The organism is Streptomyces tendae (genome assembly GCF_014650435.1).
GTDB lineage: Bacteria > Actinomycetota > Actinomycetes > Streptomycetales > Streptomycetaceae > Streptomyces > Streptomyces tendae.
On the sequence record NZ_BMUY01000004.1, the window covers coordinates 169,989 to 227,659 of the forward strand.

At 72.7% G+C, this 57,671-nt stretch carries 44 protein-coding genes and 1 pseudogene (2 of these 45 cut by a window edge); 31 read left to right on the forward strand and 14 right to left on the reverse strand.

All coding sequences use genetic code 11. The annotated features are described in order from the left end of the window. The 5 genes from IE258_RS12860 to IE258_RS12880 form a co-directional block, all read right to left on the reverse strand. Positions 1-560 carry the 5' portion of a YoaK family protein gene (locus tag IE258_RS12860; RefSeq protein ID WP_189743587.1) on the reverse strand. Its footprint begins 67 nt before the window's first position, so the window shows 560 of its 627 coding nt (coding positions 1-560); the start codon lies at positions 558-560; its stop codon lies off the left edge, out of view. Positions 561-760: 200 nt separating this feature from the next. Next, positions 761-4,015, reverse strand: a complete 3,255-nt coding sequence (locus tag IE258_RS12865) for a family 78 glycoside hydrolase catalytic domain (protein ID WP_189742929.1) — start codon at positions 4,013-4,015, stop codon at positions 761-763. A gap of 123 nt (positions 4,016-4,138) precedes the next feature. Continuing rightward, complete coding sequence (locus IE258_RS12870) at positions 4,139-7,534, reverse strand: glycosylhydrolase-like jelly roll fold domain-containing protein (protein ID WP_189742931.1); 3,396 nt, start codon at positions 7,532-7,534, stop codon at positions 4,139-4,141. Positions 7,535-7,581: 47 nt separating this feature from the next. After that, on the reverse strand, positions 7,582-10,191 hold the full coding sequence (locus tag IE258_RS12875) for a glycoside hydrolase family 127 protein (protein WP_189742933.1): 2,610 nt from the start codon (positions 10,189-10,191) through the stop codon (positions 7,582-7,584). 217 nt (positions 10,192-10,408) lie between these two features. Further along, positions 10,409-13,423, reverse strand: coding sequence for a glycosyl hydrolase (locus IE258_RS12880; protein WP_189742935.1), 3,015 nt, complete (start codon positions 13,421-13,423; stop codon positions 10,409-10,411). A 258-nt stretch (positions 13,424-13,681) separates the two neighbouring features. Between IE258_RS12880 and IE258_RS12885 the strand changes: the two genes are divergently transcribed. Continuing rightward, complete coding sequence (locus IE258_RS12885) at positions 13,682-14,110, forward strand: cold-shock protein (protein WP_189742937.1); 429 nt, start codon at positions 13,682-13,684, stop codon at positions 14,108-14,110. Here the strand turns inward: IE258_RS12885 and IE258_RS12890 are convergent. Further along, positions 14,079-14,687 (reverse strand): HAD domain-containing protein, encoded by a 609-nt coding sequence (locus IE258_RS12890; protein WP_229892089.1) that lies wholly within the window; start codon positions 14,685-14,687, stop codon positions 14,079-14,081. The genes IE258_RS12885 and IE258_RS12890 overlap by 32 nt on opposite strands. A gap of 164 nt (positions 14,688-14,851) precedes the next feature. Continuing rightward, positions 14,852-16,444 (reverse strand): MFS transporter, encoded by a 1,593-nt coding sequence (locus tag IE258_RS12895; protein WP_189742938.1) that lies wholly within the window; start codon positions 16,442-16,444, stop codon positions 14,852-14,854. Positions 16,445-16,561: 117 nt separating this feature from the next. On the opposite strand from IE258_RS12895, the gene IE258_RS12900 reads away from it, so the two are divergent. Then, positions 16,562-17,155, forward strand: a complete 594-nt coding sequence (locus tag IE258_RS12900) for a helix-turn-helix domain-containing protein (protein WP_356720597.1) — start codon at positions 16,562-16,564, stop codon at positions 17,153-17,155. Between the two features lie 9 nt (positions 17,156-17,164). Here IE258_RS12900 and IE258_RS12905 read toward each other — a convergent pair whose 3' ends face one another. After that, on the reverse strand, positions 17,165-17,755 hold the full coding sequence (locus tag IE258_RS12905) for a TetR/AcrR family transcriptional regulator (RefSeq protein WP_189742940.1): 591 nt from the start codon (positions 17,753-17,755) through the stop codon (positions 17,165-17,167). A 106-nt stretch (positions 17,756-17,861) separates the two neighbouring features. Between IE258_RS12905 and IE258_RS12910 the strand changes: the two genes are divergently transcribed. Then, positions 17,862-18,551 (forward strand): nitroreductase, encoded by a 690-nt coding sequence (locus tag IE258_RS12910; protein WP_189742942.1) that lies wholly within the window; start codon positions 17,862-17,864, stop codon positions 18,549-18,551. A gap of 60 nt (positions 18,552-18,611) precedes the next feature. Here the strand turns inward: IE258_RS12910 and IE258_RS12915 are convergent, their stop codons facing one another. The 3 genes from IE258_RS12915 to IE258_RS12925 all read right to left on the reverse strand — a co-directional run bounded on the left by IE258_RS12915 (position 18,612) and on the right by IE258_RS12925 (position 20,405). Continuing rightward, a complete protein-coding gene (locus tag IE258_RS12915; protein WP_189742944.1) occupies positions 18,612-19,145 on the reverse strand; it encodes a hypothetical protein in 534 nt (177 codons plus the stop codon). After that, entirely contained in the window at positions 19,146-19,874 is a 729-nt protein-coding gene (locus IE258_RS12920) for an SDR family oxidoreductase (protein WP_189742946.1), read from the reverse strand. Between the two features lie 117 nt (positions 19,875-19,991). After that, a complete protein-coding gene (locus tag IE258_RS12925) occupies positions 19,992-20,405 on the reverse strand; it encodes a Fur family transcriptional regulator (protein ID WP_189742948.1) in 414 nt (137 codons plus the stop codon). 123 nt (positions 20,406-20,528) lie between these two features. Here IE258_RS12925 and IE258_RS12930 point away from each other — a divergent pair, with 123 nt between their 5' ends. The 24 genes and pseudogenes from IE258_RS12930 (at position 20,529) to IE258_RS13045 (ending at position 51,708) form a co-directional block, all read left to right on the forward strand. Continuing rightward, the gene (locus tag IE258_RS12930; protein WP_189742950.1) at positions 20,529-21,992 is read left to right on the forward strand and encodes a catalase; all 1,464 of its coding nucleotides are present in this window, start codon (positions 20,529-20,531) and stop codon (positions 21,990-21,992) included. Positions 21,993-22,092: 100 nt separating this feature from the next. Then, a complete protein-coding gene (locus tag IE258_RS12935) occupies positions 22,093-22,488 on the forward strand; it encodes an ankyrin repeat domain-containing protein (protein ID WP_189742952.1) in 396 nt (131 codons plus the stop codon). Between the two features lie 47 nt (positions 22,489-22,535). After that, positions 22,536-23,651, forward strand: coding sequence for a MerR family transcriptional regulator (locus tag IE258_RS12940; RefSeq protein WP_189742953.1), 1,116 nt, complete (start codon positions 22,536-22,538; stop codon positions 23,649-23,651). Positions 23,652-24,112: 461 nt separating this feature from the next. After that, on the forward strand, positions 24,113-25,591 hold the full coding sequence (locus IE258_RS12945; protein WP_189742955.1) for a sugar transferase: 1,479 nt from the start codon (positions 24,113-24,115) through the stop codon (positions 25,589-25,591). A 70-nt stretch (positions 25,592-25,661) separates the two neighbouring features. Continuing rightward, on the forward strand, positions 25,662-26,978 hold the full coding sequence (locus tag IE258_RS12950) for a nucleotide sugar dehydrogenase (RefSeq protein WP_189742957.1): 1,317 nt from the start codon (positions 25,662-25,664) through the stop codon (positions 26,976-26,978). Beyond that, positions 26,968-28,227, forward strand: coding sequence for a glycosyltransferase family 4 protein (locus IE258_RS12955; protein ID WP_189742959.1), 1,260 nt, complete (start codon positions 26,968-26,970; stop codon positions 28,225-28,227). The genes IE258_RS12950 and IE258_RS12955 overlap by 11 nt, the downstream gene beginning before the upstream one ends. Further along, positions 28,224-29,588, forward strand: a complete 1,365-nt coding sequence (locus IE258_RS12960) for a Wzz/FepE/Etk N-terminal domain-containing protein (protein ID WP_189742961.1) — start codon at positions 28,224-28,226, stop codon at positions 29,586-29,588. The genes IE258_RS12955 and IE258_RS12960 overlap by 4 nt, the downstream gene beginning before the upstream one ends. Further along, complete coding sequence (locus IE258_RS12965; protein ID WP_189742963.1) at positions 29,585-31,117, forward strand: Wzz/FepE/Etk N-terminal domain-containing protein; 1,533 nt, start codon at positions 29,585-29,587, stop codon at positions 31,115-31,117. The genes IE258_RS12960 and IE258_RS12965 overlap by 4 nt, the downstream gene beginning before the upstream one ends. Before the next feature lie 3 nt (positions 31,118-31,120). Next, the gene (gene asnB / locus IE258_RS12970) at positions 31,121-33,055 is read left to right on the forward strand and encodes an asparagine synthase (glutamine-hydrolyzing) (protein WP_189742965.1); all 1,935 of its coding nucleotides are present in this window, start codon (positions 31,121-31,123) and stop codon (positions 33,053-33,055) included. 53 nt (positions 33,056-33,108) lie between these two features. Next, a complete protein-coding gene (locus tag IE258_RS12975; protein WP_189742967.1) occupies positions 33,109-35,304 on the forward strand; it encodes a bi-domain-containing oxidoreductase in 2,196 nt (731 codons plus the stop codon). Continuing rightward, on the forward strand, positions 35,301-37,310 hold the full coding sequence (locus IE258_RS12980; RefSeq protein WP_189742969.1) for a heparinase II/III family protein: 2,010 nt from the start codon (positions 35,301-35,303) through the stop codon (positions 37,308-37,310). The genes IE258_RS12975 and IE258_RS12980 overlap by 4 nt, the downstream gene beginning before the upstream one ends. Before the next feature lie 22 nt (positions 37,311-37,332). Then, on the forward strand, positions 37,333-38,886 hold the full coding sequence (locus IE258_RS12985; RefSeq protein ID WP_189742971.1) for a right-handed parallel beta-helix repeat-containing protein: 1,554 nt from the start codon (positions 37,333-37,335) through the stop codon (positions 38,884-38,886). A gap of 1 nt (position 38,887) precedes the next feature. Beyond that, the gene (locus IE258_RS12990) at positions 38,888-40,120 is read left to right on the forward strand and encodes an O-antigen ligase domain-containing protein (RefSeq protein WP_189742973.1); all 1,233 of its coding nucleotides are present in this window, start codon (positions 38,888-38,890) and stop codon (positions 40,118-40,120) included. A 2-nt stretch (positions 40,121-40,122) separates the two neighbouring features. Next, positions 40,123-41,365, forward strand: a pseudogene (locus tag IE258_RS12995) (glycosyltransferase). After that, positions 41,362-42,612 carry a class I SAM-dependent methyltransferase gene (locus tag IE258_RS13000; protein ID WP_189742977.1) on the forward strand — a complete coding sequence of 417 codons (1,251 nt, stop codon included), beginning with the start codon at positions 41,362-41,364 and terminating at the stop codon, positions 42,610-42,612. The pseudogene IE258_RS12995 and the gene IE258_RS13000 overlap by 4 nt, the downstream one beginning before the upstream one ends. Further along, positions 42,609-43,415: a sugar phosphate nucleotidyltransferase gene (locus IE258_RS13005; RefSeq protein ID WP_189742979.1), complete on the forward strand. Its 807-nt coding sequence runs from the start codon at positions 42,609-42,611 to the stop codon at positions 43,413-43,415. The genes IE258_RS13000 and IE258_RS13005 overlap by 4 nt, the downstream gene beginning before the upstream one ends. Next, entirely contained in the window at positions 43,412-44,059 is a 648-nt protein-coding gene (locus IE258_RS13010) for a PIG-L deacetylase family protein (protein ID WP_189742981.1), read from the forward strand. The genes IE258_RS13005 and IE258_RS13010 overlap by 4 nt, the downstream gene beginning before the upstream one ends. A gap of 3 nt (positions 44,060-44,062) precedes the next feature. Then, positions 44,063-45,088 (forward strand): NAD-dependent epimerase/dehydratase family protein, encoded by a 1,026-nt coding sequence (locus IE258_RS13015; RefSeq protein WP_189742983.1) that lies wholly within the window; start codon positions 44,063-44,065, stop codon positions 45,086-45,088. Beyond that, entirely contained in the window at positions 45,076-46,359 is a 1,284-nt protein-coding gene (locus tag IE258_RS13020) for a DUF4910 domain-containing protein (RefSeq protein ID WP_189742985.1), read from the forward strand. Before IE258_RS13015 ends, IE258_RS13020 begins: the two co-directional genes overlap by 13 nt. A gap of 5 nt (positions 46,360-46,364) precedes the next feature. Then, positions 46,365-47,654, forward strand: coding sequence for an MATE family efflux transporter (locus IE258_RS13025; RefSeq protein ID WP_189743591.1), 1,290 nt, complete (start codon positions 46,365-46,367; stop codon positions 47,652-47,654). After that, positions 47,651-48,598 carry a glycosyltransferase family 2 protein gene (locus IE258_RS13030; protein ID WP_189742987.1) on the forward strand — a complete coding sequence of 316 codons (948 nt, stop codon included), beginning with the start codon at positions 47,651-47,653 and terminating at the stop codon, positions 48,596-48,598. Before IE258_RS13025 ends, IE258_RS13030 begins: the two co-directional genes overlap by 4 nt. Beyond that, complete coding sequence (locus IE258_RS13035) at positions 48,595-49,827, forward strand: polysaccharide pyruvyl transferase family protein (protein WP_189742989.1); 1,233 nt, start codon at positions 48,595-48,597, stop codon at positions 49,825-49,827. The genes IE258_RS13030 and IE258_RS13035 overlap by 4 nt, the downstream gene beginning before the upstream one ends. Next, positions 49,824-50,375, forward strand: a complete 552-nt coding sequence (locus IE258_RS13040) for a dTDP-4-dehydrorhamnose 3,5-epimerase family protein (protein WP_189742992.1) — start codon at positions 49,824-49,826, stop codon at positions 50,373-50,375. Before IE258_RS13035 ends, IE258_RS13040 begins: the two co-directional genes overlap by 4 nt. A gap of 7 nt (positions 50,376-50,382) precedes the next feature. Continuing rightward, the gene (locus IE258_RS13045; protein WP_189742994.1) at positions 50,383-51,708 is read left to right on the forward strand and encodes a glutamate-1-semialdehyde 2,1-aminomutase; all 1,326 of its coding nucleotides are present in this window, start codon (positions 50,383-50,385) and stop codon (positions 51,706-51,708) included. 54 nt (positions 51,709-51,762) lie between these two features. On the opposite strand, the gene IE258_RS13050 is transcribed toward IE258_RS13045, so the two are convergent. Further along, positions 51,763-52,482, reverse strand: a complete 720-nt coding sequence (locus tag IE258_RS13050) for a phosphatase PAP2 family protein (protein WP_189743593.1) — start codon at positions 52,480-52,482, stop codon at positions 51,763-51,765. 211 nt (positions 52,483-52,693) lie between these two features. Here IE258_RS13050 and IE258_RS13055 point away from each other — a divergent pair, with 211 nt between their 5' ends. From IE258_RS13055 to IE258_RS13065, 3 genes are all read left to right on the forward strand, one after another. Further along, positions 52,694-53,365 carry a HEAT repeat domain-containing protein gene (locus IE258_RS13055; RefSeq protein WP_189742996.1) on the forward strand — a complete coding sequence of 224 codons (672 nt, stop codon included), beginning with the start codon at positions 52,694-52,696 and terminating at the stop codon, positions 53,363-53,365. 3 nt (positions 53,366-53,368) lie between these two features. Next, positions 53,369-54,373, forward strand: a complete 1,005-nt coding sequence (locus IE258_RS13060) for a MerR family transcriptional regulator (protein ID WP_189742998.1) — start codon at positions 53,369-53,371, stop codon at positions 54,371-54,373. Positions 54,374-54,436: 63 nt separating this feature from the next. Continuing rightward, positions 54,437-55,183: a class I SAM-dependent DNA methyltransferase gene (locus IE258_RS13065; protein WP_189743000.1), complete on the forward strand. Its 747-nt coding sequence runs from the start codon at positions 54,437-54,439 to the stop codon at positions 55,181-55,183. Positions 55,184-55,217: 34 nt separating this feature from the next. Here the strand turns inward: IE258_RS13065 and IE258_RS13070 are convergent, their stop codons facing one another. Further along, the gene (locus IE258_RS13070) at positions 55,218-56,222 is read right to left on the reverse strand and encodes an alpha/beta hydrolase (RefSeq protein ID WP_189743002.1); all 1,005 of its coding nucleotides are present in this window, start codon (positions 56,220-56,222) and stop codon (positions 55,218-55,220) included. A gap of 70 nt (positions 56,223-56,292) precedes the next feature. After that, positions 56,293-57,357, reverse strand: a complete 1,065-nt coding sequence (locus IE258_RS13075; RefSeq protein ID WP_189743004.1) for an NAD(+)/NADH kinase — start codon at positions 57,355-57,357, stop codon at positions 56,293-56,295. A gap of 149 nt (positions 57,358-57,506) precedes the next feature. On the opposite strand from IE258_RS13075, the gene IE258_RS13080 reads away from it, so the two are divergent. Next, a protein-coding gene (locus IE258_RS13080; protein ID WP_189743006.1) for a hypothetical protein crosses the window boundary here: on the forward strand, positions 57,507-57,671 show its 5' portion. It continues 75 nt past the right edge of the window; only the first 165 of its 240 coding nucleotides appear in the window; it begins with the start codon at positions 57,507-57,509; its stop codon lies off the right edge, out of view.

Genomic DNA, 57,671 nt, shown 5'->3' on the forward strand with positions numbered 1-57,671 from the left:
GGGAGCAGCGGAGCGGCTTGGGGCAGCAGCCGCTCCAGCAGCGTGGCGGCGGCCGCGCCCAGGATCAGGAGGGTCATCGTGACCAGGACGCGCCACTGGATGCGCCGGTCCGTCACCGCGTCGGTGACCGCCCCGGTCAGCAGGCCCGTCAGGTACGCGGTCGGCAGCTGTGCGCCCATCGCGACGCGGACACCGGCGTTCTGGCAGCCCATCGCGGCCGCCACCGTGCCCAGTATCGCCGTGCGCTCCCCGCCCGACGGGTCGCCGTCCACGGCGAGCCACCACCCCACGACGGCCCACAGCAGGAGGAGTTCGAGCAGGAGGAAGTCGGCCCGGTGCGGGCGTCCGCCCCGGTGCGCTTGACCGGCCGCCCGGCCGGCTGCCGCCGCGCCGAGCACGTAGCAGAGCACCGCGACGGCGGCCAGGCCGCCGAGGGTCGGGTCCGCGCCGCCCAGCCCCACCCCGATCAACGCCGAGTTGGCGGTGACCACGCTGGTGAAGACGCCGCCGAGGGAGAGGAAACCCCAGGCGTTGACGGCCCCCGCGGAGAAGGTCAGCAGCCGCGCGGCCCACGTGTCCGCGCGCTGCCGTGACCCCGGCGGGAGATCCCGAGACCGATCGCCTTCCGTGGTCCTCTCCTCGCCTCGTCCGGGCCCCGGACCGAATCCTGGCCGACCGTCGTGCCTGCCCGGACTGCGACATGCCGGGCGGGGCGAGCGCGACCTACGGTCGGCCGCCCCGCCCCGCCCGGCTCCGCGTCCTAGCGTTCGCGGGCCATGGTCGACCGGAAGGTCCAGTGGCCCGAGCCGACCTCGTACACGGCCTCGTCTCCCGTCAGGCGCAGCAGCCGTGCCCCGTCGGGTGCCTGCGCACGGCTGCCGTCGACCGGTACGTGCACCTCCGCGGTGCTGCCGGCGGGGACGTCCACGGTGAGGCGGAAGCGGTCGTCCGCACGTTCCCAGTCGGTGCGTGCCACGCCGTACGGGGTCCGGTAGGAGCCCGCCGCAGAGGTCATGTCGCCCTCCACCGCCGGGTCGACGAGGAGCTCGGCGTAACCGACGGAGTCATCGGTCTGGGCGATGCCCGCGACGCGGGTGGTGAACCAGGAGTCGATCGCGCCGAGCATGAAGTGGTTCTGGGACTGGCCGGGTCCGCCGTCCCAGGACTCGCCCAGGGTGGTGTTGCCGGCGAGCACCTGGTAGCCGTAACTGGGGCTGGTCGTCTGCGTGGCGATGGCGTGCACGAGGTCGTCGCGGTCCGCGCCGCTCAGCACCCGGAAGGCGGCGGGCAGCGAGATCTCGCCCAGGACCAGGTGGTTTCCGGCGTCCTCGATGGCGCCGGTGAAGTGGGCGAGCAGGCGGTCCCGCTCGCCCTGCGGGTAGGCGCCCATGTCGAGGGCGAGTGCCTCGGCGCCGTGTCCGCCGCCGCCGAAGGTGCCGGTGGCGGTGTCGTAGTACTTGGCCGTCAGCGCCGCGACGCTCGCGGCGGCCTTGGCGCGGTACTCGTCGGCCGCGGCGGTGTCGCCGAGGAGCGAGGCGATGCGGCCCAGGGTGTCGACCACCCGCCAGTACCCGTACGTGCCCGCCACCGCGCGGGGGAAGGTCCGGTCCGGGGTGAACCAGTCGCCCAGGCCGTAGTCGAGGATGCCGTCGGCGACCTGGGTCTCCAGGAAGGCGGCGTAGCGCCGCATGTCCGGGTAGTACGTCTCCAGGGTCTGGCGGTCTCCGTAGGTGAGGTAGAGCTGCCAGGGGACGAGGACGAAGGCGCCGCCCCAGTTGGCGTCGTTGCGGTAGGCGCCCGGGAGGCTGGTGTACTCCGGGACGGTGCTCGGCACCAGCCCGTCGGTCGTCTGCGCGTCGGCCATGTCCCGGACGATCTTGCGGAGGTAGGACCGCATGTCGTAGTTGCCCGCGAGGGCGGGGAAGACGAGCTGGTTCTGTTCGAGCCAGCCCAGCTTCTCGCGGCTCGGGCAGTCGGTGAGCACGCTCATCATGTTGCCCTCGATGGAGCGGCGGATCAGCGAGTGGATGCCGTTGATCAGTGGGTCGGAGCTGGTGAAGTCGCCGGCCGAGGTGTTGTCGGTGCGCAGGACGTGTCCTCGGACGCTCACCGTCGCGTTCTCGGGCACGCCCCGCAGTTCCAGGTAGCGGAAGCCGTGATAGCTGAAGCGGGGGTGCCAGGTCTCGGCGTCCCGGCCGCCGGTGGTGTAGCTGTCCCAGAGGGGCGCGCCGACGTTGCTGATGGACTGGAAGGCGTGGCCGTCCTTGAGGCTCTCGGCCGGGTAGACGCGAATCGGGGTGCCCTTCGGCGCGCTGACGGTGATCTCCGGCCAGCCCGCGATGTTGCGGCCCAGGTCGAAGACGCGGCTGCCCTCGGCGCCGTCGACCTCCTTGCCCTTCAGGGTCTCCACGACGCGGATCGGCTCGGTCTCACGGGCGCTGAGCAGGGCGGGCCGGCCGGCGGTGCCGGGGCCCGCCACCTCGACCGCGTGCCGCCAGCCGCGTCGGTCGCCGGAGGGCCGGTCCCACCGCGGGATCTCGCGGCGGGCGTCGTAGTCCTCGCCGCCGTACCAGTTGGAGGCGGTGGTCGGGCCCAGCGTGGTGCGCCAGTCGTCGCCGCTGGTGATCGTGCGCACCCGGCCGTCGGCCAGCGTCACCTCCAGGCGGGCGATCAGTTTGGGGTCGCTGAGGTTGCCGTAGAGCTTGCGGTAGCGGTCGGCGGTGCTGACGACGTTGGACATGCCGTTGCCGAGGCCGACGCCGAGGGTGTTGGCGCCGGTGCGCAGTTGGTCGGTGACGTCGTAGGTGGCGTACTGGACGCGTTCGGCGTAGTCCGTGTTGGCCGGCTCAAGGACCCCGTCGCCCACCGGTTCGCCGTTGACGGTCGCCTCGTAGACGCCCAGTCCCGCGATGTAGAGGCGGGCGCTGCGGACCCGTTTCGGCAGGGTGAAGTCGTCGGTGAGCAGAGGCAGTCCGGCGGGCAGGTAGGGGGTGGGCTGCCGTTGGCCGGTGACCTCGGCGAGCCGTGTGGCGGGTCCTTCGGGGCTGTCGGCGGCGGAGACCGTGTAGTCGACGGGGAGGCCGGGGATCCGGCCGTCGTCGGTCAGGACGTCGGCGCGGGGGTAGAGCGCCACCTCGTCGAAGGTCTTCGCGGTCTTCAGGTCGAGGGTGAGGGTGATCGGCGCGTCGGAGACGTCCGGACCGGTGTGCGCGGCGCTCGCGTAGCCCGCCGCGGTCTGCAGGGCGCTGTTGGGCAGGCCGTCGACGGCGAGGGCGGGTTCCCAGGTCTTGCGCACGGTGTTGCTCTCGGACGCGGTGACCGCGGCGCCGCGGGCCAGGCCGGTGGTGGCGGTGCCGGAGTCGCGGACGTCGATCTCACCGAGCTGGAGGCGCCAGGTGCGGGCCGGGAAGGACTCGGCGAGTGGCAGGCCGAGCCGGGTGACGTCCAGTCGTACGAAGCGGGCGGTGGTGCGGGGCAGGCGGACGACGACCGGTTCGACGGTCCTCTCGCTCAGCCGCCAGTCGGGGTGGGTGATCCACTGCGCGTCCCAGTCCGACTGACGGGTCAGGCCGGTCTCGAAGGCGGCGGTGGTGCTCCAGCCGCTGTGCCGCTTCCCGTCGCCGGACCAGAGCATGACGCGCCAGTACACCTTGGCCCGGGAGCCCAGGTCCTTCCCGGCGTACGTCGTCCCGGGCACCGACGACTCCACCTTCCCGGAGTCCCACAGGTCGGGTCGGGAGGCCCGGAGCCGCTGGAGGGAGCTGGCGGCCTGGACACGGTAGGCGGTCTGGCGCGTGCTCGGGGCGTCGGCGGTGGTCTGCCAGCTGAGTTCGGGGGTGGTGTCGTCGATGCCGAGGGCCTCGGTCAGATGCTGGGTGCGCAGCTCGGTCGGGGCTGTGGCGCCGGTGGTCGCGGCGTCGGCGGTGACCGCGCCGGCCAGCAGGGTGACGAAGGCGGTGACACCGGCGAGGGCGGCAGCGGTTCGGTGTCTGCCGAGCGGGTTCGTTCCGGGCATGGCGGCTCCTTGCCGGGCGGGCTGGTACGGACATGGTGGGGTGGTTCGCACATGGCGCGGGGGGATCGGGCAGGGCGCAGGGCGGGCTGGGAGAAGGGAGGCGGAGGGGGGCCGGGGGCTGGTTCAGACGCGGCGCAGTTCGACGGTGGTCCGGCGCCGGAAGCGCAGGGTCACGGGGCCGAGCAGGCCGGACGGCAGTGGCTTCTTGCGTTCGTTGGACAGCGTGTTGGCGACCCGGACCCGCAGCGTGTTGCGCCCTGCCCCGAGGTGCCCGGTGACGTCGGCCACGAACGGCGCCCACAGCAGCGGCGGCAGCGCCGTGCCGTTGACGGACACCTCCGCGACGTCGCGGACGTCCCCGAGGTCCAGCAGGACGCGGCGGCCGTGCAGCCGGGCGGCGTCGACATCGATGTCGGTGGTGTACGTGCCGCTGCCGGAGAACAGCTCGTCGTGCTCCGTCCAGCTCCCCAGCGGTCCGGTGACGGGTTCGGCGCCCTCGCGTTCGAAGGTGAGGGTCCAGTCGCCGTCCACCGGGAGCGGGGCGAGCGGGTCGTCGATACGCACGGTGCCGTGGTAGCGGTGGCCGCCGTCGACGCCGGAGAGTCGGTGCGTTCCGGCCGCCGGGGCCTCCACCGTGGCGCGGAGCACGGGCCCGTGGCGCTCCACGGACCGGACGGGCACGGTCGATTCGGTGAGGTGGGGCCGGTCGCCCCGGCCGCCGCGGACCACGACCACGGCGGTCCGGTAGGGCTCCAGGTCCAGCGGCACCCGTACGCCGTCCTTCGTGGCCCGGTACACGGGCAAGGGTCCGCCGGTGCCGGTCGCGGGATCCCAGGTCTCGGGCAGGCCGGTGGCCGGGAGCGCCGCTACCGTGCGCACCTGCGCGCCGCTCTCGTTGTTGATCAGGAAGACGATGTCGGGGCCCCGGCGCACCCGCAGTACCCGCACGGCGTCCTGGGCCGGGTCCAGGACGGCGGCCGCGGTGCCGGACTCGACGGCGGCGGCTCCCAGTGCCCCGGTGTCCGCGACCCGGACGGCGTGTCCGCGGCCCAGGGAGCGGCGCGCCGGAACCCGGTCGCCGAACAGGTCGGAGAGTGCGTGGGCGAGGGTGCGGTCGCCGCCGTCGGCCTCCTCGGTGTCGAGCGCCCCCACCGCGATCACGGTGCCGCCGGCCCGGACGAACTCGCGCAGCACGCGCACCCCGTCGGCGTCCAGGACCGGTGTCCGCGGGATCACGACGAGATCGTAGGCGGCCGCCCCGACGACCAGGCGTCCCTTGCGCACCTCGGCGTGGGCCAGCAGCGCGGGGTCCCGGGTCAGGGCGCCCTCGTGCAGCAGGTCGAAGTCCACCTGGGCGCGTTCCAGGGCGTAGGCCGCCTCGGCGAGCGGGGTGTCCACGTCCGGCTGCCGGTCCGTGCCGGTCCACTGCTCGGCGGCCCGCTGCGGCTGCAGCAGCGCGGTGCGGGCGGCGGAGGTGCCGCGGCCGGCCTCCATGACCCGGCCGATCCACTCGGCGAGCGGCCGCATGGCCCACCACCAGGGGGCGCGCGGGCCGAACGGCGGTGGGAAGTACACGCGGCTCTCGTCGGTCCACAGGGCGTGCAGCACCGTCAGATTGACGCCGCGGGCGGCCTGCGCGCCGACGGTGGCGTGCACGAAGCCCGGGGTGACCTGCCAGCCCATGTTGCCGAACATCTCCAGCAGGGCCCGCTCGCGGCCCATCTGGTGGGCCACGGACACCGGGTTGCGCGGGATCATGGTGGGCTCGCCCGCCACGTACTCGGCGGTGATGATGTCGCCGCCGGGCACCTGGGCCCACTGGTTGACCTTGTGCAGGTCGCCGGTGGAGGCGATGCGCTTGGCGGGGGCGGTCTCGTCGTAGAGCGGGTTGGTGATCAGGGCGACGCCGCGCTTCTCGTACCACTGGGCCTGCTTGCGGAAGGCGGTGGCGAAGCGGTCGGAGACGGCCTTCCAGTAGTTCCCGCGGGCGATGCGGCCGGAGCGGCCGAGGTCGTCGAACGCGGCGGAGTAGGCGGTGCCGGGGGTGACGCCGACGGTGCGCAGGGCGCGGTCGAGGGCGGGTGACCACGGCAGGCGCTTGAAGTGGGCCTCGGCCGAGGCGAAGAACGGCTCGTCGTCCCAGAAACCGGGGACGACCGTGCCGAAGTAGCGCCCGAACCTGCGGTGGTACTCGCCGGGGAGGATGTCCAGGAACAGCTCGACGGGTTCGTCGTCGAGCAGGTCGACGTAGCTGCGGCTGTAGCCCTGGCTGTCGTCGGCGAGGAGCACGCCGCCGAAGAGGTCGACCTGCCACTCCCCCGCCGGGACCTGCCAGGTGTGGCCGCCGGTGAGGCGGTCGGTCAGATCCACGACGTCGGTGGCGGCGGTGGCCGTCGTGGGCCGGGCGGCGGCGGCCGTGACGGTGAACCCCGCGGCCGGCAGCGCGCGTTCGGGGAAGTCGCCCGCGGCGGCGGAGCGGTCGAAGGAGCCGGTGTACAGGCTGGTGCCGTCGGCCGCCTCGACGGTGAGGCTCTCCCACACCGCGCGCTGGTCGCCGACGGCGCGCACGCCGACTCCGCCCGTCCGCTCGGTCAGGTCCTCCAGGGTGCCCTTGTCCTTGCCGTCGAGGGTGACGGAGAGGCCGTCGGCGCGGAGGGCGACCCGGAGGGTGTGGAACTTGGTCTTGTTGAAGCCGTCGGTGCGGGTGCTGCGCAGCAGTTGGGCCGGTTCGGCACCGTCGGTCAGCCGCTCCACGGTGACCACGCCGGTCTGGTCGAAGGCGACGGCGTATCCGGTGCGCCCGTCGGCCGAGGCCCGTACGAGGAGTCCGGCCGCTCCGTGCTCGGCCTTCGCGCTGCCGGTGACGGTGCACTCGCCCCACCCCGTGCTGTCCCGCAGGACGGCGGCGCCGTCGAGCACCGCTGCGTCCGCGACGAGCCGTCCCGCGTCCACGCCGAGGCCGGTGCTGTGCCGGAGGTCGATCGACGCGGGCCCGCGCACCACGGTGGTGGAGCGGGCGAGCGCCTTCAGCCGCAGCTCGGGCCGGGGGGCGTAGGTGCGGGTGCCGACCCGTCCGCCCTTGACGATGAACTCGCCGGCCCGCCCGCTGGGGAAGTGGTCGTCGTTGAACAACCAGACGCGCATTCCGGTGCGTTCGGCGGTGCGCAGGACGTGGCCGACGATGTCGAACCACTCCTCGGTGAAGAACACCGGCGTCATCTCGGCGTTGTCGAAGGAGAAGAGGATCACCTCGTACATGCCCTTGGACCTGAGGTCCGCGAGCTGGCGGTCCACCAGTTCGGGCGTGACCGGGCCGTTCCAGTACCAGTAGACGGTGGGGCGGCTGTCGTGGCGCGGGTCGGCGAAGTGCCGGGCGGACCAGGCGTCGCACTCGTGGCGGGCCGGGTCGGCCGCTGGACCGGCGGCGTGGGCGGCGTCGGGCAGACCGACGGCGACCAGGGCGCCGGTGGCACCGGCCGCCGCCACGAAACGGCGTCTGGACAGGGGGTGTTCGGGCATGGCTGTGCTCCCGGGTGGTGGGGTGGTGCGGAGGGCCGCGGTGGTGGTCAGCCCTGGGCCAGCTGCCGTACCTGGTCGGCGGTGAGGGCGCGGTTGTGCAGCCGGAAGTCGCGGACGGCGCCGTGCAGGTACGGGTGGGTGCTGTTCTGGGACCGGCCCAGGTAGTTCCGGCTGGTCCGGCCGAGCAGGAGGGGACCGGCGACCATCGCCGGGTTCCGCCCGGCTTCGGTTCCGTCGACGTAGAGCACACCGGTGCCCCCGGCGAGGGTGAGCGCCACGTGCGTCCATCGGCCGACGGGCAGCGGTCCGGCGGCGTCGACGAAGTCCTCGGCCTCCATTCCGGCGATCTTCAGGGCGGCGCGGGCCTTCCCGGCGCCCGTGGTCGCGGTGAGGAAGAGGTACGTGTCCTTGCTGTAGCCCAGGTCGAAGACGCGGACGGAGGGGGCGAGGGTGTCGACGCGGACCCGGACGGACACGGTCAACTCCGCCAGTCCGCTGGGCAGTCCGGCGGGCAGGACGACGTGGCCGTCGCGCCCGTCGAGCGTCACCGCGGTCGTGTCGCCGTCGGTGCTCCAGGTGGCGCCACCGGCGAGGGAGCCGTCGGTGAACGCCCCCGTGCGGTCGGTCACCGAGGTGCCGCCCCCTTCGTCGAGGGGGTAGCGGGCCACGTCCCCGGGGGGTGCGGGCGGCGGTGCGACGGACCAGTACACGTTGTAGCGCTGGTGGTGGATCTCGTGGAAGGGGCGGAGGGGGACCTGCCGGCCGTCCGCCAGGGCCGTGAACCGGGTGGCCTCGCCCGGCGTGCGGCGCAGCGTCTCGGGGCGGATGGCGGGCAGCGTGGCGAGCGGTGTGTCCCCGTAGCCGCCCGCCAGGACGAGCGGACCGTACGACACGCTCTTGACCTGCGGATTGTCGGGAGCCGGGCGCCAGACGGGAGTGCGGGGCAGGACCAGTTCGACGCGGTCCCCGGTCCGCCAGCGACGTGTCACCGTCGCGTAGGTGCCCGGTTCGAGGCGTCCGCCGGTGCGTCTGCCGTTCACCGTCAGCTCGGCGTGGCGATCGCTCGCCGCCAGCCAGCCGGGCACGCGGATCCGCAGCGAGAACCGGGCCTCTCCCCCGGTGACGGTCAGGCGGGTGCGGTCGCCGGTGGGCATGTCGGTCTCCTGGCGGAGTGTCACGCCCAGTTCGTCCCAGCGCACTTCGGAGGGGATGAACAGGTTGACGTGGAGCGCGGGCCTGCGGGTGCCGGGGGTGCGGAAGTAGACGGTGTCGGCGAACTTGGTGTGCGTCTCCAGGCCCGTGCCGTGGTCGCAGGAGAAGTTGTCGTAGTCCCCGCTGTAGCTGCCGGGTGCCGAGCCGAGGCCGCCCTTCGGTTCGCGCCGCGAGCCCGCCCACAGCCCGGTGTAGTAGGTGACGAAGCCGTGCGCCGAGTCGGGGTCCTGCTCGGCGAGCATCTGGTTGTACAGCGTCCACTCGTAGTGGTCCAGGTACTCGGTGCGTTCGGGGTCGTGGCGGAAGAGGTCCCGGCCGAGCTTGAGCATGTTGTAGCTGTTGCAGTTCTCGCAGGTGACCTCCGAGAGCCGGCTCGCGATCTCGTCCGGCGGTCCGAAGAGTTCCTGGTTGGAGTTGCCGCCGATGGCGTACGAGTGGTGGCGTACGACCGTGGTCCAGAAGGTGTCGGCGATGTCCAGGTAGCGCCGGTCGCCGGTGGCCTCGTAGGCCGGTACGGCACCGACCACCTTGGCGATCTCGGTGTTGGCGTGCCGCCCGGCGAGTTCGTCGCGGCCCGCGGCGAGCGGTGTGTACAGCTCGTCGTGGTCGAAGCGGCGGGCGGTGCGCAGGTGCACCGGGTCGCCGGTCTCCAGGTGGAGCCGGGCGAGGACGTCGTTCATGCCGCCGAACTCGACCTTGAGCACGCTCTGCATCCGCTCGCGCGAGAGCGGGGCCGTACGGGCCTCGGCCCAGGCGGCCATCTCCAGCAGGACGTCGAACGCCTCCCGGTTCCCGCTGAGCCGGTACTGGTCCAGGAGACCGGCCATGATCTTGTGCAGGGTGTAGTAGGGAGCCCAGGGCTTCCCACCGGCCTCCAGCTGGTCGAAGACGGACTCGGGGAACGCGGAGAGGTAGCCGCGGTGGAACCCGGCCGCCGGCGCCGCCCGCTGGCACTCGGCCAGTGCCGAGACGAGCAGCCGGGCCCGGTCCGCGTAGGCACGCTCGCCGGTACTCGCGTGGGCCTGGGCCAGGGCGCTGAGGAGGTGTCCGGTGGTGTGGCCGCGCAGTTGGACGTCGGGCGCCTCCCAGCCGCCGCAGGGTTCGGCCGAGGAGGGCAGGCCGACGTTGAGCCGGAAGGTGTGCAGCAGCCGGTCGGGGTCCACGAAGAGGAGGTACGCGCAGGTGCGCCGCATGTTGGCGCGGAAGGGGCTGTCGAGGAGGCGGACGGCCGAGAGCGGGAAGGCGTCCAGCGCGGGGCGTGGGCGCCGCGTGCCGTCCGTCGGCCCGGGTGCCGCGGCGGTGGTCGACGACGCCGGGGCCGCGGGTGCGGTGGGGGCCGCCGCCCCGGCGGGTGCGGCCGGGATCGCGGTGGCGGCCGCGGCGGCCGACGCGGTGAACAGGACCTGGCGTCGGGAGGGGACGGGTCTGCTGTGCGGTGCGGGCATGGTGCGGGGCTCAGCTCCCTTCGATTGAATCGTTTTACTCGATTCGACGGAGACGCTAAGTGGCACCACCAGGAGCGTCAAGGGTTCTCACAAGAACCGACTGACGCCTCATAAGTCCCTTGGAAACACAAGTCGGCGGGCGCGGAGCGGGCACGACTCGGTGCGGACGGGCCTCGGCACCGTCCGCACCATTTTGAATCGTTCAATCCAGTCGGAGTCAGACCGTCCGCTGCGCGTACGGGACCAGCCGGACCGGCCCCACCAGCCCGTACTCCTGGCGAGTGAGCCCGCCGAAGACCTCCGGGCGGCTCACCCGGAGCCGGTTGACGAGGGGCGTCGCGACCTCGATCTCGATGGTGTTCGCGCCCCTGCGCAGCAGCGGGCCCACGTCGACGACGGGGTCGAGCCGGTCGACCGGGTCCGCGTCGCGGCCGTTGACGCGCACCCGGAAGGTGTCGGCCACCTGCCCCAGCTCCAGGAGTGCTCCGTGGGCCGCGCTCCAGTCGCCGGGGAGAGTGACCGTGGTGCGGTAGCGGCCGATGCCCGCGCAGTCCTCCAGTTCCGGGATGCTCGACCAGGGCAGCAGGGTGTCGAGCGTCAGGGTGCGGCGTTCCGTCTCGGTGCGGGTCGGGCGGTCACCGGGACGCCAGTCCTCGACCTCGACGCGCCAGCGGGCCGGTTCGATCGGGCCGGGGACCGCGGGAAGGGTGGTGGTGACGGTCCGCCCCTGAGACAGCCGCGTGCGGTAGGTGCCGGCCGCGGCGGCCCGTACGGTGAGGCCGCGTTCGGTGAACAGCACCTCGTCGGCCTCCGAGGAGAGGGCGTGCGGGCGGTTGCCGTGCCGGTCGCCGAGGAGTCCCGGCCGTCCCAGCGCGACGACGAGCGTCTGGCCCGGTCGCAGGGCGACCCGGAAGGTCACGTCCCGGCCGTCCTGGGTGTACCGGCCCACCCGTACCACCCGGCCCGTCCAGGGGTCGAGGAGATAGGGCACCGCGTCGCCGCCTCGCGTGCGGCGCAGTGTGACGTCGTGGTCGATCGCGGCCACGGGCGGTTTGACGGTCTCGGCGTGCTTGCCGTTGACCAGGTAGTAGTAGTCCGCGTCCGACGTCGCCCGGTGGGCATTCAGGAGTGTCGAGGGTACGGAGTGCCGTACGTCCGGGGTGACGCCGAGTTCGGCGAGGGCGTCGCCGACCGCGGTCTTCTCGGTGACCCGGACGACGCCCGGCAGCGCCATCAGGCGGTCGAGGACGTCGCGCAGCCGCTCGGTCTCACCGGCCGCCGGCACGCCCGGGGTCAGCGCCTGGTCGAAGGCGCCCAGGAGCACCACGGGCAGCCCGGCCTGCGCGAATCCGAGGATCCTGCGAGCGTCGTCGAGGGCGAGGGTCGGGGCGGAACCGTAGAAGAAGTCGCCCTCGACGAAGAGCGCCTTGTAGGCCGGTCCTTCGGGGGCGAGCCGGCCGCCGGAGACGGTCGCGTTCGGCAGGTCGAGGAGCGGGCCGCTGAGGAACTGGTGCGTCCAGCCGAGCGGGACACCGGTCGAGGTGAACCAGGACGCGCCGATGCCCGTGGCCGTGTAGCCGGTCTGCCGGAAGACGGCGACGTCCGCGCGGGCGGTGCCCGACTGCAGGACGGCGTGCACGCGGCCGAGGTAGCCGGCGATGTCCCTGGCATGCCGCCAGGTAGGCTGCCGCGGCCCCCACGACTCGCCGTATCCCGGTGCTCCGTTGTAGGGGCTGAACGCGGCGAAGCCGGGCCACTCGGCCTCCGGGGCACTCGCGTACGAGAAGCCGTGCATCACCGTCTGGTTGACGCCCGCCGCATAGGCGCCGCCCATGGTGCGCAGCACGCGGTCCCATGTGGTGCTGTAGGCCGAGCCGTTGTACGCACCCGCCTCGCAGGAGAGCACGGTGTGCCCGGCCATGTCGCGGCCGCCGGCCAGGCACCGGTAGTCGTCCAGGTTCTTGAAGCCGAGGGACTCCCCCTCCGCGATGTCGAGGATCGCCGCGGTGGCGATGGCGTCGGTCTGCAGGCCGTACGGCTGGGCACGCAGGGTCATGCCGAGGGAGTGCGCCCAGTCCTTCAGGGCGCCCACATGGTGCCGGTTGAACAGGTCGGAGACCGTGGCCCAGAAGTCGTGCCGGATCTGCCGGGTCTGCTGGGCCTCGAAGGCGAACACCTGGTCGCTGTCGTCGAGGACGAGGGCGGGCAGGCAGGGCAGCAGTGGTCGTCCCGTGCGCCGCTCGAATGCCTCGGGCAGGCGCGCCGTCCAGACCAGTCCCTCGGACTCGAGTTCCACCGAGTCCTCGAAGAAGGCACCGCCCGCGGCCTTGAGCAGGCGTCGCAGTGAACCGGTGAGGACGTGCCGTTCCCAGTAATCGGTGACGGCGGTGGTGCCCGCCGCGCTCAGGTGGTCCACCACGAAGGCGGCCGGTGCGGAGTGCGGCCCCGATTCCGGCTGTTGTCCGGAGCCCCGCTGCCAGTAGGAGATCAGCATCCACTCGCCGTCCGCGGGTGCCGTCCAGGTCAGGCCGTCGTCGGTGACGGTGTCCGTGAGGTCGCGGACGCTGTCGGGGTCGAGGCCGGTCTCCTTGCGGGTGGAGTTGGCGGGGTCGACGCGGGCGGCCTGGACCGCGAGGAGGCGCTGGGCGCGGACGCCGGACGCCGCGTCGTGGACGGGTGCGGGCACGGGTCCGCGGTACGTGGCCCCGGCGGCCAGTGCGGTGTGCCCGTGGGCGAGTTCCTGGGCGGCGGCCTCGTCGTCGGGAGTGACTCCGGGGACGGCCACGGGCCAGCTCGGGCCCAGGGTGAGGTCGACGGTCAGGCCGCGTCGCACGGCCCGGCGCAGGGCGGCCTCGACGCCGTCGCGCCAGGGTCTGCTGCCCCAGCCGTGGTGGGCGGTGTCCAGGAGCGACTTGTCCCGGATGCTGTGGTGGACGGCGGCGATCTCGGCTCCGCCGAAACCGGCGTCCGCGATCTGGTCGATCTCGCGGGCCACCTCGTCGGGGTCGACCAGACCGTCCGGCCACCACCAGCGGAACTTCGGGCGCACCGACCGGGCGGGGTCGGTGAACCACCGGGCGGATCCGTCGGCCCGGCCGGCGGCGGGGCCGGTGGGAAGCGCGGCGGCGCCGGGCGGGGCGGCGACCGCGGTGGCGGTCACCCCCGCGGCCACGGCGGCGGCAAGCACCGCGCGTCGGGACATCCCGCCACGCTGCGAGACGAGTTCGTGCATGAGTGCGCCCCAGGGTTCGGAGAGGAATTCCTTGATTGAATCGTTTCAATCCGGTGCAAACGCGGGAACGGTAAGCCGAGGCGATCATGGGGGTCAAGACGTGTCGCGCCGGTAACTTCGGTACGCCGCGGCGCCGGCGGCTCCTTGCGACGGCACGGTGCGATGTGCCGGCCACCTGGCGGACGGCACCCGATAGCATGCACACGGCTCCGGGGAAGGGCTCCGGACGGGTGTGGTTTTCAGAGGCTGGGGGTCCGCATGGTCGCGGGTCGTGTGGTGCGTTTCGACAGTACGCGGGGCTACGGGTTCATCGCGCCGGAAGACGGCGGCGAGGACATCTTCCTGCACGTGAACGATCTGCTCATTCCCGAGGAGTACGTGCGCTCCGGGCTGGTCGTGGAGTTCGAGGTGGAGAGCGGTGAGCGAGGGCTGAAGGCCTCGGGCATCCGGCTCCCCGAGGGAGAGCGGCACAAGCCCGCGCGGCGCCACCAGGAGGCAGCGCCCAGGGTGGCGATGTCCGACGAGAACGGGCAACCGCTGTGCGATGTGCTGAGTTCGGACGAGTACCGGCGTGACGTCACGGAACTGCTGCTGACCGCCAGTCCGCAGCTGACCGCGGAGCAGATCCTCACCATCCGCGGCGCGCTCCTGAAGTTCAGCGAGGGCCACGGCTGGATCGAGGACTGAGGCCGCCTTCCCGCTGCCCTTCCCGCATCCCTCGCTCCGGCGTCGGGCAGCCGCGGGCGAAGTCGGCGAGCGCCCGGAAGTCGTCGTCGCGCAGCCCGATCCGGGGATTGACGTGATGCAGAAGTCCGGGCGCTCGGTGATGGGCGGTCACGTAGGCCCGGTCGGGGTCGCCCTGTTCGTCGTCCACCCAGGCGAAGGGGCGTCCGTCGGCGTACTCCACCAGCGGAGCGGTCTTCCAGTGGATCCCGTCGGGGCGGTCCTGGAGCAGGGCGTCCGCGAAGTCGACGAACGGGAGTTCGGGGAGGCCGACGACCGGGGCGATCCAGCGGTTGGCGTCCGCCATCCACGTGGTGGCCCAGCACAGTTCGTAGTCGAGCCGGAGCAGTTCCGCCCCGTGCCGCGGATCGAGCCAGACCCGCAGGGGGCGGCGGGGCACCAGAGGAGACCGGTGTCCCTCACGGGCCAGGCCGTCCCAGGGCACTCGGAGGGTGGTGTACCCGGGCGGTCGCTTGTGGGGCTTGGCCGCGTACGGGTTGAGGGGCCCGTCCACGTCCAGGAACAGTAGCGGTCGCCCCACGGCCCCTCCCTCTGTCGTACCGATGGCCGGCTGCGCCGGTGAAGGAGCCTGGTCACTGCGGCGCCCCTCTGCTCCGGGAAGGTACCTCGGCCGCCCCTTCCTCTTCAGCGAGTTCTCCGGACGGGAGTGGCTGGACTCTCCCGGGACCGCTGACTCGCCCGTGGTCACGAACCGGTGAGGGCCTCGGCCGCCTCCGGTTCGTCCGCGTCCACCGGTGCCGTTCTGCCGGGCCCGCGGAACGCGACGTAGACGAACAGGACGCCCATGACGGCCACGCCGGCCCACATGGCCTGCTGCCAGCCGTCGACGAAGGACTGCTGGGCGGCGTGCAGCAGGTCCGGGCCGTACGGACCGGCGCTGCCCGCGGCCTCGACGGCGTTGGCCACGCCCTCCCGGGCGCTGTCCGCGGGCCCCTGGGGAATGCCGTCCAACCGTCCGTCGACGGCGCTGCGGTAGCCGGTGGCGAGCAGCGCCCCCAGCAGGGCGACACCGAGTGCGGTGCCGAACTCGCGGGTGACGTCGTTGAGCGCGGACGCAACGCCCTGCTTCCCGCGCGGCAGGGAGCCGGTGATCGCCTCGGTGGACGGGGTCATCGACAGGCCCATGCCGATGCCCATGGCCAGCATGCCGGGCAGGATGGTCAGGTATCCGTCGTCCACCGAGACGAACAGGGCCATGAGCGCGAGGCCCACGCCGGCCAGGGCGATGCCCAGGGCCATGGTCGGGCGGGAGCCGACGCGCGCGGCGAGCACGGGGGCCAGGCCGGAGGTCGCCATCATCATGACGGCCATCGGCATCAACGCCACCGTGGACAGCAGGCCCGACCAGCCGAGTACGGCCTGGAAGTAGGGGAAGAGGACGACGGCGATGCCCGCCTGGACGCCGAAGACCACCAGGAGGGTGATCGAGCCTCCCGCCAGGCCGCGCTCGCGGAACAGGCGCACGTCCAGCAGCGCGGCGTCGCGGCGGTGCAGTTCCCAGCCGACGAAGGCGACCGCGGCACCGATGCCGACGGCGAGTCCGGTCAGCGTCACCGGGGCGGTCCAGCCGCGTTCGGGGCCTTCCTGCAGTACGAAGATGAGGCCGGTCACCGCGACGGTGGAGATCAGCGCTCCGGCCGTGTCGAACCGGTGGGCCGGGGTCTCGCGGGAGTTGGGGACCGACTTCAGCGCCATGGCCAGGGCCACGAGGACCAGGACCACCGGGAGGACGAACAGCAGACGCCAGTCGGCGACGTCGACGAGGAGGGCGGAGAGGAACATGCCCAGGATGCCGCCGCCCCCGGCGACACCGGTCCACACGCCGATCGCCTTGCCGCGCTGCTCCTCGGGGAAGGTGGAGGTGATGACGGCAAGGGTGACCGGCATGATCATCGCGGCGCCGACACCGCCGGCCACCCGGGCGGCGAGCATGACCTCGGCCGAAGGGGCCAGTCCGGCGAGGACGTTCGCCGCACCGAAGACACCCAGCCCGGCGACGAGCATGGGCTTGCGGCCCAGTCGGTCGCCGACGGCGCCGAGCGGGAGCAGCAGCGCGGCCAGGGCGAGCGTGTAGATGTTGATGATCCACAGGACCGTGTTCTGGGAGGCGCCGAACTCGACGGCCATGTGGGTCTGCGCCACGTTCAGACCGGTCACCGACGCGACGACGGCCATCAGCGCGACGGAGACGGCGATCAGGATCGTGCGCAGCCGACGCGCGTCGGGGGTGTTTTCGCCGCCGGTTTCTGGGGCCCGTACGGGTGGGCTGGTGCTCATGGTTTCCTTTCGCAGGGCATGCCGCCGCCCGACGGGGCGTGGAGGGTGTCGGGGAAGTGCGGCTCGACTGCGTCCGAAGCTAAGCCCGCGTTGCGATAGAGGCATATGATGTTGCTCATGACGCAAGAAGATGGAGATCTGGACAGCCTCGTACGCAAACGCATCCGCGCCCTGCGGGTCGCGCAGGGCTGGTCCCTGGAGGAGCTGGCCGGGCGTGCCAAGCTCAGCCAGTCCTCGCTGAGCCGCATCGAGAACGGCCGGCGCCGCCTGGCCCTGGATCAGCTGGTCACTCTGGCCCGCGCCCTGGACACCACGTTGGACCAGCTCGTGGAGACGGCCGACGACGACGTCATCACCAGTCCGATGATCGACAGCGCCCACGGCCTGATGCGCTGGCCGGTGAAGGGCGATCCCGGCATGACCGTGGTGCGTCAGCGCATGACCCAGCCACCGCCCGAGAATCCGGCGCGCATGCGTGCCCACCCGGGGCGCGAATGGCTCGTGGTGCTGTCCGGCACGGCGGTCCTCATGCTCGGCCACCGCCGCTTCCGCGTCGAGACCCACCAGGCAGCCGAGTTCCCCACGATGATGCCGCACGCGATCGGCACCGCGGGCGGACCCTGCGAGATCCTGGGCATCTTCGACCGCGACGCCCGCCGCGGCCATCAGCGCGAGGGCGGCGACCGCGACCCCCAGGAGCCGGGTGAGTGACGGCGGGCGTCAGGCCCCGGCGGGCAGGGCGTGCGCGAGGAGGGTCTCCGCCGCGGCCCGCGCATGTCGGCCGTAGTCGGCGTCGCCCAGCACCATGGCACGGCTGGCCGCGCCGTCCGCGAGGGTGACCAGTTGCTCGGCGAGGGCGGCGGGCCGCTCGCAGCCCAGCTCCGTCACCAGTTCCGTGACCAGCCGCACCATCCGGAGCTTCTGTTCGCGGGCGTAGGAGTGGACGGCGCTGCCCGGGTCGGGGAACTCGGCCGCGGCATCGATGAACGGGCACCCGCGCACCGGTGCCCCGTCCGGCGCGGGCAGGTCGAACAGCCCGAGGATGCGCTCCCGCGGGGGAACGTCGTCGCGGGTCAGCACGCCCTCGAGCGTGGCGCCCGAGGAGGCGAGGTCCTCGAGGTGCCCGATCACCAGGTCGCCCTTGGTCCGGAAGTGCGCGTAGAGGGTGCGCTTGGACACCGGGGCCGCCTCCGCGACCTGTTCCATACCGGTCGCGTTGATCCCCTGGGTCGCGAAGAGGTGGGCGGCGGCCGCGAGGATGCGTTCCCGCCCGCCGCGCCCACGTGCCGGAGATGTCCTGGTCGCACTCATGGAGTAACTATACGTCTGCGTTTACTTCAGCGGGAAGCAGCTGGTAGGATCCGCCAAGTAAACGATTGCGTTTACCTGAGACGAGCGTCGAGAAGGAATCCAATCCATGAGCCTGCCGATCCGCACCGAGCTGAGTGGTGCCGCGGAGAAGCTGATACGCGGCCGACACGCGACCCGGGCGTTCCGTCCGGAACCCGTGCCCGAGGAGACGATGCGTGCGATCTTCTCGCTGGCGGGCACCGCACCGTCCAACTCCAACGCCCAGCCGTGGCGGGTGGAGGTGGCGAGCGGTGCCGCGCGCGAGCGGCTGGCGGACGCCCTGCAGGCGGCTCACGCCGCGAACCGCACCTCCGTGGACTTCCCGTACTCCGACGCCATGTACTCCGAGGCCCAGCAGGCACGCCGGGCGGCGTTCGGCGCCGGACTGTACGGAGCGCTGGGCATCGCTCCGGACGACCAGGCGTCGCGGGCGGCCTACAACGCGCAGAGCCTGCGCTTCTACGGCGCACCGCATGCCGCCTTCCTGTTCGTCGCCGGGGACGGCGGATCCCGGCTGGCCGCGGACGTCGGCGCCTATCTGCAGACCCTCCTCCTGGCGATGACGGCGTACGGCGTGGCGAGCTGCCCGCAGGGGCTGCTGAGCTTCTACGCCGACACGGTCCGCGCCGAACTCGGTGTCGATGAGGGGCGGCTGCTCGTGGGCGTCTCCTTCGGCTACGCCGACGAGAGCGCCGCGGTGAACCGGGTCGCGTCCGGGCGGGCCGCGCTCGACGAGGTCGCGGCCTTCCACGGCTGAGTCGTCGAGGCGGCGACCTCCGCGCACCGGGACGGCGGGGTGCGGGCGGGGCACGACCCGCTACTCGATCAGCGCATCCGCCACGATGATCACCAGGCCGATCAGCATGTCCAGGAGTCCCGCGCGACACGAGGACAGTCGGCCGAGCCCGGCGGCGCGGGCCGCGGAGGTGCCCAGGGCGAAGAGCAGGACGGTGTTCAGCACCAGGGCCGTGTCGGCGGCCGTGTCCTCTGCCCACCACCCGGCCTTCGCGGCGAGCAGCATCGCCACCGTCGGCAGCACGGCGGCGACCAGCGGCCACTCGGCGGCTGCCGCGCGCAGTCTGCTGGGCCGGGCCGTCCCGTCGCCGGTCGCGCGCCGGGCGATGACGTGCGCGTACCCGTGGGCGGCACCCGACGTCAGCGCCGTGAGCAGGACCCACAGCGCGTCCTGGCCGGGGTTGGCCGCCTCGCCCGGCACGTCCAGCGCGGCCACCAGGGCGCTGGCCAGTACCAGGCCGTAGATTCCCTGGAACAGCCACCCCTCCGGCCGGCGCCGCAGGAATCCCCTCGGCGCGACGCCCGCGGCGGGGTCGTGGTCGGCGCGCTCGGGCATTCAGGACAGCCAGTCGGTGTACCGGGTGGGGGCCAGGTGGGCCTCCATGTCAGTGAGGACGTCCCCCTCGACCGCCGCGAACATGCCCGCGGCCGGGTCGGTGACGACCGTACGCCCGTCGCCCCGGCGGGAGAGGGTCAGACGGCCCAGGTCGTCGAGGGGGAACACCTCCGGTCCACCGATGCTGCGAATGCCGTTCAGCGGGGTGCCCACGGCGACTTCCGCCACCGCGGCCGCCACGTCCTTCGCGGCGATGGGCTGGATCGGCGTGGCGGGCAGCCGGACGAAGTCGCCGTCCGCGGTCCAGGACAGGACGGCCTCCATGAACTCCATGAACTGGGTGGCGCGCACGATCGAGTACGGCACCGGGCCGTCCCGGAGGATCTCCTCCTGGAGGGTTTTGGCGCGGTAGTAGTCCAGTCCCGGCACCCGGTCGACGCCGACGATCGAGAGGATCACGAAGTGACCCGTTCCGGCCCGCTGCGCCGCGGTCAGGAGGTTGTCCATCGATGCCCGGAAGAAGCCGGGCGAGGCGTCGTCGAAGGTCGGCGAGTTCGTCAGGTTGACGACGACGTCGGCTCCCTCGACCGCCCGGTCCACTCCCTCGCCGCTGACGACGTCCACTCCGGTGGACAGCGAGTGGGGCACCGCCTGCTGTCCGGCCGCGTTGAGCTGCTCGACGACCTGCGAGCCGATGAGTCCGGTACCGCCGATGACCGCGATCTTCACGGTGTGCCTCGCTTCCCTCCGGGTCCGAGTGGTTCAGGGACCACTGTGTCGGTAGGCGCGGAGGACTGCGCCCTGAACGCCCCGAAGGGATGAGAGCGGACGGGATCGCCGACGGCGTCAGGCGGCGCAGTCCGGGCAGATGCCGCGGTAGGTCACTTCGGCCTCCAGGACGGTGAAGCCGAAGGACTCGGAGGCCGGGAGGTTCGCCAGGGGGTCGCCCGTCGGGTGCACGTCGCGGATCGAGCCGCAGCGCGCGCAGAGCAGGTGGTGGTGCGGACGGTGCGCGTTCGGGTCGTAGCGCTTGGCGCGGCCGTCGGTCGACACCTCGACGACCTCACCGCGCTGCACCAGTTCACGCAGGGTGTTGTACACCGTCGCCCGGGAGATCTCGGGCAGTCGGGCCGCCGCACGGGAGTGCACCTCGTCGGCGGTCAGGTGCACGTGGTCTCCGTCGAGGACCTCGGCGACCACGCGCCGCTGCGCGGTCAGGCGCCAGCCGCCTTCACGGAGCCGGTCCAGGAGATCACTCATGCGCAGCACCCTAGCAGGGTCCGGCGTCAACTCAAGAGCGAATATGGCTCTAGATGGCAGCTTGCCTTAGACCCTGTCCAATGTAGGGTGGTGCCCGCGAAGAACCACACCGAGGAGCATGCCTTGCCTGAGAACAACCAGAAGCCGCTGACCACGGTCGCCGGTGCACCGGTTCCCGACAACCAGAACTCGCTGACGTCCGGCCCGCGCGGTCCGATGCTGCTGCAGGATGTGTGGTTCCTGGAGAAGCTCGCCCACTTCGACCGCGAGGTCATTCCGGAGCGCCGGATGCACGCCAAGGGCTCGGGCGCGTTCGGCACCTTCACGGTGACCCACGACATCACCCGGTACACGAGCGCCAAGATCTTCTCCGAGATCGGCAAGAAGACCCCGCTGTTCACCCGGTTCTCCACGGTCGCCGGTGAGCGCGGTGCCGCCGACGCCGAGCGCGACATCCGCGGCTTCGCCGTGAAGTTCTACACGGAGGAGGGCAACTGGGACCTGGTCGGCAACAACACCCCCGTCTTCTTCTTCCGTGACCCGCTGAAGTTCCCGGACCTCAACCACGCGGTGAAGCGCGACCCGCGCACCAACCTCCGCAACGCCGAGAACAACTGGGACTTCTGGACCAACCTGCCCGAGGCCCTGCACCAGGTCACGATCGTGATGTCGGAGCGCGGCATCCCGGCCACCTACCGGCACATGCACGGGTTCGGCTCGCACACGTACAGCCTGATCAACGCCGAGGGCGAGCGGTTCTGGGTCAAGTTCCACCACCGCACCCAGCAGGGCATCAAGAACCTCACCGACGCCGAGGCCGAGGCCCTGGTCGGCAAGGACCGCGAGTCCCACCAGCGCGACCTGTTCGACGCGATCGAGGACGGCGACTTCCCGAAGTGGAAGCTGTTCATCCAGGTCATGCCGGAGGCCGACGCCGAGAACTACCGCTTCCACCCCTTCGACCTCACCAAGGTCTGGTCGAAGAAGGACTACCCGCTGATCGAGGTCGGCGAGTGGGAGCTCAACCGCAACCCCGACAACTACTTCGCGGACGTCGAGCAGGCCGCCTTCAGCCCGGCCAACGTGGTCCCGGGCATCAGCTTCTCCCCCGACCGGATGCTGCAGGGGCGGCTCTTCTCCTACGGCGACGCCCAGCGCTACCGCCTCGGGGTCAACCACCACCAGATCCCCGTCAACGCCCCGAAGAACCCGGTGAACTCCTACCACCGCGACGGCGGCATGCGCGTCGACGGCAACCAGGGGGCCACCCCGGGCATCGAGCCCAACTCCTACGGGCGCTGGCAGGAGCAGCCGGCCTACCGCGAGCCGAGCCAGGCCGTGGGCGCGGTCGCCGACCGGTTCAACTACCGTGAGGACGACGACAACTACTTCGAGCAGCCCGGCAACCTGTTCCGGCAGATGAGCCCGGAGCAGCAGCAGGTTCTCTTCGAGAACACGGCGCGCGCGATCGACGGCGCCTCGGAGCAGACGATCGAGCGGCACATCGCCAACTGCACCCAGGCCGACCCGGCCTACGGTCAGGGCGTCCGCAAGGCCATCGAGGCCCTGGCCGCCGGCAACCTCTGACCGGCTGGTCGGCAAGACGCGCGGTACTCGCGCACCGCACCGGCGCGGAGGCACCCCAGGTGCCCGCGCCGGTGCGGGCGTGTACCGCCACGGAGAAATCATGGACATGGACAACAGCGGTGGCCTGACTCCCGAGCAGACGGAGCGCGTCGTGGCCATCGCCATGGACCTGGCCCGGGAGGGCCGCACCGAGCAGCTGGTGGAGTTCGTGGCTCACGGGCTGCCGGTGGACGTACGCGATCCGGCGGGCAACACCCTCCTCATGCTCGCCGCGTACCACGGTCACGCCGACAGCGTGCGGACCCTGGTCCGGCACGGCGCCGATCCGGACCTCCGCAACGACCGGGGCCAGTCCCCCATCGCCGGCGCCCTGTTCAAGGGTGCCGACGACGTGGTGACTGTGCTGCTCGAAGCAGGCGCGGACCTGGACTCCGGTACGCCGACCGCGCGGGCCGCGGCGGCGATGTTCGGCCGGGACCACCTGCTCGCCGGCTGACCGCAGCGCTTGACCCTCACGTGGCGTGATGCCGCATCCTCCCTGGCATGGAGGAGCACCTGACCGTGGGACGCGTGGCCGAGCTGGCCGGCGTGAGCGTCCGCACGCTGCACCACTACGACGACATCGGCCTCGTGCGGCCCTCCGCGCGGACCGCCGCCGGATACCGGGCCTACTCGGTGGACGACGTGGGGCGGCTGCGGGAGGTTGTGGCCTACCGGCGCCTGGGTTTCGCACTGCGCGACATCGCTGACCTGGTCGACGACCCGGCCGCCGACGCGGTGGCGCAGCTGCGCCGGCTGCGCGTCCTGCTGGTTGAACGGCGCGACCGCGCCGCCTCCATGGTGACGGCCATCGACAGGGAACTGGAGGCGCGGGCGATGGGGATCAGGACTACGCCCCAGGAGCAACTCAAGGCGTTCGGCGCGGAGTTGTACGAGGTCATCGGGGCGGCCTACCCGGCGACACGGCGCACCGAGCCGCGGATCGCCGCGAAGGTCTGGGAGGCGCTCGGCGACGCGCGCACCGTGCTGAACGTGGGCGCCGGCACCGGCTCCTACGAGCCCCCGGACCGCGAGGTGACCGCGGTGGAACCGTCGGCGGTGATGCGGGCGCAGCGTCCCGCGGGCGCGGCCCGGTGCGTGGCCGCCGCCGCGGAGCACCTGCCGTTCGCGGACCGGTCCTTCGACGCCGCGATGGCCTTCAGCACCGTGCACCACTGGCGGGACCCGATCGCCGGGCTGCGGGAGATGCGCCGCGTCGCCCGTCGCGTGGTGGTGTTCACCCACGACGCCAGTGACACCGGCTGGCGGCACCGGTTCTGGCTGACCCGCGACTATCTGCCCGAGGTGGCCGGCCTGGTCGCGGGCCGGCCTCCGGTGGACCGGCTGGCCCGGGCGATCGGGGCCCGCCTGGAGCCGGTGCTCATCCCCTGGGACTGCGCCGACGGCTTCCTGGAGGCCCACTGGCGCCGGCCGGAGGCGTACCTGGAGGAACCGGTACGCCGCGCGGTCTCCGTGTGGACGAGGGTCGGCCCAAAAGCCGAGCGGCGGGCGGTGGCCGGCCTGCGCGACGACCTCGCCTCGGGCCGCTGGTCCGAGCGCAACCGCGATCTCCTGGATCTCGACGCGGCCGAGCTCGGCCTGCGGCTGCTCGTGGCCTGAAGCGACGGTGCGCGAGCGCGCGGGCGGCGGGAGAATCACGCCGGCGATCGGCGGTCCGGACGACACGTCGGCGGGGACCGGAATGGGTGCTGGCGGGAATTCGGAGTACCCGGTGGCGGGAAGAGATACCTGGGGTTTCACAAGCCCCTTGATCAACTCCCAGAGCTTGAGCACCAATTACACACATCCCCTCTACACAGTGGCCCCGATGGTCTAGATTGACCGTGCTTCAGCCGTTCAGGCACGGGGCGACCGGTAATGATCTTCAGGTCCGGGGCAGGGGGGTCTGCTGCTGACACTGTGCATGGCTCGTATTGCTGTGGCATAGCCAAAACGTTGTGCGCGGGCAGGCGGGGGCCGCCCGTGGGGAGGAACAGCGCGGCGCGGGAGGCGGGGGCCTCCCGAGGGGGAGGAACAGTGCTAGGCGAACACGTCGAACCACTGGGGACCTGGGGGGTTCTGTGCGGCAAGGGGGATTGGTCAGCCCGTTTCCGTCTACGCGCGGACATCTGGCGGACGGGGCCGTCAGCCGGTCCGCGAGCGACTGGGAGCAGCGGTACCGCCGTACCGTGATCACCAGCGACACCGTGGCCACCGCCTTCGTGGTGGCGGGCATCGGCAATTTCTTCGGGGTCCGGGACGCGGCCAACTGGCACGAGAAATGGGGAATTCTCGCGTTCGGCACCGAGGTGCTGGTACTGGGAGCGCTTGCGGTGAGCCGGTCGTGGGCACCGGCCGTACTCGGTCAGGGCGCCGAGGAATTCCGTCGGCTCGGACGCTCTCTGTTCATGGCGACCGTCGTACTGGCGCTCGGCGGAATCGCCCTCACCTCGCGCAACATCAAACTCTGGATCTTCGTCGCCGTCCCGGCGATCGCGATCGTCACGATGATCTCGCGTTACGCGCTGCGCGTCCGGCTGCACCGGCAGCGCAAGGAAGGGCGCTGCCTGAGGCCGGTGCTCGCCGCCGGCAGCCCGGCCACCGTGCGCGATCTGATCGCCCGGACCCGGAGGTTCCCGCACCTCGGCTGGCGCGTGGACGCGGTCTGCACGACGGCCGGCCCCGGAATCGAGGGAGACCAGCTGGACGGAGTGCCGGTGGTCGGCCCACTGGAGCACGTCGCCCACCACGTACGCCGCGACGGCTACCGGGTCGTCGCGGTCACCCCGGACCCGCACTGGTCACCGCACCGGTTGCAGCGGCTGGCCTGGAACCTGGAGGGCAGCGAAGCCGAGATGGTCGTCGCTCCCGTCCTGATGGAGGTGGCCGGCCCGCGGCTGCACGTCGACGCGGTGCTGGGGATCCCGCTGCTGCGGGTCAGCATGCCGACCTTCACCGGGGGCCGCCGGGCCGTCAAGGCGGTGGTGGACCGGTTGGGCGCGGCGATCCTGCTGACGCTGTTCGCGCCCCTGATGGTGTTCGTCGCACTGCTCGTCCTGGTGGACAGCCGGGGCGGGGCGTTCTACCGCCAGCGCAGGGTCGGCAAGGACGGCCGTGAGTTCACGATTCTCAAGTTCCGCACCATGGTCGCCGGGGCGGACCGGGCGCGTGCCGCGCTGGCCGACCGCAACGAGGGCGCGGGCCTGCTGTTCAAGCTCCGCCGGGACCCGCGGGTGACCCGGGTGGGGGCGGTGCTGCGCCGGTACTCGGTCGACGAACTGCCGCAGCTGTTCAACGTACTCACCGGCTCGATGTCGCTCGTCGGCCCGCGGCCTCCGCTGCCGGAGGAGTCCGCGGCGTACGGCCCGGACATCCGAAGACGACTGCTGGTCAAGCCGGGACTCACCGGTCTGTGGCAGATCAGCGGACGCAGCGACCTGCCGTGGGAGGAGGCGGTCCGGCTTGACCTGCGGTACGTGGAGGACTGGTCGCTCGCGCTGGACGCGGTGATCCTGTGGAAGACGCTGCGAGCGGTGGTCCACGGGCGGGGGGCGTACTGATGCGCGGGGGCCGCCGGGCCGACGCGCGGATCGCAGGCCGTCGGGGCCTGCCTGGGGGGAGGAACGGGTCATGAGGGTCAGCGTTTTCGGCCTGGGCTACGTGGGCTGCGTGTCGGCCGCGTGCCTGGCCGGCATGGGGCACGAGGTCATCGGGGTGGACGTGAACCAGGTCAAGGTCGACCTGGTCAATGACGGCAAGGCCCCGGTGGTCGAGGAGCGGATCGGCGAACTGATCGCCGAGGTCGTGGGCAGCGGGGCGCTGCGCGCCACCCGGGACGTCCGCGAGGCGATCAGGGAGAGCGAGATATCCCTGATATGCGTGGGCACGCCGTCGGAGCCCAACGGCAGCCTGTGCACGACGTACTTGGAACGTGTCACCGAGGAGATCGGCGCCGCGCTGGCCGAGCGGGGCGGACGGCACACCGTGGTGTTCCGCAGCACCATGCTGCCGGGCACCTGCACGAACCTGCTGGTGCCGATCCTGGAGAAGTACGTCGGCGGAACCGCCGGGGTGGACTTCGGAGTCGCGGTCAACCCGGAGTTCCTGCGCGAGGGCACGAGCGTGCGGGACTTCTTCGACCCGCCGAAGACGGTCATCGGCGAACTCGACGCGGCGAGCGGCGACGCGGTGGCGGCGCTGTACGGCAACCTGCCCGGCGAGGTGTTCCGGGTGCCGGTCGCGACGGCCGAGGCGATCAAGTACGCGGACAACGCCTTCCACGGCCTCAAGATCGGCTTCGCGAACGAGCTGGGCGCGGTGTGCCAGGCGCTGGGGGTGGACTCGCACCAGGTCATGGACGTCTTCCTGGCCGACCGCAAGCTGAACATCAGCCCCGCCTACCTGCGGCCCGGCTTCGCCTTCGGCGGCTCCTGCCTGCCCAAGGACCTGCGCAGCCTGGTCCACGCGGCCCAGCGGGCCGACGTGTCGGTGCCGATCCTCTCCCACGTGCTGCCCTCCAACTCCGCGCACCTGGAGCGTGCGGTGGAGCTGGTGGAGCGCACCGGGAAGCGCCGGGTGGGGCTGTTCGGGCTGTCCTTCAAGCCCGGCACCGACGACCTCCGGGAGAGCCCGCTCGTCGAGCTGGCGGAGCGGCTCTTCGGCAAGGGTTACGACCTCAGGATCCACGACGCCAACGTGAGCCTGTCCCGGCTGCTCGGCGCGAACCGCGAGTACGTCGAGAACCGGCTGCCGCACCTCGCCCAGCTGCTCGCGGACTCCGTCGACGAGGTCCTTGAGCACGCCGAGGTGTGCCTGGTCGGGACGCGGGATCCGGCCGTGCTGGCCGCGCTCCCCCATGGCGGCGGGCCGTTGCTGATCGACCTCATCCACCTTCCCGACGCCGACGCGCGCCGGACCGAACCGGGGTACATGGGCCTTGCTTGGTGACACGACGTCCGGTGGCACGCCGCTCGGCGGCGGCACCGGCGACCGGCCGGGGCGGCGCGCGCTGATCCTGGTGGAGAACCTGTCGGTGCCCTTCGACCGGCGGGTCTGGCAGGAGTGCACGACCCTGCGCGACGCGGGCTGGGAGGTGCACGTCATCTGTCCCCGCGGCACCAAGCGGGACACGGAGCGGGAAGCGGTCGTCGAGGGGGTGCGCATCCACCGCTACCCGTTGCGCGCGGCCACCGGAGGACCGGCCGGCTACCTGCGGGAGTACGGAGCGGCGCTCTGGCACACGGCGCGGCTGGCCCGCAGGGTCGGACCGGTCGACGTGGTGCACGCCTGCAACCCGCCCGACCTGCTCTTCCTGCCGGCCCTGTGGCTCAAGCGGCGCGGCGCGCGGTTCGTCTTCGACCAGCACGACCTGATACCCGAGCTGTACCTGTCCCGGTTCGGCCGCGGCAAGGACCTGCTCTACCGCGCCGTGTGCGCCCTGGAGCGGCTCACCTACCGGACCGCGGACATCGTGCTCGCCACGAACGAGAGCTACAAGGACGTCGCGGTACGCCGCGGCGGCCGGCGCCCCGACGACGTGTTCGTGGTGCGCAGCGCGCCCGCGACCGACCGCTTCCAACCGGTGCCCGCCGAACCGGAGTTGAAGCGGGGAAAGCCCCACCTGCTGTGCTACCTGGGCGTCATGGGCCCCCAGGACGGCGTCGACTACGCCCTGCGGGCCCTCGCCAAGCTGCGCGACGAGGTCGGGCGGACCGACTGGCACGCGGTGTTCGTCGGCTCCGGTGACGCCTTCGACGCGATGGTGGAGCTGTCCCGGTCGCTGGGGCTCGGCGAGCAGGTGCAGTTCACCGGGCGCATTCCGGACGCCGACCTGGTGCGCTACCTGTCCACCGCGGACGTGTGCCTCTCCCCCGACCCGCGCAATCCGCTCAACGACGTGTCGACCATGAACAAGGTCCTGGAGTACATGGCGATGGGCCGGCCGATCGTCTCGTTCGACCTCCGGGAGGCGCGCGTCTCCGCCGGTGACGCCGCCCTCTACGCCCCCGCCAACGACGAGACCGAGTTCGCCGGGCTCGTCGCGCGGTTGCTGGACGACCCCGACGAGCGGGCCCGGATGGGCAAGATCGGCCAGGAACGCGTCAACGGACAGCTCTCCTGGGGCAATTCGCAAAAGGCGCTGCTCGCCGCGTACGCCGCCGCCGGGAACAAAGCAGGGAGAAGGCAGCGCCGTTGAGCGATGACACGATACGCCTGGTCACGGTCGGGCGAATACTGCGCCGGCGCCGGCGGCTGCTCGCCGTCCTCGTCGTGGTGGGCGCACTCGTCGGCTACGGCGTCTCGGTGCTGTTCCCGCCGCGCTACACGGCGTCCGCCTCGGTCCTGCTGCCGGGGCCGTGGGAGGAGCGCGAGCTGATCACCCAGGTGGAGATCGCGACCAGTTCGTCGGTGGTCGAACGGGCGGGCGATGCGCTCGGCTGGAGCGGGGTCAGCGACAGCGAGCTGCGCGACCGGGTGAGCGCCGAGACCGCCGACGGGAACGTCATCAAGATCTCCGGGACGGCCGAGACCCCGGAGCGTGCGCAGCGGCTCTCCGACGAAATGGCCCAGCAGTTCGTGACGTACGCGGCACGGATCGCGAGCGGCAGCACCGACGCCGACGAGGCGGCGGGGCCCGAGGCGCTGCGGGAGCAGGTGAAGCGGACCAACCAGCGCATCACCGACCTGGCCAACGCGGCCGATCCCGGGCAGACCGTGGAGAGCGTGCAGGCCCGCACCGAGCTGGAGAAGCTGCGCAGCACGCTGCAGGAGGCCATGCAGAAGCTGGAGGAGGCCGGCCCGGCCAACAACAGGGCCGGCCTGGTCGTCATGGGGCCGGCGGCCCGGCCGACCGGAGAGGCACCGCCGACGAGGCTGCAGCTCGTCGGCGGCGGCGCCCTGCTGTTCTTCGTGCTCGCCGTCGTCGGTCATCTCGCCGCGGCGCGGGTGAACCGGCGGCTGCGTTCCGGACCCGAGATGGCCGCGGCGCTGCGCGCGGCACTCCTGGGCACCGTCGACGTGCCCGGTGACCGGCGCGCCCACCGGCCGAGGGCACGCGGCGCGCGGGCCCGGTTCCGGCGGCTGCTGGGCATCGACGTCCGCTGGGACCTGCCGACTCCGCAGTCCTCCGACGAGGCCGGGCGGCTCATCCGCTACCGGCGGGTGTGCGGTCGCCTGCGGGAACGGCTGCCGGCCGCGCGGCGACTGCTGGTCGTGGTGCCGGACGACGACGAGGTCGCCCGCCGGGCCGCGGAGCAGCTCGCCGCCGAGACCGAGGGTGAACCGATGCTGCGGGTGGTGGAGGTCGCGGTGTCCCGGCCGATGGTTCCGGACCGCGACACCGAGTCCGGTGTCCTGGTCGTGCTCGGCGCGGGCAGTCGCACCGCGGAGGAGCTCTCCGGCCTCGCCGAGGCGTGTGCGGACGGCGGGCACGAGGTCGTCGGTGTCGTCGTCGCCGGCGCGGTCCGGGCCCGTGCGACGGGGACGGCCCCCCGCCCTCCGGAGAAGGCCGGCGCGGCGGCCCCGGTCCACGAGAACGCGACAGGAGGTGCCGCATGACGACGAGTACGGCTGCCCAGCCGTCCGCCTCCGCTCCGCTGCTCGACCTGCAGGCACTGGTCGTGGCGGTACGCAGGCGGCGGCGTCTGTGGGCCGGTCTGGCCCTGCTCGGCCTGCTGGCCGGTGCGGCGGTGGCGGTCCTGCTGCCGCCCCGGCCGGCCGCGGTGACCAAGGTGCTGGTCGCGCACAAGGACGACCAGCCCAACGACACCGGAACGCTGATCCGCACCGACGTCGAGCTGCTGGACACCACGCGGATCGCCGCCGAGGCCCTGCGGTCGCTCGGTTCCCGGGAGGACCCGGAAGACTTCATGGAGGACTACCGCGGCACCGGGCTGACCAACAACCTGCTGCAGATCGACGTGTCGGGTGACAGCGACGCGGAGGCGGTGGCCCGGGCCAGGGCGCTGGCCGAGACGTTCGTCGCGGACCACGTGCGGCGGCTGCGGCAGGCCGCCGAGGCCGAGTCCAAGTCCCTGCTGGACCAGCGCGACAGCATGCGCAAGGAGCTGGCCGAGGTCAACAGGTCGATCGGGGACCGCTCGCCGGACGACGAACCGAATGCGTCGGCCAGCATCGAGTCGCTCTTCGCCCGCCGGGCCGAGCTGGACTCGCGGATCGCCGAGTTCGACCAGCGGGCCGCGGAGGCGCTCACCGGCACACCCGAGGTCGTCGCAGGTACGCAGATCGTGGACGCCCCGCACGCGGTGCGGCACTCCCTGCCCAGGGCCGTGGTCACCGACGCCGGGATCGGGCTGGCCCTCGGGCTCGTTCTCGGGCTCGCGCTGGCCGCGGTCGGCGCGGTGGTGGCGGACCGCCCCGTGCTGCGCCGGGAGATCGCGGCGAACCTGGGCGCGTCGGTCCTCGCGGAGCTGCGCCGCGGGCCGCGCCGGTCGGTCCGGTCGTGGCAGCGCCGGCGCACCCGGGCGGCACGCGAACGGCTCACGACCACCGTGGCCCGCCTGGTGCGCGGCTCCGCGGAACCGGTGTCGCTGCTGGAGCTGGGCTGTGCGCGCGGTACCGGCGTGATCGCCCTGGACGTCGCCGGTGCCCTGGAGGCGGACGGGCCCGTGGTCGTCGTCGACGCGCTGCCCGGCACGGACCTCGCGGGCGCCCGCCGCAAGTCCGGCGGCCCGACCGTGCTGAGCGGCGAGCGTGCCGCGGCCGAACCGCACCACGTGCGCCGGCTCGGGGTCGGCTCGGTGGCGCCCGGTACGGCGTGGACCGACCTGCACCACCTGGGCAGCCGGACGGTGCTCGTGGTGCGTGCGGGGCACGGCAGCGCCGCGTGGCTGCACACCGTGGCGCGGCAGCTCGCGGACCAGCGCATCGCGGTGATCGGGGTGGTCCTGATCGATCCCGATCCGCGGGACCGGACCGACGGCACCCTGTGGGACGGTCCGCACGTCGCCGCGTCACGCGGCCGCGACGAATCCCCGAAGCGGCACAACGGGACGGGGCGGCCCCGGGCGGAACGGCCGGTGGTGCCGGCCGCGACGGTTCCGGACAGTGATCAGGAGGCGCGCTAGCACATGTGCGGCATCGCAGGCACGTACCACTGGCCGGACGGCAAGGCCGTGACCGACCGGCTCACCGACGTCCTCGCCCACCGCGGTCCGGACGGGGCGGGCCGCTACAGCCACCCCGCCGGGGACGGCGAGGTGCAGCTCGGGCACCGCAGACTGGCCATCATCGACCTGTCCGGGACCGGCGCCCAGCCGATGGTCTCGGACGGTCTCGCCCTGACGTACAACGGCGAGCTGTACAACGCGCCCGAACTGCGCACCGAGCTGGAGTCCACCGGGGCCCGCTTCCGCGGTACCTCCGACACCGAGGTGGTGCTGGAGGCATGGCGGCGCTGGGGCACGGACTGCCTGGCCCGGCTGCGCGGCATGTTCGCGTTCGCGGTCTTCGACGAGCGCACCGGGGAACTGGTGCTCGCCCGCGACCAGCTCGGCATCAAGCCGCTGTTCCTGCTCCGGCGCGGCGGCGGCCTGGTGTTCGCCTCCGAGCTGAAGGCGCTGGCCGCCGTGACCGGCGGAAAGCTGGAGGTGGACCACGCGGCGCTGGTGGCCTCCCTGCTGTACTACTGGGTACCGGACTCGCGCTGCGCGTTCCGCGAGGCGGAGAAGCTGCCGCCGGGCAGCTGGCTGCGGTGCCGGCCCGACGGCCGGGTGGAGCGCGGCCGGTTCTGGAACCTCAGGGACGTCGCCGCCGAGGGCCGGGAGCGGGCCCTGGGCGGTGAGCGGCCGGACCTGGCCGCCGTCGTCGAGGAGTCGACCCGGCGCCACCTGCTCTCCGACGTGCCGGTGGCGACGTTCCTCTCCGGCGGGCTGGACTCCAGCTATCTGACCGCGCTGGCGGCCCGCGACCGGCCCGGGATCTCCGCCTTCACGATCGGGTTCCGCGCCGAGGACGCCAGGTTCGAGGCGATGCCCGACGACCTGCGCTACGCCCGGCAGGTGGCCGAGCGGTTCGGTGTCGACCTGCACGAGATCGAGATCGCCCCGAACGTGCTCGACCTGCTGCCGCGGATGACGTACCACCTGGACGAGCCGATCGGCGACCCCGCCGCGATCAACACCTTCCTGATCTGCTCGGCCGCCCGGGAGGCCGGGGTCAAGGTGATGCTCTCGGGGATGGGCGCCGACGAGCTGTTCGCCGGCTACCGCAAGCACCTGGCCAACGTGCTGGCGCTGCGCTACCAGCGCGTCCCGCGGCCGCTGCGGCGCGGGCTGTCCGCGGCAGTGGACCGGCTGCCGGTCGCGACGAGCCGCCGGGGCCTGCGGTCGGTGCGCTTCGCGAAACGCTTCCTGTCCTTCGCGGACCTGCCGGAGGAGACGGCCTTCCGGCGCAGTTACACGATGTACGACCGGGCGGAGCTGCTCGACCTGATCGATCCGGACCTGGCGGGGACGGTCGAGGACGTGCTGACCGAGCACGCGGACGTCTACGAGGACAACGACCTCGACGACTTCGTGAACCGCATGTGCCTGGGCGACGCCCGGATGTTCCTGCCGGGCCTGAACCTCGCCTACACGGACCGCTCCAGCATGGCCGCCTCGATGGAGGTGCGGGTGCCGTACGTGGACGTCGAGGTGGTGAAGGCGGCGTTCGCCGTCCCCGGTGACCGCAAGATCGTCGGACGGCAGGGCAAGGCGGTCCTCAAGGAGGCGGCCACCTCGGTCCTGCCCCGGGAGATCGTGTACCGGCCCAAGGGCCTGTTCAGCGCGCCGCTGCGGGCCTGGATGAGCCGGGATCTGGCGCCGCTGGTGCGCGAAGTGGTGAACGACGGCGAGCTGGTGAGATCCGGTTTCCTGCGCCGCGACGCGCTGCGGCGGCTCGTCGCCGAGGACGCCGCCGGGCAGCAGGACTTCTCCAAACACCTGTGGCACGTGCTGACCCTCGAGTACTGGTACCGCGGCGCGACCTCGGGGGCCGACCACCACGCCCCGTCGACGGCGTAGCACCTCGGCACCTCCCCCGCACCAAGACCGGCAGAGAGACAAGAGGACCTTCGGTGAAACAGGTTGTGCAGAACTACAAGAGCGGCGAGCTGGCGCTGCTCGACGTGCCGGTGCCGGGCTGCAAGCCCGGCGGTGTGCTGGTGCGGACCGCCTACTCGCTGATCTCCACCGGCACGGAACTGATGAAGGTGTCCGAGGCCGGCATGTCGATGCTGGGCAAGGCCCGTTCCCGGCCGGACCAGGTGGCCAAGGTCGTGCAGAGCGTGGCGACCAACGGGGTGCCGGCCACCTACCGCAAGGTGATGGGCAAGCTGGACTCCTACACGCCGCTCGGCTACTCGCTGTGCGGCGTGGTCGAGCAGGTCGGTGACGGGATCGACGACGTGAAGGCCGGCGACCTGGTGGCCTGCGCGGGCAACGAGCACGCCCTGCACGCCGAGCTGAACTGGGTCCCGAAGAACCTCTACACCCCGGTGCCCGACTCTCTCGCGCCGCGGCACGCGGCCTTCGGCACCGTCGGGTCGATCGCGCTCCAGGGGGTCCGCCAGGGCGAGTCGCGGCTCGGCGAGGTGGCGCTGGTCGTCGGGCTCGGGCTGATCGGGCAGCTGGTGGCGCAGTTGCTGACCGCCTCGGGCGTCCGGGTCGTCGGCGCCGACCCCGACCCGGCGCGCTGCGAGCTGGCCGAGCGGCTGGGCGCGGCGGCCTGCGGCGACCCGGCGTCCCCGGCCGTGGAGAGCGCCGTGGCCGAACTCACCGACGGCCACGGGGTGGACCAGGTGTACCTGGCCGCCGGCGGCGGCAGCAACCAGCCCGTCGAGCTGGCCGCGCGGCTGTGCCGGGACCGCGGCCGGGTCGTCGACATCGGCAAGTGCCGCCTGGACCTGCCGTGGAACGCGTACTACGAGAAGGAGCTGGACGTCCGGTTCTCCCGCTCCTACGGCCCCGGGCGCTACGACCCGGAGTACGAGATCGAGGGGCGGGACTACCCGATCGGCTATGTGCGCTGGACCGAGCGGCGCAACCTGGCGTGCTTCCTCGACCTCGCCGCCCGCGGCCGCGTCGACGTGGAGCCGCTGATCACCCGCACGGCCGACTTCGACGACGCGGTGGAGACGTACCAGCGCCTCAAGGACGGCGAGCTCAAGGCCGTGGCCGTACTGTTCCGGTACCCCGAACAGGCCGCCGAGGACGGGCCTTCGGCCGACGCCCCGGTGGTGTCCGTGCCCGTGGCGCCCGGCGGCGCCAGGTCCTCCGCCCCGGTACGGGCGGCGAAGACGCCGGTGCGCCTCGCGTTCGTCGGCGCGGGGAACTACGCGACGTCGATGCTGCTGCCGCACCTGGCGCAGCGCGACGGCGTCGAGCTGTCGACGGTCGTCACCACGACGGCCCTCTCCGCGGCCAACGCTCAGCGGAAGTTCGGCTTCCGGGAGGCGACCACCGATCTGGACGCCGTGCTCGGTGACACGTCCGTCGACGCGGTGTTCGTGGTCACCCGGCACAGCTCGCACGCCGAACTGACCCGGAAGGCGCTGCTGGCCGGGAAGGCCGTGTTCGTGGAGAAGCCGTTGGCGCTCACCTCGGAGGAGCTGACCGGAGTGCTCGACGCGGTGGAGGAGTCCGGCAACGACCGGTTGCAGGTGGGCTTCAACCGGCGGTTCGCGCCGCTGCTCCAGGAGGCCAGCAAGCGGTTCGGCGCGCGCACGGGACCGGCGAGCCTGCGCTACCTGGTCAACGCGGGGCGGCTCGACCACGGCAGCTGGTATCTCCAGCAGGGCACCGAGGGCTCGCGGTTCGCCGGTGAGGGCGGGCACTTCGTCGACACGGCGAGCTGGCTGCTGGGCGCCGACCCGGTCTCGGTGTACGCCCTCGCGCCGTCCGGCAACGAGGACCTTCAGGTGGTGCTCGGCTACCCGGACGGGTCCACCGCCACCATCAGCTACGTCACAACCGGCGCGGCCGGCTTCCCGAAGGAGACGCTGGACCTGGTCGCGGACGGCAAGGTGCTGCAGCTCGACGACTTCGTCCGCAGTTCGGTCTACGACGGCCGCAAGCGGTGGGTCAGTTCCCGGCTTCCCAAGGCCCGGGACAAGGGCCAGTCGGCCGAACTGGCCGCGTTCGTCAGGGCGGTGCGCACCGGCGGGCCGATGCCGGTGCCGCTCCGGTCGCTGGTCGCCACCACGGCGGCCACCCTGGCCGTGCGGGCCGCACTGGCCGGCGGCGCTCCCGTGACCCTGGCGGAGGCGCGATGACCGCGAACCCGGGGAGTCCGGGCTGGTACCTGCGGCGGCTGTCCCGGATGGGCCCGCGGGAGGTGGGCGGCCGGGTCGGCGACACCGTGCGCAGGCGGCGGTGGCGGTCGGCGCGGCCGGACGCCCCGAGCGTGACCGGGGCCCGGTTCACCGCGGTCCTGCCCGCCACAGCGCTCGCGGCGGTGCCGCCGGACGCCGCGAAGCGCCTGGTCGCGGAGGCGGACCGCCTGATGGCCGGGCACGTGGAGTACTTCGGCGTGGTCCGCGACGACCTGGCCGACCCCGACTGGTGCCACGACCCGAAGACCGGGCGCCGGGCGCCGGGCGGCTACGCCTTCGACGTGCCGTACCGCGACGAGGACGCGGTCGGGGACATCAAGCAGATCTGGGAGTTGTCCCGGCACCAGTACCTCACGGTGCTCGCCGCCGCCTACGCGGTCACCGGGGACGAGCGGTACGCCGAGCGCGTGGCCGAGCACCTGCGGTCCTGGTGGGCGTCGAACGCACCGCTGCGCTCGGTGCACTGGGTCAGCGGCATCGAGCTGGGGATCCGGCTGCTGTCGTGGGTGTGGATCCGCCGGCTGCTCGACGGCTGGCCGGGCGCGGCCGCCCTCTTCGAGGACAACCCGGCGGCGCTGAGACAGATTTGGCACCACCAGCGCTGGCTGGCCGCCTTCCCCAGCCGGGGGTCGTCGGCGAACAACCACGTCGTGGCGGAGGCCGCCGGGCAGCTGGCCGCGGCCTGCGCCTTCGGCTGGTTCCCCGACTCGGCGAAGTGGCGGGAGGAGGCGCTGCGGTCGCTGGACCGGCACCTGCGCGCCAACACGTTCCTCTCCGGCCTCAACCGCGAACTGGCCACCGAGTACCACGGGCTCGTCCTGGAACTGGGCCTGGCCGCGGTGGCGGAGGCGGACGCCGCCGGGGTGCCGGTTCCCGCGACGGTCCGGCTGGTGCTGCTGCGGATGACCGACGCGCTCGCCGCCGTCGTGGACGACGCGCTGCGCCCGCCGCGGCAGGGGGACGCGGACGACGGACACGGCCTGGTGGTGGACGGCACCGGCACCGACCGCTGGGCGTCGCTGCTGGCCACCGGGGATGCCGTGTTCGGCTCCCTTCCCTGGTGGCCGGAGGTGACCGGCACCGATGTGCGCACCCCGCTGCTGGCGGCGCTGATCCGGCCGTACGGCAGGGACGGAGCGGGCCGGGCCGTGCGCCGCCCGGCGGGCAGGCCGGCCCACTTCGCCGACGCGGGGCTCACGGTGCTGCGCGGCCCCGACGGGATCTGGTGCCGCTGCGACGGCGGTCCGCACGGTTTCCTGTCCATCGCGGCGCACGCCCACGCGGACGCGCTCTCGGTTGAGGTGCGGCACGACGGGGTCGACGTGCTCGCCGACCCGGGGACGTACTGCTACCACGGGCAGCCCGGGTGGCGGCGCTACTTCCGCTCGACCCTCGGCCACAACACCCTGGAGCTGGACGGCACCGACCAGTCCGTCTCCGGCGGCCCGTTCCTGTGGACCCGGCATGCCCGCAGTCGCGTGCTGGGCGTGGACACCTCCGACGAGGGAGTGTCCCGCTGGTCTGCCGAGCACGACGGGTACGGGGGTTCGGTGCACCGCCGCCGGGTGGAGCTGACGGCCGCGAGCCGTGAGCTGCGGGTGGTGGACGAGGTGCGCGGCCCGCGCCGGGCCGTGCGGCTGGCGTTCCACCTCGGCCCGGCGGTCGCCGCCGACCTGGTGGGCAGCCGCGCCGTGCTCACCTGGGCCCGGGACGGCGTGGAGCGCTCGGCGGTGCTCGACCTGCCGGGCGAGCTGTCCTGGCGGGCGCATCGCGGTGAGACCGACCCGCCGCTGGGCTGGTACTCCCCCGGCTTCGGGCGGAAGGAACCGGCCACCACGCTGGTCGGCACCGGCTTCACCGAGGGCGCGCCGGGCTTCACGAACAGCGCACCGGACTTCACCGACGGCGCGCGGGGCTTCACGACCGTACTCGCGTTCCGCGACTAGGCACGGGAAGGGGGGAGGACGCATGGGGAGCACATGGCGGCGCCGGGCACTGTCGGCCGCGGCACCCTTGGCACTGGCGCTGCTGGCGGCCGGCTGCGTCGGCACGTCGGACGCACCGTCGCCGGGGCCGTCCGCGTCGTCCGCCTCCTCGGCCCCGCCCGCTTCGTCGGACGGGCCCCCCGTGGCCCGCGTGTGCGCGAAACCCGAGGCCGGACCCTCGAAGGCACCGGCCGGTGCGGTGACCGTCGATCCGGCCGTCGTCGGCGACCTGGCCGCCAAGACCCGCAACAGCCCCGCGCACACCACTTTCTGGCTGCGGCCGGGCAAGCACCGCCTCGAACCCGACCCGTACGCGCAGGTCGTCCCCAAGGAAGGGAACCGCTACCTCGGCGCGCCTGGCGCGGTGCTCGACGGGCGCAAGACCAACCGGTACGCGTTCGGCGGCAGCGCACGCGACGTCACCATCGGCCATCTCACCGTGCAGGGTTTCGTCGCGCCGCACGACGAGGGCGTGGTCAACCACGACTCGGCCGACGGGTGGGTGATCGAGCACGCCACGGTGCAGCGCAACTCCGGTGCCGGGCTGATGGCGGGTGACCGCCAGCAGGTCCGCTCCAGTTGTCTGCGCGACAACGGCCAGTACGGCCTCAACGCGTACAAGGGCAACGGCACCATCAACGACCTGGTGCTCGAGGGCAACGAGATCACGGGCAACAACACCGGCGACTGGGAGCGGAAGCGGCAGGGATGCGGCTGCACCGGAGGCGTCAAGTTCTGGGCCGTCGAGGGCGCCGACATCCGCGGCAACTGGGTGCACGACAACCTCGGTACCGGTCTGTGGGCGGACACCAACAACAACGACTTCCTCATCGAGGACAACGTCATCGAGTCCAACGACGGGGCCGCGCTGATCTACGAGACCAGTTACAACGCGGTCGTCCGGAACAACACGATCCGGCAGAACAACTGGGTCGAGGGCCGGGAGAACACCGACGGCGGCGACAACTTCCCCTTCGCGACCCTCTACATCTCCGAGTCCGGCGGCGAACCGCGCGTCGAGGCCCGCACGGACAAGATCGAGATCTACGGGAACGTCCTGGAGAACAACTGGTCAGGCATCACCCTGTGGGAGAACGCCGACCGGTTCTGCAACAGTCCCGCCAACACCTCGTCCGGCGACTGCACCCTGCTGGTGAAGGACATCGAGCGCTGCGCGGGCCCGGCGATCGGCAAGGCACCGCTGTACGACGACTGCCGCTGGAAGACCCAGCGGGTGGACGTCCACGACAACCGCTTCGTCCTGGACAAGACCGTCCTGGAGTGCACGTCGAGCTGCGACCGCATGGCGCTGCTGGCGAACTACGGCACCTATCCGGACTGGTCCCCGTACCAGGGCGAGCGGGTGGCCGAGGCCATCACCCACCGGCAGCACAACCGCTGGCACGACAACGTCTACGTCGGACCGTGGAAGTTCGTCGCCCACGACCCGAGCCGGGTCCTCGACTTCGGTCAGTGGCAGGGCGCGCCCTACCGGCAGGACAAGGGCAGCACCCTGCGCGCACGGGAGGGGGGTTGAGATGGACGCGGACCGCACGCCGAAACCGGTCGGGACGGTCTGGGGACTGCTGGTCCTCAACACCCTGGGCTCCACGGGGGCGGAGACCGTCGTCCCGCTCCCCCGTTCGCTCATCCAGATGGTCACCATGGGTGCGCTGGTCGCCGCGTTCTCGCTGGCGCTCGTGCTCAATCTCCGGCTGCGCGTGCGCGCCAGTGCCTTCCTGTTCCTGCTGACCCTGCTGCTGGTGCCGAGCGTGATCGCCAGCGCGGACCTGCAGTCCGGGTTCGGCGCGCTGTTCCGCTGCGCCCGGCTGGCGCTCTTCGTCGGCACGCTGTGGCTGCTCAGCCGCTGGTGGGACGGCGGAGCGACGTTCGTCCGGCACCACATCCGGATGTACTTCCTGGTCCTGTGCACGGTGGCCGCCGGTGCGCTCGTCTCGCCGGGCGCGGCGATGCCCGACCTCTACGGCGGACGCCTCGTCGGGGCGTTGTGGCCGCTCACCCCGCCCCAGATCGGACAGTACGCGGCGGTGATCATCGGGCTCGCCGTGCTGCTCGTTCTCGGCGGCCGGACCGACCGGCGCAGCGCGGCGCTGGTCATCGTGCCCTCACTCGTCCTGCTGATGCTCACCCACACCCGTACCGCCACGCTCGGCCTGCTCGTCGGCCTGACGCTCGCGATCGGCTCGCTCACCCTGACCAGCGCCGCCGCGCGCCGGTTCTTCTCCTGGGCGGTGCTGTGCGCCGCGGTGGCCGCCGTGGTGTTCGCCTCGGCGCTGCAGGAGTGGTTCCTGCGCGGCCAGAGCGAGGAGAACTTCAGCAATCTCACCGGCCGGGCCAAGGTGTGGGACGCCCTGCTGGCGGCGCCCCGCACGATCGGGGAGAAGGTCTTCGGCATGGGCCTGGGCGACAAGTCGTTCGACGGGCTGCCGATCGACAACAGCTGGCTGGCCGTCTACCACGAGCAGGGGCTGATCGGCGTGGGCCTGGTGGCGGCGGTCTTCGTCGCGCTGGGCGGTGTCGCGCTGCTGCGGCCGCCGTCCCTCGCCAGGGCCTGTGCGATCTTCCTGATCGGCTACTGCGCACTCGCGTCGTACACCGAGGCGGGTCTCGGCGACGCCTCGCCGTATCTGCTGCACCTCGCCGTGGCCGCCTCCCTGCTGGCGCAGCCCGCGGCGGCCGCGCCCCTGTCGGTGCCCGACCCCCCTCGACGTCGCGTCCCGCGCTGGGCGCGGACCTCGGAGGTGACCTGAGCATGCATGTCCTCGTGGTGCACAACCGGTACAACTCGGCCCAGCCGAGCGGCGAGAACAACGTCGTCGACCAGGAGGTGGAACTGCTGCGCACGGCCGGCCACCGGGTCGGGGTGTTCGAGCGGCGCAGCGACGACATCGCCGCCCGGTCCCTGCCGGGGAAGGTCGCGGTGCCCTTCCTGGTGCCGTGGAACCCGGCGGTCCGCAAGGAGCTGGCCGCCCGGCTGCGGGCCGAGCGGCCGGACGTGGTGCACGTCCACAACGTCTTCCCGCTCCTGTCGCCGGCGGTGCTGGCCGCCTGCGCCGACGCCGGGGTGCCCGCCGTCGCCACGCTGCACAACTACACGCAGGTCTGCCCGCCCGGCACCCTGCAGCGCGAGGGGCGGCCCTGCACCGAGTGCGTCGGGGCGACGCCGCTGCCCGCGGTGCGGCACGGCTGCTATCGCGGCTCGCGGCTGGCGACGGTGCCGCTCGCGGTCGGTCTGGTGGCCAACCGGCGGCGCTGGTGGTCCGGTGTGGAGCGGTTCTTCTGCATCTCGGCGGCGCAGCGCGACGTGCTGGTCCGCTCGGGCATGCCGGCCGAACGGCTGGCGGTGAAGCACAACTTCGTCCCCGAGCCGGCAGCGCGCCGTGCGGGCCCCGGCGAGCACCTGCTGTATCTCGGGCGGCTCGCCGAGGCCAAGGGAGTACGGCTGCTCATGGCGGCGTGGGACGAGATCGCCGCGTCCGGCGGTGTGGGTGTCCCGCTCGTCGTCGCCGGTACGGGGCCGCTGGAGCGCGAGGTGACCGCCTGGGCGGCCGGACGGGACGACGTGCGCTACGTCGGTCTGTACGACCCGGAGCAGTGCAGGCGGGCCCTGGCGCGGTCGGTGGCCGTGGTGGCTCCCTCGACCTGGCTGGAGGCGTTCGGCCTGGTGGTCGTGGAGGCGATGGCGGCGGGGGTCCCGGCCGTCGCCGCCGGGCACGGCGCCTTCGTGGAACTCGTCGAGGACGGGAAGACCGGGCTGCTGCACGGTCCCGGAGACGCCGCCTCGCTCGCGGCCTGCCTGCGCCGGATCGCGGCGCAGCCGGACCGCAACGAGGAGATGGGCCGGGCGGCCCGGCGCCGTTACGAGCAGGGGTTCAGCCCGGCCGTCGGGCTGGAGCGCCTGCTGGAGGGGTACCGCACCGCGATCGCGGGGCGGTCGGCACTGGCTCGTGACGGGGACACCCCGCACGGGCAGGGGGGATGGGGGCAGTAGATGACACGATGCCGACTCTGCGGTTCGGCGGCGATGGAGAGCGTCGTCGATCTCGGAGCGACTCCGCCGTGCGAGAGCTTCCTCGCCGCGGACCAACTGGACCGGCCGGAGCCGGCGTACCCGCTGCACCTGCGGGTCTGCACCGACTGCTGGCTCGCGCAGATCCCCGCGCTGATCACACCGGAGGAGACGTTCACGCAGTACGCGTACTTCTCCTCCTACTCGACCTCCTGGGTGGAGCACGCGCGGACCTTCGTCACCGGCGCCGTGGAGCGGCTGGGCCTCGGCCCGGACGCGTTCGTGGTCGAGGTCGCGAGCAACGACGGGTACCTGCTGCGGCACATGGTGGACCGCGGGATCCGCTGCCTCGGCGTGGAGCCGTCGGTGAACGTGGGTGCCGCGGCGCGGGAGGCGGGTGTGCCCACGCTCACGGAGTTCCTGAGCCCGGACACCGGCGCGGCCGTCCGCGCCGAGCACGGCCCGGCGGACCTGGTCGTGGCCAACAACGTGTACGCGCACATCCCCGACGTCATCGGCTTCACCAAGGGGCTGCGCGCCCTGGTCGCCGACGACGGCTGGGTCTCGATCGAGGTGCAGCACCTGCTGACGCTGATCGAGGAGAACCAGTACGACACGATCTACCACGAGCACTTCCAGTACTACACGGTCGCGTCCGCGATCCGGGCGCTGGCGAGTGGCGGACTGGCCCTCGTGGACGTCGAGCTGCTGCCCACGCACGGCGGTTCCGTCCGGCTGTGGGCCCGGCCGGCCGAGGTGGCCGGTGAGCCGGACAGGCGGGTGGCCGAGGTGCTGGACCGGGAGAAGGCGGCCGGGCTGCGGGAGCTGTCCGGGTACACCGAGTTCTCCGCCCGGGTGGCCAAGGTGCGCCGTGACCTGCTGCGGTTCCTGATCGAGGCGGCGGAGCGCGGCGAGACGGTGGTCGGCTACGGCGCCCCGGGCAAGGGCAACACCCTGCTCAACCACTGCGGCATCCGGCCGGACCTGCTCGCGTACACGGTCGACCGCAACCCGTACAAGCACGGCAGGTTCACCCCGGGCACCCGCATCCCGATCCTGCCGCCCGAGCGGATCGCGGCCGACCGGCCGGACTACGTCCTCGTCCTGCCGTGGAACCTGCGGGCCGAGCTGGCCGAGCAGCTCTCGTTCGTGCACGAGTGGGGCGGCCGGCTGGTGTTTCCCATCCCGGAACTGAGCATCGTCGAGGCCGCGTCCCGAGAGGTCACAGCATGAAGGTCGTACTGTTCTGCGGCGGTTACGGAATGCGCATGCGCGAGGGAGCGTCCGACGACGTGCCCAAGCCGATGGCGATGGTGGGGCCGCGGCCGCTGATCTGGCACGTCATGCGCTACTACGCGCATTTCGGGCACAAGGAGTTCATCCTGTGCCTCGGCTACGGGGCCCACCACATCAAGGACTTCTTCCTCAACTACGAGGAGACGACATCCAACGACTTCGTACTGCGGGGCGGGCGGACCGAGTTGCTGTCCGCCGATATAGCCGACTGGACGATCACGTTCGCGCAGACCGGCATCGAGTCGCCGATCGGGGAGCGACTGCGCCGGGTGCGGCACCATCTGGACGGCGACGAGATGTTCCTCGCCAACTACGCGGACGTGCTCACCGACGCGCCCCTGCCGCAGATGATCGACTCCTTCGCGCGGCGCGACGCCGGGGCGTCCATGATGGTGGTGCCGCCGCAGTCCTCGTTCCACTGCGTGGACCTGGGCGAGGACGGTCTGGTGGGCGGCATCACGCCGGTGAGCGACCTGCCGCTGTGGGAGAACGGCGGCTACTTCGTGCTCCGTCAGGAGGTCTTCGACCACATCCCGGAGAACGGGGACCTGGTGGCCGACGGCTGCACCCAACTGGCCAAGCGCGGGCGGCTGGTGGCGCACCAGCACCGCGGCTTCTGGAAGCCGACCGACACCGTGAAGGAGCGGGCCGCGCTGGACTCCGCCTACACCCGGGGCGAGCGTCCGTGGGCCGTGTGGGAGCGGGACGGCGCGGGGGCGCCCGCCGGGGTGACCGCGTGATCGGCCTCGGCGCCGGGCGGGCGGAGGGGATCGTCGCGGTGGGCGCGCACTGCGACGACATCGCCATCGGCGCCGGCGGCACCCTGCTGACGCTGTGCCGGGCACGGCCGGGCGTCCGGGTCGACGCGCTCGTGCTCTCCGGCGGTGGCGGCGAACGGGAGCAGGAGGAGAGGGCGGCGCTCGCCGCCTTCTGCCCGGACGCCGACCTGCGGCTGACGGTGCTCAAGCTGCCGGACGGCCGGATGCCGGCCCACTGGGAGGAGGCCAAGGCCGCCGTCGAGGAGCTGCGCGGGCGGACCGAACCGGACCTCGTCCTGGCCCCGCGCACCGACGACGCGCACCAGGACCACCGCGGCCTGGCCAAGCTGATGACCACCGCGTTCCGCGACCACCTCGTGCTGCGTTACGAGATCGTCAAGTGGGACGGCGACCTGGGCCGCCCGTCGGCCTACCAGCCCTTGACGCCGGAGGTCGCCGAAGAGAAGGTGCGGCTGCTGCAGGAGCACTACCCCTCGCAGCGGCACCGCCCCTGGTACGACCGGGAGGCCTTCCTGGGCCTCGCCCGGATCCGCGGCATCGAATGCCACGCCCGCTACGCCGAGGCGTTCGACGTCGCCAAACTCACTCTCAACCTGGGGGGTTGAACCTTGCGCGTACTGCTCACCGGACACCAGGGCTACCTGGGCACCGTGATGGCACCGGTCCTCACGGCCGCCGGACACGAGGTCGTCGGGCTGGACTCCGGCCTGTTCGCCGACTGCGTCCTGGGACCGGCACCCGCCGACCCGCCGGGGCGGCGGGTGGACCTGCGCGACGTCACGGCCGAGCACGTGGCCGGCGTGGACGCGGTGATCCACCTGGCCGCGCTCTCCAACGACCCGCTCGGGTCGCTGGCGCCGGAACTGACCTACGACATCAACCACCACGCGTCCGTGCGCCTGGCCCGGCTGGCCCGCGACGCCGGAGCCCAGCGGTTCCTCTACGCGTCGACGTGCTCCGTCTACGGCGCCGCGGGCGGCGGCGACCTGGTGACCGAGGACGCCCCGCTGCGCCCGGTGACGCCGTACGCGGAGTCCAAGGTGCGGGTGGAGGACGAGCTGCACGCGCTGTCCGACGGCGACTTCAGCCCGGTGTACATGCGCAACGCGACCGCCTTCGGCCACTCGCCCCGGCTGCGTGCGGACATCGTGCTGAACAACCTGGTGGGTCACGCGCTGTTGTCCGGCGAGGTGTTGGTGCTCTCCGACGGCACCCCGTGGCGTCCCCTGGTGCACGCCGCCGACATCGCCCGGGCCTTCGCCGCCGCGCTGACCGCCCCGCGCGAGGCCGTGCACGACCGGGCGTTCAACATCGGCACCGAGGTCAACAACGTGACGGTCGCCGAGATCGCCGAGGAGGTGGCCGCGGCGGTGTCCGGCTCCAAGGTCGTGATCACCGGGGAGACGGGTGCCGATCCGCGCTCCTACCGGGTGGACTTCTCCCGGTTCCGGGCCGCGATCCCCGGCTTCGACTGCGAGTGGACGGTCAAGCAGGGCGCGCTCGAACTCGCCGACGCCTACCGGAAGCACGGGCTGTCCCGGGAGGACTTCGAGCGGCGTTTCACCCGCCTGGCCGTGCTGCGCGCGGCCTCCGAGACCGGCGCCGTCGACGACACCCTGCGGTGGCGCCGATGACCCAGTACGGAGAGGAGATGTACGCCCTGGTGGAGCGGATGTACCCGCTCTGCCGGAGCATCACGGGCGACGGTGTGCGCGCGACCCTGCAAATCGTCGACGAGTACATCCCTCTGCACGTGCACGAGGTACCGACCGGGACGCAGGTCCTCGACTGGACGGTGCCCAAGGAGTGGAACATCCGGGACGCGTACGTCGCCGACGCCGCCGGCCGCCGGGTGGTCGACTTCGCCGCGTCCAGTCTCCACGTGCTCGGCTACAGCGTGCCGGTGTCGGCGACCATGCCGCTGGCCGAGCTGCGCCCGCACCTGCACACCCTGCCGGACCAGCCGTCCTGGGTGCCGTACCGCACGAGCTACTACCAGCCCGAGTGGGGCTTCTGCCTGGCCCAGGAGACACTCGACGCACTGCCCGAGGGCGACTACGAGGTCCGCATCGACTCCACCCTGGCGGACGGCCACCTCACCTACGCCGAGCACGTGGTCCCCGGACGGGTGCCCGACGAGGTGCTCGTCTCCTGCCACACGTGCCACCCGTCGCTGGCCAACGACAACCTGGCCGGCATCGCGGTGGCGACGTTCCTGGCCCGGGAACTGGCGGAGCGCGACCCGTACTACACCTACCGGTTCGTCTTCGCGCCCGGCACCATCGGGGCGATCACCTGGCTGGCCCGCAACCGGGAGCGGGTCGAGCGGGTCAAGCACGGCCTGGTGCTGGCCTGCGCCGGAGACCCGGGGCAGCTGACGTACAAGCAGAGCAGGCGCGGCGACGCGGAGATCGACCGGGTGCTGCGGCACGTCCTGTCCGCCTCCGAACGCCCGCACCGGGTCACCGAGTTCACGCCCTACGGTTACGACGAGCGGCAGTACTGCTCGCCCGGGTTCGACCTCGGCGTGGGCTCGCTCACCCGGACCCCGTACGCGGGCTACCCCGAGTACCACACGTCGGCGGACGACCTGGACTTCGTCTCCCCGGCGGCGATGGCGGACACGCTCGCCGTCTGCCGCGAGGCGTTCGCCGTCCTCGACCGCAACCGGCGCTACGTCAACCTCAGTCCGTACGGGGAGCCGCAGTTGGGGCGGCGCGGGCTGTACGACTCGCTCGGCGGCCGCAGTGACGCCAAGCAGGCCCAGATGGCCATGCTCTGGGTGCTCAGTCTCTCCGACGGCGAGCACGGTCTGCTGGACGTCGCCGAGCGGTCGGGGCTGCCCTTCGAGACCGTCGCCGCGGCGGCCGACGCCCTGCACGGCGCCGGACTGATCAAGGCATGACGCCGATGACCGTCGAGGGGGAGAAGACGACGCCGGCGGCGGGGGCCGCCCGTCGGGGCGTCGTCGGCAGGCTGTCCTGGGGGCTGGCCGACCAGGCGGCCTCCAGCCTGTCCAACTTCGTGGTGGGCATCTATGTGGCGCGCTCGCTCGGGCTGACCGCGTTCGGGGTGTTCAGCCTGGCCTGGGTGACCTACGGCGTGGTCCTCAACGTGTCCCGCGGGCTGGCCACCGATCCGCTCGTGGTGCGCTTCAGCGCAGTGCCGCAGGCGTCCTGGCGCGGGGCGGTGGCCCGGGCGTCGGGTGCCGCGCTCCTGGTCGGTGCCGGGATCGGCGCGGTGTCTCTGGTCGCCGGGATCGCCATCGGCGGCCGGGTGGGGGCCGCGTTCGCGGCGCTCGGCATCGTGCTGCCGGGGCTGCTGCTGCAGGACGCCTGGCGCTACTCGTTCTTCGCCGCCGGCGTCGGCCGCAAGGCGTTCGTCAACGACGTCGTGTGGGCTCTCGCGCTGGTCCCGGCCATGGTCGTGGCGGCCCGGGTGGGCACGGTGCCGGCCTTCCTGCTGGCCTGGGGCGGGTCGGCCGCGGTGGCGGCGGCGTACGGCTGGTTCCAGTCCGGCATCCGGCCGAGGCCGGCCGGGGCGCGCGAGTGGCACCGCGACCACCGCGACCTCGGCTACCGGTACCTGGTCGAGAACGTCGGCGTCAGCGGTGCCGGCCAGATTCGGGCATACGGGCTCGGCGCGATCGTCGGGGTCGGCGCGGTGGGTGTGATCCGTGGCGCGGAACTCCTGCTCGGCCCGTTCCTCGCGGTGCTGATGGGGCTGTCGCTGGTCACCGTGGCCGAGTCGGCGCGGGTGCTGCGGCAGGCACCCGAGCGGCTCGGGAAGTTCTGTTTCCTGCTCGGCGCCGGGCAGACCGTCGCCGCGATGCTGTGGGGCGCGGCACTGCTGCTGGTGCCGGACCGGCTCGGCGAGCTCGTCCTCGGCGACGTCTGGAGCGGCGCCTCCGAGCTCATCGTGCCGGTCACCCTCAGCGTCGCGGGCGCCGGGCTCGGCACCGGCGCGGCGGCCGGGCTGCGCGCGCTGGCCGCGGCCCGGCGCAGTCTGCGCTGCCAGTTGTTCGCCTCCGCCTGCTACGTCGCGGGCGGGCTCGGCGGTGCGGTCGCGGGCGGCACGGTCGGTTCGGCATGGGGCGCCGCCGCCGCGTCCGTCTGCGGTTCGGTCGTGTGGTGGCTGCAGTTGCGGGCCGCCCTGCGCGAGCGCGACCACCATCCCATTCCCGAAGTGAGGACCACATGACCCCCCACCCCCGGCTGAGCATCGGCCTTCCCGTCTACAACGGCGAGGAGTATCTGGCCGAGTCGCTGGACGCCCTCCTGGGGCAGACCTACGAGGACTTCGAACTGGTGATCTCCGACAATGCGTCGACCGACGGCACCCAGGCCATCTGCCGCCGGTACGCCGCGCAGGACTCGCGCATCCGGTACATCCGGCTGCCCCGCAACATCGGCGCCGCGCCGAACCACAACTACGTGTTCACCGAGTGCCGCGGCGAGCTGTTCAAATGGGCCTCCCACGACGACCTCTACGCCCGTGACCTGCTGCGCAGCTGCGTGGCGGCGCTGGACGAACGGCCGGAGCTGGTCCTCGCGCACAGCGGCCAGGCGGTCATCGACGGCGACGGCAAGGTGAAGGTCCCCTACGAGTACGGGCTCGCCACCGACTCCCCGCGCGCTCCGGAGCGCTTCCGCAGCCTGCTCTTCGAGCCCGGGGGCGACGACTTCTACGGGGTGATGCGGTCCGCGATGCTGCGCCGGGTGAAGCCGCACGACAGCTACCACCACGCGGACCGCACCTTCGTCGCCGAGATCACCCTGCACGGCCCCTTCCACCAGGTGCCGGAGCTGCTGTACTTCCGCCGCGACCACCCGACCCGGGCCGAGCGGGCCAACCCCTCCAAGCGCGCCCGGTGCGTCAACCTGGACCCGCGCCGGGCGGGCCCGCTGCACCCGACACCGCGGCTGCTCGCCGAGTACGTCTGGGGCTTCGCCTCGGCGATCGGGCGGGCGCCGCTGTCCTCGGCCGACCGGCGGGCGTGCCACCGCCATCTGGCCGCGTGGCTGACCAGCCGGGTCCGGCCGGGCGCCGGTGAGCGGGTCGAGGACCGTGCTCCCGTCGACCCGGACCGGCTCACGGTCTCCGTCGACGACCTGGTCGCCGGCCGCGAGGGAGGGCAGGCATGACCTCCATGCGCGAAAAGCCTTTACGCATTGGTGTGTTCGGCCTGTTCGGTGCCGGGAACAGCGGCAACGACGGGTCGCTGGAAGCCGTGCTCGACCACCTCAGGGCCGCGCATCCCGACGCGGTCGTGGACGCGATGTGCGGCGGACCCGAAACCGTCGCGACCCGGTACGGGGTTCCGGCGACGCGGCTCAACTGGTACCGCGGGGAGTACCGGACCGCTTCACGCGCGAGCTCGATCGCGGCCAAGGCCCTGGGCAAACTCGTCGATGTCTTCCGCACCGCCGCCTGGGTGCGCCGGCACGACGCGGTGATCGTGCCGGGCACCGGCGTCCTGGAGACCACGCTGCCGCTCAGGCCCTGGGGCTTCCCGTACTCGCTGTTCCTGCTGTGCCTGACGGGCCGGCTGTTCGGCACCCGGGTCGCGCTGGTCAGCGTCGGCGCGGGCGCGATCGGCAACCGGTCGACCCGGGTCCTGACCCGCTGGTCGACGCGGCTGGCCGCGTACCGGTCCTACCGGGACGACCAGTCGCGCGACGCGATGCGGGCGATGGGCGTGAACACCGCGCGGGACGAGGTCTACGGGGACCTCGTGTTCGCCCTGCCCGCGCCGTCGGCGAACGAGCCCTCGAACGTGCCGGGCCCGGTCTGCGTCGGCGTCATGGACTTCCACGGCAGCAACGACGAGCGGGCGGTGGCCGAGGAGATCCACCGGCGCTACCTCGACGGGACGACGCGGTTCGTGCGCGCGCTGGTCGAGGACGGCAGGCCGGTCCGGCTGCTCACCGGCGACGAGCTGGACCGGCCGGTGGCCGCCGCGATCGTCGACGCGGTGGGCTCGCCGCTGGTCACCGTCGCCGAGGCGGCCTCGCTGGCCGACCTGATGAAGGAGACGGCGTGTGCCGACGCCGTGGTGGCGACCCGCTACCACAATCTGGTCTGCGCCCTGAAGGTCGGCACGCCGACCCTCGCGCTCAGCTACTCGGCGAAGAGCGACGCGCTCATGGCCGAGATGGGGATGGGCGCGTACTGCCACCCGGCGCGCGAGGCCGACGCCGACCGGCTGCTCGAACAGTTCCGGGAGCTGGAGCGGCGCTCGGCCGAGGTGCGCCGGACCGTCTTCGAGCGGAACCTGGCCGTCGCCCGGCGCGTCGAGCAGCAGTTCACCGACCTGACCACGGCGCTGTTCCCGGCGACCGACCACGCCAAGGCCCTGCGGGAGGCACCATGAAGGCGACCGAAGTGCCGGAGATCTCCGGCGCGTACCTGTTCGAACCGACGCCGCACGCCGACGAACGCGGCTTCTTCTGCCGCACCTTCGACGCCGACGTCGTCCGCTCGGTGGGGCTCGACCCGGCCGCCTTCGTGCAGGACAGCGTGTCCCGGTCGGTCCGCGGGGTGCTGCGCGGCCTGCACCTGCGCTCCGGCGCCGGTGAGGCCAAGCTGGTGCGGTGCTCGTACGGCGAGATCTTCGACGTGGTGGTGGACCTGCGGCCCGACTCGCCGACCTACCTGGGCCGGGCCTTCTTCGAGCTGTCCGGCCAGACGCAGGCGACCGTGTACGTCCCGGCGGGGTGCGCGCACGGCTTCCAGTCGCTGACGGAGACCTCCGACGTGTCGTACCGGATCGACCGGCCGCACGATCCGGGCGAGGACGTGACGATCGCCTTCGACGACCCGGACCTGGCCGTGCCCTGGCCGCTGCCGGCCGCCTCGATGTCGGCGCGGGACCGGGAGGCGCCGAGCCTCGCCGAGGTCCTGAAGCGTCGGGAGGGGTGAGGCCGTAGTGAGCACCGAGGAGTTCGACCTGCCCCGGTCGCGCCGGGCGAACGAGCGGTTGCACGCCATGGTCCCCGGGGGCGCGCACACCTATGCCAAGGGCGACGACCAGTACCCGGAGAACCTGGCCCCGGTCATCAGCCACGGCCGGGGCGCCCACGTGTGGGACGTCGACGGCAACCGCTACATCGAGTACGGCTCCGGTCTGCGCTCGGTCAGCCTCGGCCACGCCCACCCCCGCGTGACGGAGGCCGTGCGGCGGGAGCTCGACCGGGGCAGCAACTTCGTCCGGCCGTCCATCGTGGAGGTCGAGGCCGCGGAACGCTTCCTGGCCACGGTGCCGACCGCGGAGATGGTGAAGTTCGCGAAGAACGGCTCCGACGCCACCACCGCCGCGGTGCGGCTGGCCCGTGCCGCCACCGGGCGCCCCCGGGTGGCCGTCTGCGCCGACCACCCGTTCTTCTCCGTCGACGACTGGTTCATCGGCACCACGCCGATGTCCGCCGGTGTCCCGGCACAGACCGGGGAACTCACGGTGGCGTTCCCCTACGGCGACCTGGCCGCCACGGAGGAGCTGCTCACCCGGTACCGGGACGAGGTCGCCTGCCTGATCCTCGAGCCCGCCACCCACGCCGAGCCACCGCCCGGCTACCTCGCCGGTCTGCGTGAGCTGGCCGACCGGCACGGCTGCGTCCTGGTGTTCGACGAGATGATCACCTGCTTCCGCTGGTCCGAGGCGGGCGCCCAGGGTCTGTACGGCGTCGTCCCCGACCTCTCCACGTTCGGCAAGGCGCTCGGCAACGGGTTCGCCGTCTCGGCGCTGGCCGGGCGTCGCGATCTGATGGAGCGGGGCGGGCTGCGCCACTCGGGCGACCGGGTGTTCCTGCTGTCCACCACCCACGGTGCGGAGACGCATGCGCTGGCCGCCGCGATGGCCGTGCAGACCACCTACACCGAGGAGGGCGTCAGCGCACGGTTGCACGCCCTCGGCGAGCGGCTGGCCGCCGGTGTCCGCGACGCCGCGGCGAGCATGGGTGTCGGCGACCACGTCGTCGTCCGGGGGCGGGCCAGCAACCTGGTCTTCGCCACCCTCGACGAGAACGGGCAGCCGTCGCAGCCGTACCGGACCCTGTTCCTGCGCCGGCTCCTCGCGGGCGGGGTGCTGGCCCCGTCGTTCGTGGTGAGCAGCGCGCTCGGCGACGACGACATCGACCGGACGGTCGACGTGGTGGCCGAGGCGTGTGCGGTGTACCGGAAGGCGCTGGACGCGGCCGATCCCACGCCCTGGATGGCCGGACGGGCGGTGAAGCCGGTGTTCCGCCGCCTGGCCTGAGGCGAGGTGCACGGGGCGCCTCGGAGCCGACGGCTTCCGCGTCCCGGCACCGTGTCAGTGGCACTCCTGCCGACCGGCGTTGGCTCTCCGGTCGGCGGGTTCGTCCGCCGGCCGGCCGGCCGCCGTACGGTCGGCCAGCCGGTCGGCGGTCCGGTCGACCAGCCAGGCGCTCACCGGCAGCACCGCCAGCGCGGTGCACCAGCCGCCCAGGGTGTCGGTCGCGTAGTGCGAGCCCAGGGCCACCTGCGCCCAGCCCATGGTGGCGCCGGCCACCAGCCCCGAGGCGAAGACGAACGCCGTGCCGGCCGTCCGGCCGAGGCCGAGGCGGCCTGCCGCGAGCAGCGACACCATGAGGGCGATCGCCGTGAGGAAGGCGGTGTGTCCGCTCGGATAGGACAGGTTGTCGCCGTGGATGGTGCGCCCCACGACGGGCTTGAGCAGCGTCGTCGTCCCGACGGTCAGTCCGGCGCCGGTCACGACGAACACCGCGGCGCGCGGCCCCCGGAGCAGCAGGCAGCCCGTCACGACGGCCGCGATCACCAGCACCGCTCCAACGGGCTCCCCCAGGAAGTCCGTGACCACGGCGACGTGCCGCCACGGCGGCCCAGCCCCGTCCACCACCGCCCAGATCCGCGCGTCCACCGCGCCCGGCTCGCTGTCGTCGGCGTACGTGATCCCGAAGACGAGGACCACCAGCGCGGCGAGGGAGGCGATCAGCCCCAGCGCCACGCGCAGCGACGGCGGCAGCACCGCGGATTCCGGCCCACCGGTCAGCAGCCCACCGCCCTGGGGCGACCTGCGGTACTCTCCCACGTTCTCGCCCACTCCCCCACGCTCGGGTCGAGCCCACCGTAGCCGTTGCACCGGGCCTGATAACAGCCGATTCGCGCCATTGCGCAAAGCGTGCCGTGAATCCCGCGGTTGTGCGGATGTTTGACCTTGACACGGTGACAAGGTCTTCACTGCCGGCCAGGAGGTGGTCCCGATGACCATGACGAGTCAGGACGCGGATCCGATGCGGGCGCTCAGAGGACTGGAGGACGGGCGTGCGTCCGTGCGGCTGCGCGCGGCCCTCGCGGTCGGCTCGGCGCCGGACCCGCGCTTCGTGGACAAGCTCGTCGAACGGTCCGCCGTCGAGCCGGAGTTCTTCGTCCGCGACATGCTGACCTGGGCGCTCACCCGCCATCCGGTGTCCATGACGCTCACCCGGCTGGTCCGCGAAGTGGGCTCGGACCGGCCACAGGCGCGCAGCCAGGCGCTGCACACACTGTCCAAGATCGGGGACCGGCGGGCGTGGCCGGCGATCACTCGGGCGGTGCTCCGCGACACGGACGACGAGGTGGCACGCAGTGCCTGGCGGGCCGCGGTCGTCCTCGTGCCCGAGGGCGAGGAGCCCGCCCTGGCCTCGGCGCTGGCGACGCAGCTGGGACGTGGTGGCCGGGAGACGCAGCTGAGTCTCAGCCGGGCGCTGATAGCGCTGGAGGAGGCGGTCGTGGCGGTTCTGGACGCCGCGACGGCGGCCCCCGATCCGCATGTGCGTGCCCACGCGCTCGCCACGCGGCGGCTGCTGCACGACTCCGACGCCGGGTTCGCTTCGGCCATCGAGGAGGCGAAGCGCGTCGTGGCCCTCGGCGGCTCCGGTCACGAGGGACGATAGAGCGTGTTGATCGGTGAGGTGGCGCGACGGTCCGGGGTCAGTGCCCGCATGCTCAGGCACTACGAGTCGCTCGGCCTGGTGCGGCCCTCCGGCCGTACCGGCTCCGGCTACCGGGAGTACTCCCGGGAGGACATCCGGCGGATCTTCCACATCGAGAGTCTGCGGTCGCTGGGGCTGTCGCTGCGCGAGATCGGGCGGGCACTCGACGAACCGGGTTTCGCGCCGGCGGCACTCGTGGACGACCTCGTCGGCCGGACGCGCGAACGCATCGCGGCGGAGACCGAGCTGCTCACCCGGCTGCTCCGGATCGATGCCGCGGGGCCGGCCGGCTGGGAGGACGTCCTCCAGGCCGTCGCGCTCCTCCAGGCGCTGGGCTCCAAGAGCCCGGACGCGCGCCAGCGCGCGGCCCTCTCCTCGGTCCACGAGGCGGCGGTGCCGGTGGACGCCTTGGTCGAGGCGGTGCTGAGCGAGACGGACACCAACGTCGCCGGAGCCCTTCGGTGGGCGCTGGCACGATCGGGCGACGACGCCGCGGCACCGCTGGCGCAGGGCCTCGACTCACCGGTGGCCGCGGTGCGGGAGCGTGCGGTCCGGGCGCTCACCGAGCTGCCCGGTGGTGAGGCCACCGCGCAGCTGCGGCACGCGCTCGCGAGCCCCGACGCCGTGGTCCGCGGGTATGCGGCACTGGCACTCGGGACGCAGGGTGTGGTCGACGCCGTCCCGACGCTCATCGACATGATCGTGGCGGGCCGCAACGACACCGACGCCGCAGACGCGCTGAGCGTGCTGGCGGGCGACGGCGCGAGGGCGGACCGGATCGCGGCGGGGCTCGTCGGCCGTCTCGCCCACGACGGCACCGGGGCACCCGCGCGCGGCCGGCTGACCCAGGCGCTGGCGGGCGTCCCGGGTACGAGGGCGTCCCGCGCGCTGGCGGAGCTGTCGCGGGACGAGGACCGTGCCGTCGCACTGACCGCGACGTACCTGCTCCGGCTGCGCGAGGAGCGGTGACGGCCCGGGCCCGGGCGTAATTGCGTCGACAGCGCGCCTCGGTGCCGGGCAGTATGTCCGCCCGTGACGAGCAGCGAACTGTGGACCCGTGAGACCGCCGACCGCTACGACGCCGAGGAGACCGAGACCGGGATGGCCTCCGCCGCCGTCCTCGGACCGACCCTGGACTTCCTTGCCGAACTCGCCGGCGACGGGCGGGCGCTGGAGTTCGCCATCGGGACCGGCCGCGTGGGCGTCCCGCTGCGGGAACGCGGCGTGCCGGTGGTGGGCATCGAGCTCTCCGAGCACATGGCGGCGGTCCTGCGGCGCAAGACCGACGAGGAGACGCTCCCGGTGACCCTCGGGGACATGGCCACGACCGTCGTCCCCGGCGAGTTCACCCTGGTCTACCTCGTCTACAACACCATCAGCAACCTGCTCACACAGGACGAGCAGGTCGAGTGCTTCCGCAACGCGGCACGCCATCTGAGCCCCGGCGGCCGCTTCGTCATCGAGCTGGGCGTGCCGCCGCTCAGGTACCTGCCGCCCGGTCAGGTCGCGGTGCCGTTCGACGTCTCCGAACGGCACCTCGGCTTCGACACCTTCGACCTGGTCGAACAGGTCCTCGTCTCCAACCACTTCACCCGCGATCCGGCCGACGGCACCTACCGCCGCGACAACTCCCGGCACAGGTACGCCTGGCCCGCCGAGCTCGACCTGATGGCCCGGATCGCCGGGCTCGAGTGCGAACGCCGGGTCGGGGACTGGGACGGGACTCCGTTCACACAGGACTCCCCGAAGCACATCTCCGTGTGGCGCAAGCCCACTTGACCCTGCCTCGAGGGCAACACCCACAGTGGCGGCATCACGGAGCACCTGGGCCCGGGTCGCCCGCTGCTCGGGCCGTAGGGCCGGCCGTCCCGTCGGTTCCCAGGGCCTTGCTCAGTACGTGGACGGCCTGCTCCACGGCCGCGCCGGCCGCCCGGGTGGCGCGCAACGGGTTCAGCATCATGAAGTCGTGCAGGGCGCCGTTGTAGCGCACGCTCGTGGTCGGCACGCCGGCCCGGATGAGCTTGCGGGCGTATGCCTCGCCCTCGTCGCGCAGAGCGTCGTTCTCGCCGACGACGACGAACGCCGGTGGGAGGCCGCTGAGTTGCTCCTCCGTCGCGCGCAGGGGGGACACGGTGATCCGTGCGCGCTCTTCGGGGTCGGTGGTGTAGGCGTCCCAGAACCACTCCATGGCCCTGGCCGTCAGGTGCGGTCCGTGGGCGAAGGTCCGGTAGCTCTCGGTGTCCCGGGCCGCGTCGGTGACCGGGTAGTACAGCGACTGGTGCAGGAAGGCGACGTCGCCCCGTTGTTTGGCCAGGTGGGTGAGGGCGGCGCTCATGTTGCCGCCGACGGAGTCCCCGGCGACGGCCAGCCGGGAGGCGTCGAGCCCCTTCGCGGCGCCCTCGGTGGTGATCCACCGGGCGGTGGCGTACGCCTGCTCGACGGCGACGGGGTACTTCGCCTCCGGGGCGCGGTCGTACTCGACGAAGACCAGGGCCGCCCGCGCGCCCACGGCCAGCTCGCGCACCAGACGGTCGTGGGTGGCGGCGCTGCCGAGAACCCAGCCGCCGCCGTGCACGTAGAGGATCACGGGCAGAGGGCCCTTGCGGCCGACGGGCCTGATGATCCGGGCCCGTACGTCACCGACACGGGCCGGGACGGTGGTCCACTCCTCCTCCACGTCGGGTTGCGCGACGGGATGTGCCTGCACGCGGTCGAGCAGGTCGCGGGCGGCGTCGACGCCGAGTTCGTACGGCGGCGGCGACTCGGCGGTCGCGTCGGCGAACTCCCGCGCGGCGGGTTCGAGAACGATGTCCCTCACGACGTGCTCCTTCGGGGCGGTGGCGGGCGAAGGGGAGCTCCGCGGTCGAGCGGTGGGGCCCCCGATGGGCTCAGTCGCCTTCGGCCGTCGGCAGGGGCATCGCCAGGTGGGCGAGGTCTCCCGGCGGGGGCGTGCTGACCGGCCAGAGCGGGGCGGGCGTGCCGTCGGCGACCGCGGCCGGGGCGTCGGTCAGCCGCATGCGATCGCGCAGGCGGCCGTAGAAGTCCATGGGGCCGAGGCGCACCGCCCGCAGTCTGCGGGGAGCGGCGTAGACACCGAGCCAGTCGCCCGGATCGAGGACGCCCCGCAGCTGTCCGTCGATGCTCACGGCGGCCCGGCCCGAGCGCTCCAGGATCCGCAGTCCGACGGGTTCGTCCGGTGCGGTGACGACGGAACGGTCGAACGTCATGTGCGGGGCCACCGCCGTGAAGACGAGTGCCTCCGCGCGGGGCGAGACGACCGGGCCGCCCGCGGCGAAACTGTAGGCGGTGGAGCCCGTCGGGGTCGCGACGAGCAGCGCGTCGGCGGAGTACGAGGCCAGCAGCCGGCCCGCGATGTAGACGCCGACGGAGATCTGCCGGTCCCTGGACAGCTTCTCGAGCACCACGTCGTTGAGGGCCGTGACGTTCAGGGCGATGCCCCACTCGTCGCCGCTCTCGCAGTCGGTCCGCATCCGCGGGGGAGGCAGCAGCGGTCCTCGCCCGTACCGCAGAAGCGCTTCCATCTCCGCGGGGATCTCCAGGAGCCGGGAGGCACGCAGAGTGAGCAGCATGCGGCTCTCCGGCTCCAGGTGATCCCCCCGGACGGCGTCGAGGGCGGAGCGGACCGCCGGTGCGGGCACCTCGGTCAGGAACCCGACCCTTCCCAGGTCCACGCCCAGGATCAGGGCGTCGTCCTCCGCGGCCAGCCGTGCGCCGCGCAGGAAGGTGCCGTCACCGCCCAGGGTGACGACGAGGTCCGGGTCGCCCGCCGCGTCCACCTCCTCCCGGGCGCTGTGCCGCCCGGTGTCGCTCCACACGTCGATGTCCGTGCAGGCGACGGCGTTCTCGTCGCACCACGCGCGGACTTCCCGGGCCGCTTCGGCGGCGCCTGCCCGGCCTCCGTGGACCACGAGTCCGACCCGCTCGATCGTCACCACTGCCTCCCTGCTCCCGGGCCGCGCTCCTGGGACCCCGACCGACGGAATCCTCGCCGACCCCGGCGGCGGGGCGGGCCGCGACATGCCGGGGCGGTCTTCCCGTCCGGTGAGTCGCGCATCAGGTACCGAGTAGGTACCATGCCGGTATGCCATCACTCAACGTGACCTTCACCGAGGAAGAAATGGAAGGCGTCCGCGCCGCGGCCGCGGCCGAGGGCAAGAGCCTCAAGCAGTACATGCACGACCTCGGGGTCCGCGAGATGCAGCGCAAGCGGTTCGTGGCCGGCGCCGCCTCGTGGGCGGACCGGCTG

What these genes read in the sequence shown, in the direction of transcription:
- IE258_RS12865 (WP_189742929.1), bottom strand. Translation starts at nt 4,015, where the DNA reads ATGCCCGGAACGAACCCGCTCGGCAGACACCGAACCGCTGCCGCCCTC.
- IE258_RS12870 (WP_189742931.1), bottom strand. Translation starts at nt 7,534, where the DNA reads ATGCCCGAACACCCCCTGTCCAGACGCCGTTTCGTGGCGGCGGCCGGT.
- IE258_RS12875 (WP_189742933.1), bottom strand. Translation starts at nt 10,191, where the DNA reads ATGCCCGCACCGCACAGCAGACCCGTCCCCTCCCGACGCCAGGTCCTG.
- IE258_RS12880 (WP_189742935.1), bottom strand. Translation starts at nt 13,423, where the DNA reads ATGCACGAACTCGTCTCGCAGCGTGGCGGGATGTCCCGACGCGCGGTG.
- IE258_RS12885 (WP_189742937.1), top strand. Translation starts at nt 13,682, where the DNA reads ATGGTCGCGGGTCGTGTGGTGCGTTTCGACAGTACGCGGGGCTACGGG.
- IE258_RS12895 (WP_189742938.1), bottom strand. Translation starts at nt 16,444, where the DNA reads ATGAGCACCAGCCCACCCGTACGGGCCCCAGAAACCGGCGGCGAAAAC.
- IE258_RS12900 (WP_356720597.1), top strand. Translation starts at nt 16,562, where the DNA reads ATGACGCAAGAAGATGGAGATCTGGACAGCCTCGTACGCAAACGCATC.
- IE258_RS12905 (WP_189742940.1), bottom strand. Translation starts at nt 17,755, where the DNA reads ATGAGTGCGACCAGGACATCTCCGGCACGTGGGCGCGGCGGGCGGGAA.
- IE258_RS12910 (WP_189742942.1), top strand. Translation starts at nt 17,862, where the DNA reads ATGAGCCTGCCGATCCGCACCGAGCTGAGTGGTGCCGCGGAGAAGCTG.
- IE258_RS12915 (WP_189742944.1), bottom strand. Translation starts at nt 19,145, where the DNA reads ATGCCCGAGCGCGCCGACCACGACCCCGCCGCGGGCGTCGCGCCGAGG.
- IE258_RS12925 (WP_189742948.1), bottom strand. Translation starts at nt 20,405, where the DNA reads ATGAGTGATCTCCTGGACCGGCTCCGTGAAGGCGGCTGGCGCCTGACC.
- IE258_RS12935 (WP_189742952.1), top strand. Translation starts at nt 22,093, where the DNA reads ATGGACATGGACAACAGCGGTGGCCTGACTCCCGAGCAGACGGAGCGC.
- IE258_RS12940 (WP_189742953.1), top strand. Translation starts at nt 22,536, where the DNA reads ATGGAGGAGCACCTGACCGTGGGACGCGTGGCCGAGCTGGCCGGCGTG.
- IE258_RS12950 (WP_189742957.1), top strand. Translation starts at nt 25,662, where the DNA reads ATGAGGGTCAGCGTTTTCGGCCTGGGCTACGTGGGCTGCGTGTCGGCC.
- IE258_RS12965 (WP_189742963.1), top strand. Translation starts at nt 29,585, where the DNA reads ATGACGACGAGTACGGCTGCCCAGCCGTCCGCCTCCGCTCCGCTGCTC.
- asnB (WP_189742965.1), top strand. Translation starts at nt 31,121, where the DNA reads ATGTGCGGCATCGCAGGCACGTACCACTGGCCGGACGGCAAGGCCGTG.
- IE258_RS12980 (WP_189742969.1), top strand. Translation starts at nt 35,301, where the DNA reads ATGACCGCGAACCCGGGGAGTCCGGGCTGGTACCTGCGGCGGCTGTCC.
- IE258_RS12985 (WP_189742971.1), top strand. Translation starts at nt 37,333, where the DNA reads ATGGGGAGCACATGGCGGCGCCGGGCACTGTCGGCCGCGGCACCCTTG.
- IE258_RS12990 (WP_189742973.1), top strand. Translation starts at nt 38,888, where the DNA reads ATGGACGCGGACCGCACGCCGAAACCGGTCGGGACGGTCTGGGGACTG.
- IE258_RS13000 (WP_189742977.1), top strand. Translation starts at nt 41,362, where the DNA reads ATGACACGATGCCGACTCTGCGGTTCGGCGGCGATGGAGAGCGTCGTC.
- IE258_RS13005 (WP_189742979.1), top strand. Translation starts at nt 42,609, where the DNA reads ATGAAGGTCGTACTGTTCTGCGGCGGTTACGGAATGCGCATGCGCGAG.
- IE258_RS13025 (WP_189743591.1), top strand. Translation starts at nt 46,365, where the DNA reads ATGACCGTCGAGGGGGAGAAGACGACGCCGGCGGCGGGGGCCGCCCGT.
- IE258_RS13030 (WP_189742987.1), top strand. Translation starts at nt 47,651, where the DNA reads ATGACCCCCCACCCCCGGCTGAGCATCGGCCTTCCCGTCTACAACGGC.
- IE258_RS13035 (WP_189742989.1), top strand. Translation starts at nt 48,595, where the DNA reads ATGACCTCCATGCGCGAAAAGCCTTTACGCATTGGTGTGTTCGGCCTG.
- IE258_RS13040 (WP_189742992.1), top strand. Translation starts at nt 49,824, where the DNA reads ATGAAGGCGACCGAAGTGCCGGAGATCTCCGGCGCGTACCTGTTCGAA.
- IE258_RS13055 (WP_189742996.1), top strand. Translation starts at nt 52,694, where the DNA reads ATGACCATGACGAGTCAGGACGCGGATCCGATGCGGGCGCTCAGAGGA.